Below are 54,420 nucleotides of genomic sequence, written 5' to 3'. Positions count from 1 at the left end.
AGCAAAAGGCAAACCAAACTCTAACTGGTCCGACATGACGACTTCCATTGCTTTCATCGGCCTGGGTGCCATGGGTGCGCCCATGCTGGGCCATTTGCTGCAACTGGGCTGCAGCGCCAAAGCCTATGCCCGCAGCGACAGCAGCCGCGCTGCCGCGGCCGAGCTGGGCGTTCAGCTCTGCGCCAGCCCGGCAGAGGCCGCGCGCGGCGCCGAGTTCATTTTCACCAACGTCACCTCGACCGAAGACGTGCGCAATGTGCTCTGCGGCCCGGAGGGTGCTTTGCACGGCGCACAGCCCGGCGCGGTGTGCGTCGACCACAGCACCATCTCACCGGAAGGGGCGCGTGAAATCGGGCAGGCCCTGCAGGCCGCCGGGCTGCATTTTCTCGACGCCCCCGTGTCGGGCGGCGTGAACGGCGCGAAGCAAGCCAGCCTGAGCATCATGGTCGGCGGCGATGCCGCAGTGTTCGCCCGCGCCCTGCCCTTGCTGCGCGCCCTCGGCCAAAACGTGCGCCACGTCGGGCCCAGCGGCAGCGGCCAGGTAGCCAAGGCCTGCAATCAACTCATTCAGGTCGTCACCATCGAAGCCATCGCCGAGGCTTTGCTTTATGCCACGCGACAAGGCGTGGACGCCCACGCGGTGCTTGGCGCCATTTCCACAGGTTTTGCCGGCAGCCGCATGCTCGATCTGATGGGCCCGAAGATGGCCGAACGCGATTTCGCCGCGGGCATCGAAGCCCGGTTGCACGCCAAGGACTTCGGCCTGATCGCCGCATCGGCCCAGGCTGCTGGGCTGCATCTGCCCGCACTGGAACAGGTGCAGCGTCAGCTCGAAGCGCTGATGCAATCCGGCTGGGGACGGGACGACACCTCCAGCCTGTTGCGGGTGCTGGAGTCGCAACAGGACGGACTCAATCGGCCGGAGTGAGGTCTTGCGCGGTATCAGCGGTGTTGGCAGCGTCGGCGGTTTCGTTCAAGCGCTCGCGCCCTCGCGTCCCGATCAGATCCCACAGACGGCTGTGCAACGCAGACCCCGGCTGCGCCAGCGCGTCCAGCGCCGAAAAGTGATGCGCGCCCGGAACGACCAGCGTCTTGCCCGATCCGGGCCAGTGGCGGTGCATCAACCGGGCCTGCGCGTGAAAAGCCTCAGACTCGTCAGCGCCCACCGCCAAGGCCAGCGCAGCCGGCCCGGCGGGAGGCAACCACGCCGGCGACATCGCCCGCGCCGAATGTTGCGTGAGCTTCAGATCGCGCTGCAAAAACGCCGTCTTGCGCACCGCCTCCAGGTCGTACACCCCCGACAACGCGAGAGCACCCGCCGGAATCTGGGCCGGCAGATCGTCGCCGTACCAATCGAAGCGACAGGCCAGCATCATGGCCGCCAAATGCGCACCCGCAGAATGCCCCGCCAACACGATGCGAGAACGATCCACGCCAAAGTCTTCCGCCCGTCGCCAGACCCACGCCAGCGCCTGCACCACATCGCCCACGATCTGCTGCAACGGCGCCCCGGGGGCAAGTGCGTAATTCACCACCACCACATGCACCCCGCGCGCCACGAACGGCGGCGCGATGAAACTGTGATCAGCCTTGTCCAGCGAACGCCACCAGCCCCCGTGGATGAACACCAGACAGGGCGCCAACCCCGTCGCGGCCGGGGCGAACCAGTCCAGCGTCTGCGCAATCGAATCGCCATACGGCAGATCGAGCAGGCAGGGCCAGTTCAACCGCGCCTCCTGCGAGTCGCGCTTCCAGCGCGCGAGATAGTCGGCCCAGTCGGGCACCAGCTCACGATTGTTGAATTGGCGGTCGAGCACCGCAGCGTCGTAACGCATCATCCCACCCCACCGGGTTCGAATACGGATTTATGACGACTCGATGGTAGGCCGGGAAGTCGCACCTCACCACCTGAGATACCGTTCGTTACCAATCACCCCACCCCCGGCAATCGATCCCGCTTCCCGGCGTCGGTTATGATTTTGTTTTTCGGGCCGATAGCTCAGCTGGGAGAGCGCTGCGTTCGCAATGCAGAGGTCGGGAGTTCGATCCTCCTTCGGTCCACCAAACACCCAAGCCCAGGCCAGCGCCTGGGCTTTTGTTTTGCGCGTCGGGCGCTCGGCAATCGTGAAAGAATTGTGACCTTCTGAAATGAGCCTGGCGCATGGCGCGGGCTTTACTGTCATGCAAACCGCCGCAATGCAAACCGAACAGGTCCGCTCTTACCTTCTCGATCTCCAGGCCCGCATCCTCGAAGCGCTTCAAGCTGCGGACGGTCAGCCCTTTCGCCGCGATACGTGGACGCGCCCCGCCGACTCGCCGCTGCAGGGCGAGGGCATCAGCAGTCTGATCGAGTTTGGCGGTCTGCTCGAGCGCGGGGGCTGCAACTTTTCGCATGTGCGCGGCCCCAAGCTGCCGCCTTCGGCCACGCAGCACCGGCCCGAACTGGCGGGAGCGCCGTTTGAGGCGCTGGGCATTTCGCTGGTGTTCCACCCGACCAACCCCTATGTGCCGACGGTGCATATGAATGTGCGCATGCTCATGGCCGAGCCCGAAGGCCAGGCGCCGGTGGCGTGGTTCGGCGGCGGCATGGATCTCACGCCTTATTACGGCTTCGAAGACGACGCCCGCCACTTTCACCGCACCTGCCAGGCGGCGCTTGCGCCGTTTGGCGATGACCACTATCCGCGCTTCAAGGCGTGGTGTGACGAATACTTCTTTCTCAAGCATCGCAACGAGCCGCGCGGCATCGGTGGTGTGTTTTTTGACGATTACAACGAGGGCGGCTTCGAGCAGGGTTTCGCCCTGATGCGCGCCGTGGGTGATGCCTTCCTGCCGGCCTATGTGCCCATCGTCGAGCGGCGTCGCGCCCTGCCCTACGGCGAACGCGAGCGCGACTTCCAGGCCTACCGCCGCGGGCGCTATGTCGAGTTCAATCTGGTGTGGGACCGCGGCACGCACTTCGGTCTGCAGTCGGGCGGGCGCACCGAATCCATCCTCATGTCCATGCCGCCTATCGTGAAGTGGCGCTATGACTGGCACCCCGAGGCGGGCTCGCCCGAGGCGCAGCTGTACGACACCTTTCTCAAGCCGCGGGACTGGGCCGCTGCATGAGTGGCGTCGCCTCGGCAACGCCCCGGCGCATCGGTTTGCTCGGCGGCAGTTTCGACCCGATTCACAACGCGCACCTGCAACTCGCGCAGAGCGCGTGCAGCGAGTTGGCGCTCGACGCTGTCTGGTTCATCCCCGCTGGGCAGCCTTGGCAGCGCGATCCGCTGGCGGCGAGCCCGCAACAGCGTTGGGACATGGTGAACCTCGCCATCGCCGGGCGCACCGGTCTGCGCGCCTGCGACATCGAGCTCAAGCGCCAGGGGCCGAGCTACACCATCGACACCGTGCGCGAGTTGCGCGCCGCGCATCCAGACGCGGCGTTCACCTTCATTCTGGGCGCCGATCAGTTGCGCAACCTCCCGACCTGGAATGGCTGGGAAGATATCGTGTCCGAGGTCGATCTGGCCGCCGCGCGGCGACCGGGCTACGACGATAAGGCGCCGCCTCAACTCGTTGAAGCCCTAGCCGCCAGCGGGCATCTCCTGCACCGCCTGTCCATGCCCGAGATTGATCTCTCGGCCACGCGCATCCGCCGCCATCTCGCCCAAGGCGAATCGCTCGCCGGGCTGGCGCCTGCCGCTGTGGCACACTACATTGATCAACATCGCCTTTACACGCACTCATAACGCACTCATCAGCATGGATATCCGCAAACTGCAACGCACCATCGTCGACGCTCTGGAAGACGTCAAGGCCCAGGACATCGAGGTGTTCAACACCGAAGAACTCACCAGCCTGTTCGACCGGGTCATCGTCGCCAGCGGCACGTCCAACCGCCAGACGCGCGCGCTGGCCAGCAGTGTGCGCGACAGCGTGAAAGCCGCCGGATTCGATGTGCGCAACCCCGAAGGCGAAGAAACCGGCGAGTGGGTGCTGGTGGACTGCGGCGCCGCGGTGGTGCACATCATGCAGCCCGCGATCCGTGCGTATTACAAGCTCGAAGAACTGTGGGGCGCCAAGCCGGTTCACCTCAAGCTCGGCGGCGCCAAACGGGTCGGCGCGAAAGTGGCCGCCAAGGGTCCGGACAGCCGCCCCGACAAGCCTGAAGACGACACCAAGGCGCCAGCTCGGAAAACCGCGGCCCGCAAGAGCGCGGCCAGCAAAACCGTCGCCCGCAAGCGTCCGGCCGCCAAGAAGGCCGCGGCGAAAACCGCCCCCGTGCGCACCTCGCCGTATGGCGAAACCGGCACCGAGAAAAAGCGCGTGACCCGCGTGGTCGGCACGGCTGCGGGCGCTCGCTCCGCCCCGGTGACACCAGCCCGCAAGCGGGCACAGCCCGCCGAGACGCCGGTTGCCGCCAAACGACCCGCCGCGCGCAAAACCACCGCTGCTGCGGCCAAGCGTCCCGCGGCCAAGAAAGCTGCGCCCCCAACGCCGACCAAGCGCGTTGCGGCCAAAAAACGGGCGTCCTGACCGCCTCACGGCTGGCTGACCCGCCGTTAGTCCCAGCATGAAACTCTGGCTGCTCGCCGTGGGCCAGCGCATGCCGCACTGGGTGGACGAAGCGTATGCCGACTACGCCAAGCGCCTGCCGCCCGAAACGCCCCTGCTGCTCAAGGAGATCAAGGCAGAGGCGCGCAGCTCCAGCATCAGCGCCGAAGCGGTGATGGAACGCGAGGCGCAGCGCATCGAGGCCGCAATGCCTGCGGGCGCGCGCCTCGTTACCCTCGATGAACGCGGTCAGCGTCTCACCACCGCCGCGCTGGCTGAAGCCTTGCAGCACTGGCGCCAGGAGGGCCGCGACGTCGCGCTGGTCATCGGTGGCGCGGATGGCCTGGCCCCGCGCCTCAAACAGAAGGCCGACACCTTGCTGCGGCTCTCCGACCTCACCCTGCCCCACGGCCTCGTGCGGGTGCTGCTGGCCGAACAGCTTTACCGCGCCCACAGCCTGCTCAGCGGCCATCCCTATCACCGCGCCTGACGGCCTGCGGCCGCGCCGCGCGCGGCGATAATCGGGGCTCGACTTCGCTGCTCAAAATCATGCCATCCCCTAATGCCGACTCTCTCTGGGCCGATGTGCTCGCCGTGCGCCAGCAACAACCGCTGGTGCACAACATCACCAATTTCGTGGTGATGAATTACAACGCCAATGCCCTGCTGGCGCTGGGCGCCGCGCCGGTGATGGCGCACGCCCGCGAAGAGGTTCGCGACATGGCCGGCATCGCTCAGGCGCTGGTGCTCAATATCGGCACTTTGTCGCCGGAGTGGATCGAGGCCATGGTCATGGCGTTGCAGACGGCGCGCGGGCGCGGCATTCCGGTCGTGCTCGACCCGGTGGGTGCCGGAGCTACGCCCTACCGCAACCGCGCCGTTGCCGAGTTGCTCGCCGCAGGCAGCCCCACGGTGCTGCGCGGCAACGCCTCGGAGATTCTCAGTGTCGCCGGGGTGGAGGCGGCCACCCGCGGCGTGGACAGCGCCGCCGCGTCGGACGACGCGGTGCAGACCGCCCGCACGCTCGCCGCCCGCCTGGGCGCTGTGGTCTGCGTGAGCGGCGCGACCGACCATATCCTCGCGCCCGATGGCCGTCATGTGCGCCTGTCCAACGGGCATGTGTGGATGACCCGAGTCACGGGCGTGGGCTGCTCAGCCACGGCGCTGATCGGTGCTTTCTGCGCCGTGCAGCCCGACGCGTTTCACGCCACCGTCGCCGCGATGGCCTATCTCGGCGTGGTCGGCGAAGTCGCCGCCGCGCAAGTGCAAGCGCAGGGCCGTGGCGTCGGCCAGCTGCAGATCGCCCTGCTCGACGGCCTGCAACTTCTGGACGCCGAAACCTTCCACGCCCGGCTGCGCCTGCAAGCCGATGACTGAAGCTTCCCGTCGCTGGCCCCTGGCCGCGCTGCGGCTGCACCTGGTCACCGACGCCGCCCTGTGCGGCCCGCGTGGCGTTGAGGCCGTGGTCGCCGCAGCGGTGAGGGGCGGGGCCACCTGCGTGCAGTTGCGCGAAAAGCAGCTCGACACCCGGCCTTTCGTCGAACGTGCCCGCGCGCTCAAGGCCCTGCTCGCACCGCTGGGGGTGCCGCTGATCATCAACGACCGGCTCGATGTGGCGCTGGCCGTGGGCGCAGACGGCGTGCATGTCGGCCAGAGCGATCTGCCGCCCGAAGACGTGCGACGGTTGATGCCGCACGCCCTCATCGGCCTGTCGGTCGAAAACCCCGAGCAGGTGCGCGCGGCGGCCGACATGCCGGTGGATTACCTCGGCGTCAGCCCGGTGTTTTCCACCCCGAGCAAACAAGACACCGCCCCCGCACTCGGCCTCGAAGGGCTGCGGGCGATGCGTGCCCTCACCGATCTGCCTTTGATCGCCATAGGCGGCATTGATCTGAACAATGCGGCGCAAGTGCTGGTCGCAGGCGCCGATGGCTTGGCCGTGGTGCGGGCGCTGTGCGCCGCGCCCGACCCCGCTGCCGCCGCGCAAGCCTTGCGCCAGCTCACCGACTCGTCCACCTTCGTCCATTCATGAACGCGACCGAACCCCTGCAAGACACCCCTGCCGTCGCGCGTTACGCCCGCGTGCTGAGCATCGCTGGCTCCGACAGCGGCGGCGGCGCCGGCATCCAGGCCGACCTCAAAACCATAGCGGCGCTGGGTTGCTATGGCATGACGGCCATCACCGCCATCACGGCGCAGAACACGCAAGGCGTGCGCGCCATCCAGGCGCTGCCGCCCGAATTGCTCGCGCAGCAGATCGACGCGGTAGTCGAAGACATCGGCGTGGATACGGTGAAAATCGGCATGCTGCACGATGTGGGCGTGGTGCGGGTGGTGGCCGAGGCCATTCGCCGCCATCGTTTCGCCCATGTGGTGCTCGACCCGGTGATGGTCGCCACCAGCGGCGACAAGCTGATCACCGAATCCACCGTGGATCGGCTCGTTGATGAGCTCTTTCCCCTCGCCACGCTGATCACCCCCAACCTCGACGAAGCCGCCTGGCTACTGCGGCTGGACACCATCAACGCCGACGCGCTGGAAGACACGGCCAATCGGCTGCATGTGCTGGGCGCTCACGCGGTGCTGCTCAAGGGCGGCCACTTGCCCGGCCCGCAGCTCACCGACTTGCTGCGTCTGCCCGATGGAGAAGTGCGGCGCTGGGAAGCGCCGCGCATCCCCACGCGCAACACCCACGGCACGGGCTGCAGCCTGTCATCGGCCATCGCGTGCTATCTCGCCCTGGGCGAAACGCTGGCCGATGCCGTGGCGTACGGTCGGGACTATGTGCGACAAGCGCTGCTCGCCGGGGCCGACATGCAACTCGGCCACGGCCACGGCCCGCTCAACCACGGTCACGCACCTTTGGCGACGAAGCGCCTGCCGCTCTAAGCCGCCGCGGGCGCCCGCGCCTCGCGCCAGCGCAGCACCCCCGCCGCCAGCAGCGTGAAGGCCAGGCTCGGCAGGGCCGAGCCCCAATTCGGCCACCAGACCGTGCCCAACTGAAACACGCCGATGCCCAGTAACCACACGCTCATCGGCCCCCAGCGCCAGTTGCTCTGCGGCGGCAAACCCGGTGCCAGCTGCGCGATCACCACGCCGAACAGCGGCACGAAAATTGAACTCAGGGTGAGCAGAAAGGGCTCAAGTGCGTGCATCGGCAGCGCCAACGCCGCCGCGGTGGCCAGCAGCACCAAGGTCATGCCAATACGACGAATGCTCCAGCGGCCGTTGAGAAAGTTGGTCGATACCGCGCCCGAATGCACGTCGCCATAGGCGTTGTCCACCTCATCCACCAAAATGAAACCCAGCGCAATCAGCCCGCCCTGAGCCAGCAGCAGGGTGCTGAGCATGTCGATATTGGCAGGCGACACGCTGATGACCAGCACGCCCAGCGCGTAACACCAGATGTTCGCCGCGGCATAGCCGAGCCACGTGCCGCGCGCCGTGGCGCCGGCGTGGCGTCCGTAGCGGGCATAGTCGGCCACCAGCGGCAGCCACGACACTGGCATGGCGATCACCAGATCCACTGCCGCCAGCAAGCTCATCGAACCGTCGCCCGGCTGCGCCCACAGCGCGGCAAAGCCGTGCTGCCAGGCCTTGAGTCCGAACTGATAGCTCAGCCAGAGCAGCGAGGCGACGATCAGCGGCATTGCCGCGCGGCTGACGAAACGCCGCACCAGCCCGATCATCCGCCCGCTGGCCAGCACCAGCAGTAGCGAGCCCCAGGCCAGCGTCGCCACCACGGGCACCCAAGCCCCGCGTGCACCGAACACCTGCTCGACGATGGTGCGGGTGCCGTCGCGCATGATCACCAGCTCGAACGCCGTCCAGCCCAGCAGTTGCACCACATTGAGCGCCACCGGCAGCATGGCGAAGCGCTGCCCCAGCGTGCGCCCGATCAGCGCCGAACTCGACAGACCGTGTCGGCTGCCGATCCCCGCCACCCAGGCCAGCAAACCCGCGCCCAGAAAGGACCCCAGCGCAATCGCCCCGGCCGCCTGCGGCAGGCTCAAGCCCGGCCGCAGATACGCGCCCACCTGCATGACCAGCAGCCCCACCCCCAGACTGAACCACAGCGCGGCGGCATCGGTGAAGGTGAAAATGCGTTCCGCCACGGGAACCGAGGCATTGGACGCGTGCGCCGCGTCACTTGAGGTTGTGTGTGTTGCCATGACCCATTTCTGCGTGCTCGCGCAGAAACCCGGCCGGGCCATGCGCGCCATAGCGCGCGCTGCCCACCCTGCTTCCCTGCGCGAGGATGACCTCAATCAGGTTCAAAGGGACTCTCTCAGCGAAGCTGCCTGCTGCCGCAGCCCCGCACCCCCAGCGTTGCGCCGCAGGATTGCGACACGGCGTCGATTGTAGGCAGGATGACGCCTGCGAGCCGCACCGCGACAGCGCCGGAGCACGGCTAAGCTATGCCGCCTGACCTGTTGTCTACCCATGCGCCCGATCCGCTCTCGCCACCGCCTGACCTTGGCCGCACGCCTGCTCTGGGCCGCGCCCTATTCGGTGCTCGGCCTGCTCGCCGCCCTACCCGCCTGTGCGCTGGGCGCCCGGCTGCGCCGCAGCGGCCGCACCCTGGAATGCACGGGAGGGCAACTGGGCCGCTGGATGCAGCGCCTGCCCAACCGCCATCGCCTCGTCGCCCTCACTCTGGGGCATGTCATCCTCGCGGTCGACGCCCCGGCCATGCAGCGGCTGCGCGCTCACGAACGCGTGCATGTGCGGCAATACGAGCTTTGGGGCCCATTCTTCGGGCCCGCCTATTTGCTGGAGAGCCTGTGGCAAACCCTGCGCGGGCGCGATGCCTACCTCGCCAACCGATTCGAGTGGGAAGCCTATGCGAAGGGCGGACCATTTCTCACGAAACCTCATGATCAATAAGCCTGCCGCGCTGGGTGCCGAAAACGAACGCAGCGGCGGCGCTCCGTGCTCGTGCAATCGCTTGATCGGCCCTGAAGTTGCGCGCCCCAAATTATTGACACGCATCAATCCCCGTGTTCCGCAAACGCCTAGCCTGACTGCGGGTCAACCTTGACTCAAAACTTTTTCAGGAGAGTGCCATGATTGCCACCAAGCCATTTTTGACTGCCTTGTCTCTCAGCATCCTGCTCGCAGGTGGAGGGCTGACCGCAACTTCTGCCTACGCTCAAACCCAAAAGCAGGAAACCATTTACGGTAGCCAGTTGATGACGCAGAAGGAGCGTCGTGAATACCGACTCAAAATGCGCGAGGCGAAAACCACAGAGCAGCGGGAACAGATCCGGGCAGAACATCACAAGCTGATGCAGGAGCGTGCGAAGGAGCGCGGCGTCAAGCTGCCTGATGCGCCCCCGGCGCAAGGCATGCATCAAGGGATGGGCTCAGGTGGCGCCATGGGTCCCGGTGGCGGAGGCATGGGCCCTGGCGGCGGCATGGGGCCGGGCGGCGCAGCGAAACCCTGATTCAGCTCAGTCGGCCTTCTCAAGGAAACGCCGGGCCGCCCCAAGTTTCCTTGACCCCCACGGGGGGCGGGCTGGGCACAGCCCAGCCTTGGGGGCGCTCAAGGAGGCGCGACTTTCCGGTAAACCTGCGCAAACCGTCCCTGCTCCACCACGCCGTAATCGCCCGGCGCGTATTGCAGCAGCCAGTCGCCGGGGTTGCCGCGCAGCAGATCGCCGCCAGCGCTGCGGGCCATGCGAAACGGTGCGGGCATCTGCCGCGCCAGAACGGGAATGTGCTGGTTGATGTAAGCGCCATTCTGTCCCATGGACGTCGGCGCGAGGGCTTGGTAGCGCGCCTCGAAACGGGCGCGCGACACGCTCCAGCGGTCGCCGGTGGCGCCGGTGATGATGGCATCGCCCGCTGCGTAACGATTGGGGCCTTCGCGGCTGGTCAATTCACCGGAATCGACGGCGAATTGCACCTGCACGATTTCTCGCTTGATGTAAGTGGCTGCCAGCGGGTCGGTGCGCAAATCGACGTTTTGCAACAGCGGCGCGCTGGGATCGTTTTCGGTCATGGCGGATTTGTTCACAATCTCTCACTTGCCATCGAGCACTTCCCAGCGTTCCAGGGCGTGGAGCAGTTCTTCGTCGATCTGCGCGTAACGTTCCTGCATCTCGCTGATCCGCGTCGTGGAAGAGGTATAACTCGCCGGATCGGCCAGTTGATCGGAAAGCGATTTCTGCTCCGCCTCCAGGGCGGCTATGCGGCCGGGCAGTTCCTGCAGCTCGCGCTGTTCCTTGTAGCTCAGCTTGCGCTTGGCCGGTACGGGGGGAATGGGCGGCTGTGCCTGAGCCGATTTGGTGGGCGCCGCGCCGCGCTTGTCCGCCCCGCCTGCGGCCGATTTATTCAGCTGCGCCTGCAAGGCGCGGGCACGCTGCGATTGGGTGAGCCAGTCGGAGACGCCGCCCTCGTATTCGCGCCAACGGCCAGGGTCTTCCGGCGTGGCCTCGCTCACTATCGTGCTGGTGACCACATTGTCGAGAAAGCGACGGTCGTGGCTGACCAGAAACACGGTACCGGGAAAGTCTTGCAGCAACTGCTCCAGCAGTTCGAGGGTGTCGATGTCGAGGTCGTTGGTCGGCTCGTCGAGCACCAGCACATTGGCCGGGCGGGCGAACAACCTAGCCAGCAGTAGGCGATTGCGTTCCCCTCCTGAAAGCGACTTGACCGGCGAGTTGGCCCGTGCGGGCGAGAACAGAAAATCGCCCAAATAGCTCATCACATGCTTGCGCTGCCCGGCCACCTCAACCCATTCGCTGCCGGGGCTGATGGTGTCGGCCAGGGTGGCGTCAAGGTTGAGCACGGCGCGCATCTGGTCGAAATAGGCGATCTGCAAGCGCGTTCCCTGCCGCACGGTGCCACTATCGGGTTCGATCTCGCCCAGAATGAGCTTGAGCAGCGTGGTTTTGCCCGCGCCGTTGGGCCCAATGAGGCCGACCTTGTCGCCACGCAGAATCGTGGCAGAAAACTCGCGCACCAGTACCCGGTCGCCATAGGCCTTGTTGACGCCTTGCAGCTCGGCCACGATCTTGCCGCTGGACTGACCGCCATCCACCTCAAGTTTGACGCGCCCGAGCGAATCGCGCCGCGCCGCGCGTTGGCTGCGCAGCGCCTCCAGGCGGTTGATGCGGCTCACGCTGCGGGTCCGTCGCGCTTCTACGCCCTTGCGTATCCACACCTCTTCCTGCGCCAGAAGCTTGTCGGCGCGGGCGTTCATCACCGACTCGTCGGCCAGTTCCTGCTCCTTACGCGCCTCATAAGCGGCGAAATTCCCGGGATAACTGCGCAACGTGCCGCGATCGAGTTCGACAATGCGGGTCGCCACATCGTCGAGAAACGCCCGGTCGTGGGTGATGAGAATCAGGCTGCCGCGAAAGCCGGTGAGCAGTTCTTCCAGCCAGGCGATGGCATCGAGATCGAGGTGATTGGTCGGCTCGTCGAGCAGCAGCACGTCGGGCGCCGCCACCAGCGCCTGCGCCAGCGCCACGCGCTTTTGCATCCCGCCGGACAGACTGCCCACGAGCGTCGTGCCGTCGAGTTGCAGACGCTGCAGGGTTTGGTCGACGCGCGTCTCCCAGTTCCAGCCGTCGAGCAGTTCAATGCGGGTCTGCAGGGCGTCGAGGTCGTCTTCGGGCGCGTGCCGCTCGAAACGGTCGCGCAGGGCGCGGGCTTCGGCCACGCCTTCGCTCACCACATCGAACACGCTGGCCTGGGCAGAAAAATCCGCTTCCTGCGGCACATACACCCGGCGCAGACCCTGCTGCACCTGCACCAGGCCATCGTCGGGCGGCTCCAGCCCGGCCAGAATGCGCAGCAGAGATGACTTTCCGGTGCCATTGCGACCGATCAGGCCCACCCGCTCGCCCACCTCCAGCGACATGGCGGCATGATCGAGCAAGGCCACATGGCCGAAAGCGAGCGACAAATCTGAAACGGAGAGGACGGCCATGCGTAGCGTTTGTTGAGGAAAGACGCTCATTGTGCCAGTCGGTCGCCGCTACCATACTTCGATGGACTCCCTGCGCGCTGAACTCGCCGTGCTGGCCGCGCGGCTGATCGTCGAAGACGGTCTGGACTACGGCACGGCCAAGCGCAAGGCCGCCAAGCGCCTGCTGGGCGAACGCGTGGCGCACGATTTGCTGCCCAGCAACGATGAAATCGAGCAGCAGGTACGCGAAGAACTCGCCCTGTTTCATGCTGACACCCAACCCGCGCAATTGCTGCAGTTGCGCCGCGCCGCGCTGACGCTGATGGAAGCGTTTGCGGCGTTCAATCCGCATCTGGCCGGGGCTGTCTGGCACGGCACCGCCAACGAACACACCGATCTGCATGTGCTGCTGTTCACCGACGACAGCAAGGGCGTGGAAATTCACTGCATCGACCACGGCATCGCTTTTCAGGTCGGCGAAGCCCCGCACTACGCCGGGCGCGGCCGTGTCGAACAACTCACCCTGCACTGGCCCCCGCATGACCGTCAAGCCGTGCTCGCCCATCTGAGCCTGTACCCGGAAAAAGACGTGCGCGGCGCCCTGCTGCCTGATGCGCAAGGGCGCACGCCCAGAGGCACGCTGCGTGCGCTCAGGCAACTCCTGAGCGCCCCCGCCAGCGATGGGGAAAACCCGAGACTCTGAAGCTTTTCCCCGGCCATGCACAATGCGAGCAGTCTGATTGCTACACCACAACCCCATGAACAAAGTCAATATCTGGATTTCTGCCGCCATCATCCTTCTCATCGCCGCAGTGCTCGGCAATGCCTGGTTTCAGCGTGAACGCAGCGTACCCATTGCGGTTGAAAACAATGCGGTCAAGTCTTTTTTCGCTGACAAACTCGACGATCTGCAGGGAAAATCCATCGATCTGTCGCAATACCGCGGAAAACCACTGGTGATCAATTTCTGGGCGAGCTGGTGCCCGCCTTGCATCGCTGAAATGCCAGATTTTTCGAAGTTTTATCAGCAGAACAAAGACAAAGGCATCGAGATGGTGGGCATTGCGCTCGACAACCCCACTGCGGTACGCAATTTCCTGAAAGAGCATCCGGTGAGCTATCCCATTCTGCTGGGCGGCATGAATGGCATCGCCCTGAGCACCAGCCTGGGCAATAAGCAGGGGGGCCTGCCATTCACCGTGGTGCTCGATGGCAAGGGCGACGTGGTGTTTCAAAAGCTGGGGAAAACCTCTCTCGACGAACTGAAAGAAGCGGTACCCTCCGGTCATTGAGCCCGCGCATCAGAGTTGCGTTCAACCATCGTTCATCCCACCCTGTTCAATCGCCCTTCCATGACCCGCATCCTTGTTCTCCACGGCCCCAATCTCAACCTGCTGGGGCAGCGTGAGCCACATATCTATGGCGCGACCACGCTGGACGATATCAACCAGTCGCTGCAAACCCTTGCTGCCGAACTGGGGGTGGAGGTGCAGACTTTCCAGAGCAATCACGAAGGCGACCTGATTGATCGGTTACATGCAGCGCGCCTGGACGGCACGCGCTACATCATCATCAACCCTGCGGCCTACACCCACACCAGCGTTGCCCTGCGTGACGCCATCGCGGCAACCGACCTGCCCTTCATCGAAGTGCATCTGAGCAATGTGTACCGCCGCGAACCGTTCCGCCATCACTCCTACTTTTCCGATCTGGCCACCGCCGTCATCAGCGGTTGTGGCGCTCACGGCTACTCCCTGGCCTTGCGCCATGCTGTAGTCGATCTTGGGAATCGTAAAAATTGATGGTCTAATGCGACACTTATCAGCGACTTAACGACAGATCATGGATTTACGCAAACTCAAGACTTTGATCGACCTGGTCTCCGATTCCAACGTCTCCGAGCTGGAGATCACGGAAGCCGAAGGCACGGTCAGAATCGTCAAGGCGCAGCCGCAGCCCATCATTCAATACGCGCAGATGCCCGCTCCGTTGGGATCGCAGTTTGCGTCTCAGGCCCCGATGCAATACGCCGCGCCCCAGGCCATGCCCGCTCAAGCTCAGGCACCCGCCGCTGAAGCAGCTCCCGCCCCGGAGGCGCAAGGGCATGTGCTGAAGTCGCCGATGGTCGGCACGTTCTACCGCTCTTCTTCTCCGGGGGCGGCGCCGTTCGTTGAGGTGGGCGACACGGTCAAGGTCGGCCAGACGCTGTGCATCATCGAGGCGATGAAAATTCTCAACGAAATCGAATGCGACAAAGACGGCGTGATCAAGGCCGTGCTGGGCGAAAACGGTCAGGCCGTCGAATTCGGCCAGCCGTTGTTCGTGATCGAGTAATGGCTTTTTCAGGAGAGCGCAGGGCCGCTTCCGGTTTCTTGACTCCCCCAGGGGAGCAAACCCAGGCAGTACCGAGGCACACATGAGCGCCCGCTCCTGACCACGGCTCCTGCGCTCAACGGGCGCTTCCGCCCTTCCCTGTCATTGAACGGACAACGCGCATGTTCAAAAAAATCCTTATCGCCAACCGTGGCGAAATCGCCCTCCGGGTGCAGCGTGCCTGCCGCGAACTCGGCATCCAGACCGTGGTGGTCTATTCAGAAGCGGATCGTGAAGCGAAGTATGTACGGCTGGCCGACGAGGCCGTGTGCATCGGCCCGGCGCCCTCGGCGCAGAGCTATCTGCACATGCCGGCCATTATTTCTGCTGCCGAAGTGACCGATGCCGAGGCGATTCACCCCGGTTACGGCTTTCTGTCGGAAAACGCGGATTTCGCCGAGCGGGTGGAGAAATCCGGCTTCGCCTTCATCGGCCCGCGTCCCGATTCCATTCGTTTGATGGGCGACAAGGTCAGCGCCAAGCAGGCCATGATCCGCTCGGGCGTGCCCTGCGTGCCAGGCTCGGAGGGGGCGCTGCCTGACGATCCGCGCGAAATCACCCGCATCGCCCGCTCGATCGGCTATCCCGTCATCATCAAGGCCGCAGGCGGCGGCGGCGGCCGCGGCATGCGCGTGGTGCACACCGAAGCCGCGCTGCTCAACGCCGTGACCATGACCCGCAGCGAAGCAGGCGCGGCTTTCGGCAACCCGGCGGTCTATATGGAGAAGTTTCTGCTCCAGCCGCGGCATATTGAAATTCAAGTGCTGGCCGACACCCACGGCAACGCGCTGTGGCTAGGCGAGCGCGATTGTTCGATGCAGCGGCGCCACCAGAAGATTCTCGAAGAAGCCCCCGCGCCCGGCATTCCACGGCGGCTGATCGAGCGTATCGGCGCCCGCTGCGCGGATGCCTGCAAAAAAATCGGCTATCGCGGTGCGGGCACCTTCGAGTTCCTGTATGAAAACGGCGAGTTCTACTTCATCGAGATGAATACCCGCGTGCAGGTCGAGCACCCTGTTACCGAACTCATCACCGGCATCGACATCGTGGTCGAGCAGATCCGCATTGCCGCGGGCGAGAAGCTGACCGTGCGCCAGCGCGGCGTGCACCTCAACGGCCATGCCATCGAGTGCCGCATCAACGCCGAAGACCCCTACAAGTTCACCCCATCGCCCGGCCGAATCACCATGTGGCACACCCCAGGCGGCCCGGGTGTGCGGGTCGATTCTCACGCCTACGCCAACTACTTCGTGCCGCCCAACTATGACTCGATGATCGGCAAAATCATCGTGCATGGCGCCACGCGCGAGCAGGCGATCGCGCGCATGCGCATTGCCCTTTCGGAAATGGTGGTGGACGGCATCCAGACCAATATCCCGCTGCACCGCGAACTCATGGTGGATGCGCGCTTCATCGAAGGCGGCACCAGCATTCACTACCTCGAGGAATACCTCGCCGCGCGGCATACCGCCTGATAGGGTTTGAACAAATCCGCCATGACCTACCGTGAAGTCACCCTCCCTGTCAGCGAAGAGCAGGCCGACCTCCTCTCCGATGCGCTGATGGAGCTCGGCGCTTTGAGCGTGAGCGTCGAAGACCGTTTCGGTGACACGGCGCAGGAGCAAGCCTTGTACGGCGAGCCAGGCATGCCGCCGCCCAAGGGCGCCTGGGCGCAATCGCTGCTTCGCGTGCTGTTCGCCGACGAGGCCCAGGCCGACGCTGCGCTGGCCGCCCTGCTGGCCGAAGACATCCTGCCCGACCTGCAAGAGGTGCAACAGTCCACGGTGGAAGAACAGGACTGGGTGCGGCTGACGCAGTCTCAGTTCCAGCCGGTATCGATTGCCGACGCGCTGTGGATCGTGCCGAGCTGGCATGAGCCGCCCGAGGTTGCGGCGCCCATCATCCGCCTCGACCCCGGGCTGGCCTTCGGCACCGGCACCCACCCCACCACGCGGCTTTGTCTGGAGTGGCTGGCGCGCCAAACGCCAAGCCAACTCAGCGTGCTCGATTACGGTTGTGGTTCAGGCATTCTGGCCATCGCCGCGGCCAAGTTCGGCGCCGGCCCCGTGGTCGGTGTGGACATCGATCCCGACGCGGTGCTGGCCACCGAAGCCAACGCCGCGGCCAACGACGTCACCGTGCAGGCCGGCCTGCCCGACAAGGTGGCTGATGCGCAATTCGACATCGTCGTCGCCAACATTCTGTCTGCGCCGCTCAAACTGCTGGCGCCCGCGATTGCCGCACATGTAAAACCCGGTGGCTGGCTCGTGCTCAGCGGCATACTCGACCGGCAGGCCGAAGAACTCATCGACACCTACGCGCCCTATTGCGCGCTGCAGATCGACAAGACGCTCGATGGCTGGGTCTGCCTCGCGGGCCGCGCCCACCCCTGAACAGCGCATGGCACAGGCCACCCGCTGCCCCCACTGCCAGACCGCCTTCAAGGTGGTGCGCGACCAGCTCTTGCTGCGCGAAGGCTGGGTGCGCTGCGGTCATTGCGGCGAACCGTTCAACGCCCTCGATCACCTGATCGATCTCACCCCGGCGCCGCCCGCCGCCGCCGAGCCCCAGGCCCCAGCAGAACCGACCCCGCTGCCCGAAGCGCCGCCCGAACCGCGGGCAAGCACCGTGCCCGTGACGGCGGGCCTGCGCTGGAACAACATTCCACTCGATCAGCCGACCTATCAAGGTTTTCTGCCGCTGACGGTTCAGGCCTACAGCCAGGCGCCCCGGGCTCCCGCGAAACAAGCGCCTGGGCGCGGTGAAGAGGCCGAGACTGACCAGGCGTTGGCACCCGCTGAATCGCCCGCCGACCTGTTACCCGAAGGCGATCTTGCGGCGAACGAGATATCGGCCTCCCAAGCCGGTCTCGATCCCGACGCCGCACCGCTGTCCGAGTTCAACCTGAACGACGCGCTCAACTATCAATTCGAGAGCGAAGACCGCCCGCAAAACCCGCCCGCGCTCGCCGCAAAACCGGAGGAAGCAGAGCCCGAATTTATCCGCAAAGCTCGTCGCCAGGCCCTTTGGAGCAGCACGCCTGCCCGCGCGGCGCTGGCCGTCATCAGCCTGCTGTTGCTTCTGGTGCTCGCCGCTCAGGCCGCGCTGACTTGGCGCGACACCCTGGCGCAGCAATACCCGATCAGCCGCCCTTGGCTGCAACAGCTCTGCCAGATGACCAGCGGCTGCGAATTGGCCGCTCCGCGCAACCTCGATGCCTTGGTCATCGACTCCTCCACACTCAGCCCGGCCGACAGCGGCTTGCAACTCAGCGTGTTGCTGCGTAACCGATCCGACCGCGCCGTGGCCTGGCCTGCGCTGGAGCTGACCCTGACCAATGCGCAGGACATGACTCTGCAACGCAAAGTGGTGCAAGCCGCGCAATACCTCCCCGAAGCGCAGGCCACCCATCGCACCCTGACAGAGGGCCTGGCAGCCGGCCAGCAGGTGCAATTGCTGCTGCACCTCGAGGTCAACGGTGCCGCCCCGGCCGGTTACAAGCTGGTGTTGTTCTACCCCTGACGGTTATTTCCGGCCCGCCGGGCTTGGCAGGTTGAAAACGTCGTCGAGCGCGGCCCGGTAGCTGTCGCTCACCATGAGCTCGTCCCATTCCAAAGGCGGCTGGGTGGGCAGCAGATCGAGGCGGCGCTGGGCGCTGCGGGCATCGGGCGTCCACTGCCCGCGCTCCAGCGCCTGATCAAGCTCGCGCAGCAGCACGTCGAGCGGTCGCCCGTTATCGACCACGCTCTGGTTGCACACCAGCATGGCGTCGCATCCGGCCTGCAAACCCTGCAGCGCAGCCTGGCTGAGACTTTGGCCCCCGGCCCGCGCCGCGGCCATGCCGAGGTCGTCGCTGAGTATCGCGCCGGTAAAACCGATGCGCTCGCGCAGCACGTCCCGCAGCCAGACGGGGCTGAAACCTGCGGGCAGCGCATCCACCTCGGGATAGATCACATGCGCCGGCATGACCGCGCGCAGCCCGGGCGCCAGCCATTGATAAGGCGCGGCATCGGCGCTCAGAATGGCGTCGAGGGTGCGCGCGTCGTGCGCCACGGCCAGATGCGTGTCGGCACGCACATAGCCGTGGCCGGGGAAGTGCTTGGCGCAATGCGCCATCCCAGCACGCGCCAAACCCAGCATCAGGCTTTGCGCCAGCACCGTCACCACCCGCGCATCGGCGTGAAACGCGCGATCACCGATCACGCTGGAGCCGCCCCAATCGAGATCGAGCACGGGCGTGAAGCTGAAATCCACCCCGCAAGCCCGCAGCTCCGAAGCCAGCACGAAACCGCACGCCGCCGCGCGCCGCATGGCGCCTGGGGCATCAGCCATCCAATGCGCCCCAAGCTCGCGCATGGCCGGAAGTGCCGTGAAGCCATCGGTGCGAAAGCGTTGTACCCGCCCGCCCTCGTGATCGACCGCGATCAGCAGATCAGGGCGTACCGCCTTGATCTGCGCGCACAGCGACGAGAGCTGCCTGCGACTCTCCCAGTTGCGCGCAAACAGCACCACCCCGCCCACCAGCGGATTGCGCAGGCGCTTGCGATCGGCGGCGCCGAGTTGCAGCCCGGCCACATCGAGGATCAACGGGGAGTGCATCAGCAGTTGCATGCCTTTCGCCTCAGTCAGGACGAGTCACTTCGGCTACAACCATGGCCAGCGCGGTATCGGCCTCATCGGACACCGAGACCAGAAACCGCAGCGAACGGACCTCGCACCAATCTTTGAGTGCGTCATGCAGCACGATGACCGGCTGTCCGCTGGGGAGTTTGAGAACCTCGCAATCGCGCCAGCGCATGGGGCTATGAATGCCCAGGCCGATGGATTTGGAGAACGCTTCCTTGGCGGCAAACCGCGTGGCCAGGTAGTTGATGCCGCGCTGGCGCACCTTGGCCATGCGGCGCTCATACTCGGCCAGCTCGCCGTCGCCGAGCACCCGTTGCGCGAAACGGTCGCCGTTGCGCTGCACCGCGGCGTCCATGCGCGCAATGGAGCAGACATCGGTGCCGATGCCGTAGATCATGAATGCGTTGCCACCGCGCGCGCGATCACCGCCTGAAAGTCACGCACCGATTGCTTCAGCCCGACGAACACCGCATGACCGATGAGCGCATGGCCGATGTGCAGCTCGCTCACTTCAGGCAGTGCGGCAATGGCCGGCGTGCTCTGCAGACTCAGGCCGTGGCCCGCGTTGGTCTGCAGGCCCAGGCTGCGCCCCAGCTTCAGGCCCGCGACGATGCGATCGAATTCGCGTTGCCGCGTGGCTTCGTCTGCGGCATCGAAAGCGTTGGCGTAAGCGCCGGTGTGCAGCTCGATGCAGGGCGCACCAGCCTGGGCGCTGGCCTCGATTTGCCGGATGCTGGGCTCGATGAACAGGGAAACGCGGCAGCCGAAATCGGCCAGACGGGCGCAGGCCTCGCGCACGCGGTCGAACTGCCCCGCTACATCCAGCCCGCCCTCGGTAGTCACTTCCTGCCGACGCTCGGGCACCAGGCAGACCATCTGCGGGCGTACTCGGCAGATGATGTCGAGCATCTCCGGGGCGAGGGCAGACTCGAAATTCAGCGGCGCCGAAAGGGTGGTCTTGAGCCGCTCAACATCGGCATCGCGGATGTGGCGACGGTCTTCGCGCAGGTGGAAGGTGATGATGTCCGCCCCGGCTTCGACCGCCTGCTGCGCCGCCAGCACGGGATCGGGAAAACTGCCTCCGCGCGCGTTGCGCAGCGTGGCGACATGGTCGATATTCACCCCGAGCAGCGGCGCAGCATCGGAGGGGCAAGCCATTGGGTTCATAACTTGTGGAGATCAATAAGCAGCTGGCGGGTGCGCAGCATCTGTCCTGAAAGATGATAGTGAAGCAGGCTGCGCATCAGCGTCTTCGCGGCCCGCGCCAGTGCAACATCGCCTTCTGCCGGCGGGCCTTCGCGCAGCGCCAGCAACACCTCGCCGCGCACCGCCAGGGCATCGGAAGCGGAGCAGGCCGACACGCCATGATCCGGGTCGACCCGGTAAAACGCATCGGGCAGCACGGGCTCGGAGGTCGCCCCTTCGAGGTGCAGGTCGGGCAAAAAACCCAGCTCGCGCAACAGCGAAAACTCAAAGCTGCGCAGCACCGGCTCCAGCTCGCCCGCCGTCGCATGGGGGCGTTGCGCCAGCGCGGCAATGCCGGCGTGATAGGCGTCGAACAGACCTTCGTGAGCGTCTTCGCGAGCCAGCAGACGCACGAGCAGTTCGTTGAAATAAAAACCGCAAAGCAGGGGCAGTCCCGACAGCGGCGCCAGCCCGCCCGCCCACTCGGCCCGGGTCAGGGTGCGCACCTCGCCGCGGCCGCTCCAACTGGCGTGGCAGGGCTGAAAACCCAGCAGCACGGCACGCAGCGCGGAAGTCGGCCGCTTGGCGCCCTTGGCCACCAGCGCCAAGCGGCCATGGCGTCGGCTGAACACGTCGAGCAGCAGGCTGGTTTCCTTCCACGGGTAACTGTGCAGGACGTAGATGGGCTCTTCCTGCACACGCTCCACCGAGACGCCGCGCCTGGGAGCGCGCGGCACGGGGCGCACGGTAACCGGTTCGACGCTCAGCTCAGTCCTCATAGCCGAAGGCCCGCACGGCGGCCTGGTCGTCGGCCCAGCCCGAACGGGTCTTGACCCAGACCTCCAGAAAAACCGGTCCGTCGAACAAGACCTGCATGTCCTGCCGCGCTTCGGTGGAGATGCGCTTGAGGCGCTCGCCGCCCGCGCCGATCACCATGGCCTTGTGTCCGTCCCGATCGACGATGATGGCCGCGGAAATGCGGCGCAGATCGCCTTCCTGAGCGAACTGCTCGATGACCACGGTGCTGGTGTAGGGCAATTCGTCGCCGGTCAGGCGGAACAACTTCTCCCGCAGAATCTCCGCTGCCAGGAAGCGCTCGCTGCGGTCGGTGAGGGCGTCTTCTTCATAGCCCCACTCACCTTCATGCAGGTAGGGCTCCATGATGGACAGCAGCCGGGGCGCATCGGCTTTTTTTTGCGCCGACATCGGCACGATCTCGGCAAACTTGCGCAGCTGCCCCAGTTCAGCCAGCCAGGGCAGCAGCTTTTCGCGCGGAGTGATGCGGTCAAGTTTGTTGACCACGGCGATCACCGGCCGGTCATCGGGCAAGACCTCAAGAACGGTGCGATCTTGCGGCAGAATCTTGCCCGCCTCAAGTACCCAGAGCACCAGATCGACCTCGCTCAAAGCGCCGGTGACAGTGCGGTTCATCGCCCGGTTGAGGGCGTGCATGTGCTGAGTCTGGAAGCCCGGCGTATCGACAAACGCGAATTGCGAAGCTCCGTGCGTGGTCACCCCGAGGATGCGGTGCCGCGTGGTCTGCGCCTTGTGCGAGGTGATGCTCACCTTGGCGCCCACCAGCGCATTGAGCAGGGTGGATTTGCCCACATTGGGACGGCCGACAATGGCCACAGTGCCGAAGCGACGCGGCGAATCCGGGGGCGATGAGGTCATGGCGATTTGAGAGTTTTAGGCGGTCGTCGCACCGGCGAGCGACGCTGCTGATTGTGCGCCAGCGCAGGCTGCGCCGCATCGGGCGCGTGGCTTGGCTGAACGACTTGCCCGCGCTCATCCACCAACACAGGCCGGTTGCCACGGCGCACGGGTTTTGTGCCGCCTCGGCCAATGCGCTCGATCATGCGCGTGGCGGCGTCTTGTTCGGCGCGGCGGCGGCTGTCGCCCTCGCCCTCCACTTTCAGTCCGAGTGCCTCGACGGCGCACTCCACCTTGAATTGCTGCTGGTGCGCGGCGCCACGCACGTCGAGCACGGCATAGCTGGGTAAAGGCAGACGCTGGCCTTGCAGAAACTCCTGCAATTGCGTTTTCGCATCCTTGCGGACGACGTCGGCGTCCAGCGTATCCATGAGCGGGGCAAACAAGCGGCGCATCACCTCTTGCGCCGTGTCGAAACCGGCTTCGAGGTAGATCGCGCCAAGAAGCGCCTCTACCGTATCCGCCAAAATAGATTCACGCTGGGCGCCCCCGCTCTGCAGTTCGCCTTCACCCAGCCTGAGAAACCGCCCTAGGTCGATCGCGCGGGCCACTTCCGCCAGCGCTTCGGCCCGCACCAGCGCCGCGCGCAGACGGGAGAGTTGCCCCTCGTCTTGCCGCGCTGCCTGGTGGTACAGCCAGGCGGCGGCCGAGAGGTTGAGCACCGAATCACCCAGGAATTCCAGGCGCTCGTTGTGATCCGCACCAAAGCTGCGATGCGTGAGCGCCCGCTCGAACAGTTTGCGATCGCGGAAGACGTAGCCCAGCCGCGTTTCTAGTGCCGTGCTCACCCGGGAATCAGTGGGAATGGCCGGCGTACTTGATCAGCAAGTACACCGGCCCGGCAATGTGAATTTCCTTGTTGTAGGCAAAGGAGATCACCACTTTGTCATTCACCTTGGTGATGTCGAGATCCTGCGCTGTGACGGAGGAGATGTAATCGACATCGGCCATTTTGGAATAGGCCGAACGAATATCGGCCACGGTCGGGCCGGCCTTGGCCGCCTGATCGACCGCCTTCTGAATGGCGAAATATTCCGTGGCGGTGGGTACCGCCTGCGCGCCAATGACCACGATGAACGCGAGGATGGCGCCCCAGAAAATCAACCCGATCAGGGTGATGCCACGCTGCTTGTCATGCTGCTTCATATTGGCCCCGATTTCTCCATCCGGCAATGACGATCAATGAATCAGCCCAATGTTTTTCGGTGCGCTGAAATTCATCCACACCACAAAGGCTTTGCCGATGATATTGCGCTCGGGCACAAAACCCCAATAACGTGAATCCAGCGAGTTGTCGCGGTTGTCGCCCATGACGAAATAGTTGCCGGCCGGCACCTTGCAGACAAAACCTTCGGCGTTGTAGTGACACATATCGCGGTGCGGAAAACTTTCAGGCCCGCCGATGACATAGGGCGGCGCCATCGGATTGATCATGATGCGGTGCTCGTGCGTGCCCAGCTTTTCCATGTACTGCTTGTAGTACGTCATGGTGTTGGGATCGAAATAATCGGGCAAGGGCGTTTCCTGTACCGGCTTACCGTTGATCACCAAGTGCTTGTTTTCGTACGACACCGTATCGCCCGGCAGCCCGACGATGCGCTTGATGTAATCGATTTTCGGATCTTTGGGCAAACGGAACACGATCACATCGCCGCGCTGGGGCAGCGCGCCCGGAGTGAGGCGGGTATCGAGCAGCGGCAGGCGCAGACCGTACTCGAATTTGTTCACCAGAATCAGGTCGCCTGGCACCAGCGTCGGCTCCATAGAGCCCGAAGGAATCTTGAAGGGTTCGGCCACAAAGGAGCGCAGCAAAAACACCACCAGAATGACCGGGAACAGCCCGGCGGTCCACTCCAGCCACCAGGGCTGACGCTGCACCCGTTCGCGCGCCGCTTCGATGTCGGCATCGCTGGCCACGGCGCCGTCTGCGGCCAGACCCTGTTTTTGCAGAGCACTGCGACGCTCTTCCAACTGCGCCACGGCCGACTTCGCCGCGCGCCTGCGTTGCGGCGCGAAATACCAGCGCTCGGCAAACCAGAACACGCCGGTGATGACCAGAAGGATGAAAAGCAATAGGGTGAAGTTAACGCTGGGCGCAGTTTCCATACGGGATATTCTTGGGGAGTGGATCAGTCTTCGACTTGCAGAATCGCGAGAAAGGCTTCTTGTGGCACTTCGACCGAGCCGATCTGCTTCATGCGTTTTTTACCCGCCTTCTGCTTTTCCAGCAGTTTGCGTTTGCGGGAAATGTCCCCCCCGTAGCACTTGGCCAGCACGTTCTTGCGCAGGGCCTTGATTGTCTCACGCGCGATGATGTTGGCCCCGATGGCCGCCTGGATGGCGACGTCGTACATCTGGCGCGGAATGATCTCGCGCATCTTGGCCGCCACCTGACGGCCGCGGTACTGGCTCTGAGCGCGGTGCACGATGATGGACAGCGCGTCCACCCGGTCGCCGTTGATCAGCATATCGACCTTCACCACATCGGCGGCGCGGTACTCCTTGAACTCATAGTCCATCGAGGCATAGCCCCGCGACACGCTTTTGAGCTTGTCGAAAAAGTCGAGCACGATCTCGGCCAGTGGCATGTCGTAGGTCAGCATCACCTGGCGACCGTGATAGGCCATATTGAGCTGCATGCCCCGCTTCTGGTTGGCCAGGGTCATCACCGGGCCCACATAATCTTGCGGCATGTAGAGATGCACCGTGACGATGGGCTCGCGGATTTCGGCAATTCGCCCCTGATCAGGCATTTTCGACGGATTTTCGACCTCGATCACCTCGCCATTGGCCAGCATGACCTGATAGACCACTGAGGGTGCGGTGGTGATGAGGTCTTGGTCGAACTCGCGCTCCAGTCGCTCCTGCACGATCTCCATGTGCAGCAGACCCAGAAAGCCACAGCGAAAGCCGAAACCCAGCGCCTGGCTCACTTCGGGCTCGTAACGCAGGGCGGCATCGTTGAGCTTGAGCTTTTCCAGCGCGTCGCGCAACTGGTCGTACTCGCTCGCTTCGGTGGGGTAGAGACCGGCGAACACCTGCGGCTGGATTTCCTTGAAGCCGGGCAGCGCCGCGGCTGCCGGACCGAGATTGTTGGGCAGCTTTTTTTCGAGGGTGATGGTGTCACCGACCTTGGCGGCCTGCAACTCCTTGATGCCCGCGATGATGAAGCCCACCTCGCCCGTGTTCAAGGCCTCGCGCGACACCGATTTCGGCGTGAACACCCCGAGTTGTTCGGCGTTGTAGACCGCGTGCGTGGCCATCATCTTGAAACGCTCGCCCTTTTTCAGGCTGCCATCGACCACCCGCACCAGCATGACCACGCCTACGTAGGTATCGAACCACGAGTCGATGATCATGGCGCGCAGCGGCGCGTCCACCACACCCTTGGGCGGCGGCATGCGCGTAATCACGGCCTCGAGAACGTCGTCGATGCCCATGCCGGTCTTGGCGCTGCAGGCAATGGCATCGGCCGCATCGATGCCGATGACTTCCTCGATTTCTGCCTTGGCCTGCTCGGGGTCGGCCTGCGGCAGATCCATTTTGTTGAGCACCGGCACCACTTCCACACCCAGGTCGAGCGCGGTATAGCAATTCGCCACGGTCTGCGCTTCGACCCCCTGACTGGCATCGACCACCAAGAGCGCGCCTTCGCAGGCCGAGAGCGAACGGCTGACTTCATAACTGAAGTCGACATGCCCCGGCGTATCGATCAAATTGAGGTTGTAGGTTTTCCCGTCCCGCGCGACGTATTGCAGCGCCGCGGTCTGCGCCTTGATGGTGATGCCGCGCTCGCGCTCGATGTCCATCGAATCGAGCACCTGCGCTTCCATTTCCCGGTCGGACAAGCCCCCACACCGCTGAATAATGCGATCAGCAAGCGTAGATTTGCCGTGATCAATATGGGCAATAATTGAAAAATTACGAATATGATTCATGCAATAGTCCACTGGGGCGACCGCTTCGCGCCCTGCGGATCAGACGGAAACACGGGGATGAACAAGAAAAAAGGCGCGACAAGCGTGACGCGCCTTCCAACAAATCGATTTGGCAACTGCTGATGCTTGTTGGGCGGTCATTCTAACCCGGGGGCGAAACCCGGCCTGATGCCGCGTTCCGCCCTGTTGATCGCCTCAGTTCTGCGGCCTGATCAGGACATAAAGACCCGATTCGCCGCGCCGCACCAGCACCGCCACCTGCTTGCCAACGGGCAGTTGCGCGCTGATGGCATTGAACTGGGCGGCACTGCTGACTGCGGTGTTGCCCACCGCCAGCACCACATCCCCCACACGCAGACCGTCGCGTGCCGCGCCCTCACGCACAGCCTCGACCAGCACGCCGCTGCTCACGCCGAGCTGACGTTTTTGGGCATCATTGAGGTCGATGACTTTCACCCCCAACGCATTGGCCTTGCTCACGGCTTCGGGCTTTTGCTCTTCCGCAGGCTTGGCGCCGGGCTTCTTGTCCATCACCCATTCGCCCACCTTGACGTTGAGCGTCAGGGTCTTGCCCATACGCAGCACCTGCATGGGCACGGTGGCGTCAGGCTTGGTTTCGCCCACCAGACGCGGCAGATCGTTGGCCCGCTCCACCGGTTTGCCGTTGAAGCTGGTGACAATGTCGCCCACCTGCACACCAGCCTTGTCCGCCGCGCCGTCCTTCTCGACCACGCGCACCAAAGCACCCCGCGCCTGCCCGAGTCCGAGCGACTCGGCCAGATCGCGGCTCACGCTGTCGATCTGCACCCCGATCTTGCCGCGCACCACATAGCCCTGCTTCTTGAGCTGCTCGACCACGCGCATGGCTTCATCGATGGGGATGGCAAAGGAGATGCCCATGAAGCCGCCGGTGCGGCTGTAGATCTGCGAATTGATGCCGATGACGTTGCCGCGCATATCGATCAGCGGGCCGCCGGAGTTGCCCGGATTGACCGCTACGTCAGTCTGAATGAACGGGGTGTAGTCGCCGGTATCGCGCCCCTTGGCGCTGACGATGCCTGCCGTCACCGTGTTTTCGAGCCCGAACGGCGAGCCGATGGCCACCACCCACTCGCCCACCTTGACTTTGGAGGAATCGCCGATGTGCACGGCGGGCAGCGCTTGCTTGGCATCGATCTTCACCAGCGCCACGTCGGTGCGTTTGTCGGCGCCGATGAGCTTGGCCTTGAACTCGCGTTTGTCGGTCAGCGTGACCATGATCTCGTCCGCCCCGTCCACGACATGGGCATTGGTCATGATGTAGCCGTCCGGGCTGACGATGAAGCCCGAGCCCACACCCGTGGGACGCTCTTCCTCTTCATTCTGCGGGCCGTTCTTGCCCCCCTTCGGACTATCGGGCGCGGGAATGGGCACCCCAAAAAACCGCCGAAGCAGCTCGCGGGTCTGTTCGTCCATCTGATCGCCGCTGCCCACGGGCACCTTTTTGTAGGTGCGGATATTCACCACGGACGGACCGGCCTTCTCCACCAGCCCGGTGAAATCCGGCAGGCCGCAGGCCACGCAAGACTGCTGCGGCGCCGAACCGGCCGCCTGCGCAGGAACCGCGATACCCGACAAGGCCAGCAGGCCCGCACTCAAACAGCTCAACAAAACTTTTTTCACCGATTTCTCCCTGATACATTGCGCCTGAGATCAGGCATGGCACTGCAATTGATTCCATCATTTCACCCGCTCGCGGGCAGCATACGGAAAACGTCGCAACCGCGCTGCGGCCAGGCGCAGAACCCTCAAGCCGCTTATTGCACGCGAACGATGGCGTCGCTGATGCGACGCAGTGTGCGCTCGGGCACGGCGCCCATCACCGTCAGCCAAGAGTCGCCGATGCGCCGAGACAGCGCCAGCGTGCCGCCGACGCGCTGTTCAGGCGCGACCGGCTCGCTCAGATCGGCAGCGGACTGCACAAAAATGGATACCGAAGCCAGGCCATCACTGAGCAGCCACTGCAATACCTCAGAGGGTTTGCTGCCCACCGACATACTGCGGCGAAATACCCCGACCGTCTTGAAGCCCGGCACCTGGGAAGACAGCGCCCATCCCTGCGACTGCAGACTCACCGGCACGACCTTCATCTGCTCCACCGCATACCCTGGGGGTTGATGCAGACTGTCGCGCACCAAAGACTGGCGCGGCGCCACATTGATCTTGAGTTCGGTAAACGCCACCTGATTGATCACATGGCCCGCCGCGTCCAGCGTTTGCGCCTTGACCAACAGCTGCGAATCGCGCAGCGACCACAGGCGGTATCCCCAGCGCAAATCGTCGCGCGGCAACAAGGTGGAGACGCGGCATTCGAAACCCGCGCAACGCTGCAGCCCGCCCCGCTCCAGGCGGTAATTGCGGTCGACCTCGCCATCGGTGGTTTTGAGCAAACGGGGAAAGCTGGCCTGCCCGGCCTGATTGTCGATCAGCGTGAGGCGGTAGTCGGGCCAACTCGTGCGAACCTCATCATTGAGCGAAACCATGATGCGGCGCTGCCCATCGAGCGTCTCGATGCGCTCGAAATGCCCCTGCGGCAAAACATAGTGCACGAGGCTGGAGGTGCTGATCTCATCGCCACGCTGGGTGATGAACACGCCGCTGTAATTCAGCGACCGGGCGGCCGCGCTGACGGTCTGCAACCATTGCTCCAGACCCTTGCGCTGCGCAGGCGCATCCGCTGATTGCGCCGCGGCCGAGGGGCCCGCCGCGGCTGGCGCTTGGCCCTCCTGCGCGGCGAGGGCGGTCGCGGCCCAGGCGAGGGCGGGCGCGGCCCAAAGTGCACCCGACAGTCCGACAAGGCTCCCCAGCCAGATTGCCCGACGCCAGCGACGCGCGCTGAATACCTGCAAGCCCGCCATCAGTGCGATTGCGCTGCAGGCGCGGCCTGATGAAGACCCCGCTCAGGAAGACCGGGCTCAGGGACGCTGGGCTCGACAGGCCGATTTCGAACCCATTGCAGCGTGGCTGGCACAGCAGGCATCATGCCCCCAGCCATCTGCTGATGCGCCAGGAGGTATTCGACCATGGGCATTTGCTCCGACACGGGAACGAGCTGGGTTGCCCCTTGACCGCCCTCGCCCCGCTGTGGACTCTGCGCCGACAGATCGGCCTGGATCAAACCCGCCCGGGCCACTGGGTTGAGAGGCGCAGCAATCTGGGTATCGGCTACAGGTATCTGCCCCTTCGAACCCAGAACTCCGACTGACGCCACCGTCGGCGCCGCACCTGACGAATCGGCGTTCTGCAATCCTGGCAGCGCCACCCAGGCCATCACCGCCACCCCGGCCACAGCCGCCATGCCAGCGGCCATGCGCGTGCTCCAGTGCGGGCGGCGATGCGCGGCAGAGCGATGTGCCGATGCCGAAGATCGATCAACCGCCGCAGCCGTTTGCGCCACGGCCTGCGGTAGCAGCACAATGGGTTCGCGCGCAATGGCCGCGCTGACGCGCTGCAAAAAGTCAGCCTCGCCGGGCATGGGCGTGAGATCGGCAGAACGCAGCACATCGCCGATCTGCGCGTAAATCAGCCAGTCTCGTCGCGCGGCTTCGTCCGAAGCCACATGGCGGATAAAAGCTGCCGTAGCCTCCGTCCGCGCGGATTGCCCACGGTACTCCCCTTCCGCATCCATCAGGGCGGAGAGTTGCTCGCGCGACATGTCTTGACTCATTTCCTGTCTCCAACAAAGCTCAACCGTAGGCTCACCAACGCTTGCCACCCTTGTGCTCGATCACCGGCCGCAGACGCTCTGCGATCGCCTCGCGGGCACGAAAAATTCGCGAACGCACCGTGCCGATCGGGCATTGCATGGCTTCGGCAATATCTTCGTAACTCAAACCTTCAATCTCACGCAGAGTGATCGCCATGCGCAAATCTTCTGGCAAAGACTCCATCGCGGCATTCACCGTTTGCACGATTTCTTTCGAAACCAGAATGGACTCTGGCGTTTCGTGGTTGGTTAGTAGCTCGGTCGGGCTAAAAGTTTCTTCATCATGGCCCAACGCATCACCTTCGGACACCGTCGGATCGCGAATATCGTCAGAAATGGCTTTTTTGGCCGTATTGACCGCGATGCGATAGAGCCAGGTATAGAACTGACTTTCGCCGCGAAACTGCCCGATGGCCCGGTAAGCGCGCAAAAAAGTCTCTTGCGCCACGTCTTCCGCCAGGGCCGGATCGCGAATGAAGCGCAGCACCAAGCGATAAATGCGGCGCTGGTATTTGGCCACGAGCAGATCGAAGGCCTTCTGCTGCCCCGCCTGGACCTGCTGGACCAGCACGGCATCACTCTGGGTGTCTTGCTCCACCAGAACTCAGTGCGGCAGTGCACCCAAGCGCAGTCGCAGTTCGCGAAAAATGCCGGGTTGGATATCGCTGGGCACGGGCAGAACCACGCGCCCTTTAGCCGTCAGGCCCAGTACCAGCAGCAGCCCCGGCAGCACCATGCCTCGCACCTGAAGCACATCTTCCAGACCGTCGCCGCGCTGCAGCTTCCACCCGCGCTCGCCGTGAAACAGCGTGAACGGGCGGATGGTCCAGTACGGGTACTGCGCCGACAGAATGGCCAGGAATATGGCGGCCGCAAAAGCCGCCATCAGGCTGAGCGAATCAGTATCGCGCCAGACCCAGACCGTCCACCCGGCGGCGAGCAGGGAGGCCGCACTGAACAGCCCGAGCAGCAGATGCCAGCGGCCGAAATGTTCGACCCGGATCTGCAGGGGTGCAAGGGTCTTCATGCTGCTCTATTGAGGATGGGGAATGCAAAGGGGGAATGCAAAGGGAGGATGCAAAAGACAGCTAAATTGTCCCTCAGACGCGCTTGAACAGCAGCGACCCGTTGGTGCCACCAAAACCGAAATTGTTTTTCAGCGCGTGGTCGATGCGCATGTCGCGCGCGGTGTTGGCGCAGTAGTCCAGATCGCATTCCGGATCGGGTGTCTGCAGATTGATGGTCGGCGGGCACACCTGATGATGCAATGACAGCACGGTATAGACCGACTCGACCCCTCCGGCGCCACCGAGCAGGTGGCCGGTCATCGACTTGGTGGAATTGACCACCAGCTTGTAGGCATGGTCGCCAAAAGCGAGCTTGATGGCGTCGGACTCGTTCTTATCGCCCAGCGGGGTGGAGGTGCCGTGGGCGTTGATCATTTGAACCTGGTCGGCGGTCACGCCGGCGTTTTTCAGCGCCAGCAACATGCTGCGGCGGGGGCCGTCGGTGTTGGGCGCTGTGATATGCCCGGCGTCACCGCTCATGCCGAAGCCGACGAGCTCGGCGTAAATCTTCGCCCCGCGTTTGACTGCGAGGTCGTAGTCTTCCAGCACCATGACGCCAGCGCCTTCACCCAGAACAAAACCATCGCGGTCCTTGTCCCACGGGCGACTCGCGGTGGCCGGGTCGTCATTGCGGGTGGACAGGGCGCGCGCCGATGCAAAACCACCGATGCCCAAAGGCGATACCGTGGCCTCGGCGCCACCTGCAACCATGACGTCAGCATCTCCGGCTTCGATGAGGCGCGCAGCCAAGCCGATGGCGTGCAGCCCGGTGGTGCAGGCCGTGACGACAGAGAGGTTGGGGCCCTGAAAACCGTATTCGATAGACACATGCCCGGACACCATATTGATGATCGATGCCGGTACAAAAAACGGTGTGACGCGGCGCGGGCCGCGCTCGAGCAGTTCCTTGTAGGTGTTTTCGATCAGCGGCAGACCGCCGATGCCTGACCCCACTAACACGCCGACCCGCTCAGGGTCGAGCCCGGCCTGGTCGATGCCGCTGTCACGCACAGCCTGCATCGACGCGGCAATACCGTAGTGAATGAAGGTATCCATGTGCCGCGCTTCCTTGGCGGCGATGTACTGCGTCACATCGAAATCACGGACTTCGCCTGCGATTTGCACGGAATAGGCCGAGGCATCGAACTTGGTGATGCGTCCGATGCCGGATTTGCCAGCGAGCAGGTTTGCCCAGTTGTCATCCAGCGTGTTGCCCAGCGGGGAAACCGCGCCCAGGCCAGTAATCGCAATTCGTCGACGAAGAGTCATGTGAAATCAGGTAAGCCGCGCCCGCGCAGAAGCATGGACGCGAGCAAAAGTGAGCCAGAACAAAAAGGATTCAAAACAAGGTCGCTCAAGGTGCATGGCCGATCAAACAAATCGGCGCTGCAATTGAACCCGTCATCAGGCCTTGTAGTGCGCCTTGGCGTAGTCAACCGCCAATTGCACGGTGGTGATCTTCTCGGCGTCTTCGTCGGGAATCTCGATGTGGAATTCGTCTTCCAGCGCCATGACCAGTTCGACCGTGTCCAGAGAATCGGCGCCCAGATCATCCACGAAGGATTTTTCGTTGGTCACCTGGTCTTCGGCAACGCCCAGTTGCTCGGCGATGATTTTCTTGACGCGCTGTTCGATGTCACTCATTGAAACCTCCAGTGGAAATATGAAAAATTTTAGCAAGCGCCGAAGCTGACTTGGCGACAGGCCGAGAGCATAACCCCGCCCGGCGACAACGTCGCGCGTTTCGGCAGGTGTTATTGCATGTACATGCCGCCGTTCACATGCAGAACGGCGCCGGTGATGTAGGCCGCCAAGGGCGAGGCCAGAAAAGACACCGCATGCGCGATCTCTTCAGGCTTGCCCAGACGGCCCAGGGGAATGCGCGCCAGCATCGGCTGGGTCTGCGCCTCGGTCAGCGCCCGGGTCATGTCGGTATCGATGAACCCCGGCGCCACGCAATTGACTGTGATGTTGCGGCTGCCCAGCTCTTGCGCCAGCGCTCGGGTCATGCCCGCCACGCCGGCCTTGGCCGCGGCGTAATTGGCCTGCCCCGGATTGCCCGACGCGCCGACGACCGAGGTGATGTTGACGATGCGGCCGTAACGCTGCTTCATCATGGGGCGCATCACAGCGCGCGACATGCGGAACACACTGCTCAGATTGGTCGAAATCACGGCGTCCCAGTCGGCGTCGCTCATGCGCATGGCCAGCATGTCGCGAGTGATGCCGGCATTGTTCACCAGAATCTGCAGCCCGCCTTCGGCTTTGACGATCTCGTCGACCAGACGAGCGCCTGTCTCGGCGTCGTTCACATCGAGCACAGCCCCTCGCCCGCCGAAGGCCCGCAGGACCTCGGTAATGGCGTTTGCGCCGGACTCCGAGGTCGCCGTGCCGATGACGCGAGCGCCCGCAGCAGCCAGATCTGCCGCTATGGCCGCGCCGATGCCGCGCGATGCGCCCGTGACCAGGGCGATCTGACCGGCAAGTGCTTGGGCGGTGGAAGTGTCAGGGGAGGTATTGCTCATGCCAGGGCGGTTTGAAGGGAAGGAATCGCGGACAGATCGTCCAGGGCAAATGACTGCAGGGCGGGATCGATCCGTCGGGTCAGGCCATGCAGCACTTTACCCGGGCCACATTCGACCAGCGTCGTGCAGCCCGCCTTCGCGATGGCCTGCACGCACTCGACCCAGCGCACGGCATGACACGCCTGACGCGCCAGTGCGTCGCGGATTTGATCGGGATCGGTTGGATGCGCCACGTCCACATTATTGATCAGTGTGATCTGCGGCGCCTTGATCGCCACCCCTTGCAGATAGACGCGCAACTGGTCGGCCGCGCCCCGCAGCAGACTGCTGTGAAACGGCGCTGAAACCGACAGCGGCAAAGCGCGCTTGGCCCCCACCGCTTTCAACACCTCGCAGGCGCGCGCCACGGCGGCTTGCGTCCCGGCGATCACCACCTGGCCCGGCGCATTGAAATTGACCGCTTCCACCGCCTCGCCGGTCTCCTGCACAGCCTGCGCACATCCGGCACGCACTGCGGCGTCGTCCAGACCCAGCACGGCCGCCATGCCACCGGCCCCGACGGGAACCGCGTCCTGCATGGCCTGGGCGCGAAATCGCACCAAGGGCAAGGCATCGGTCAGCGTGAGGCTTTCGGCCGCGACCAGCGCGGTGTATTCGCCCAGACTGTGTCCGGCGACAAAGTCGGGTTTGCGCCCGCCCTCGGCCAGCCAAAGGCGATAAAGCGCCACGCCCGCAGTGAGCATGACGGGCTGGGTGTTGGTTGTCAGATTGAGTTGCTCGGCCGGGCCCTGCGCGATCAGAGCGCCCACATCCTGCGACAGGGCCGCGCTGGCCTCCTGCAGGGTGTCGCGCACGGCAGGGTGATCGGCCACTTTGTCGAGCATGCCGACGGACTGTGAACCTTGTCCGGGGAAAACGAACGCAAATGTCATGTTGGTACAGGAGTTGAACGTCTGCAAGACTCAGTAATCGACGACCGCAGCGCCCCAGGTCAAGCCGCCGCCGACGGCCTCGAACAACAAGGTGTCGCCGCGCTGAATCTGCCCGCTGCGCACGGCGACATCGAGCGCCAGCGGAATCGAGGCGGCCGAAGTGTTGCCGTGCTGATCGACCGTCACGACGATTTTGTCGAGCGGAATACCGAGTTTCTTGGCGGTATGCGTCATGATGCGGATATTGGCCTGATGCGGCACCATCCAATCCACATCGGCGGGCAAGCGGTCGGCCTTGGCCAGCGCCTCGCGGGCCACGTCTTCGAGCACGTGGACGGCTTGCTTGAATACCGCCTGTCCGTCCATTTTCAGGAAAGGACTGCCCGCAACCTGGCCGCTCGACACGCGCCCCGGAGTGCACAGGATGGACGATTGCCGGCCGTCCGCATGCAGCGCGCTGGCCAGCACACCCGGGGTTTCACTGGCACTGAGCACCACAGCGCCAGCGCCATCGCCAAACAGCACGCAGGTGGTGCGGTCATTGAAGTCGAGAATCTGCGAAAACACCTCGGCGCCGATGACTAGGGCATGCCGCGTCATACCGCTGCGCACAAACTGATCGGCCACGGTCAGGGCGTAGACGAATCCGGCGCATACCGCCTGCACGTCGAAGGCCGCGCCTCCGGCGGCACCAAGACGGCCCTGGATGAGGGCCGCGTTGGAAGGAAAAATCATGTCCGGCGTGGACGTGGCCACAATGATCAGGCCAATGTCATGGGCCTGCAGTCCGGCCGATTCGAGGGCGCGACGGGCAGCTTGTTCGCCCAGATCGACACTGGTCGTCCCTTCTTCGGCGAAGTGACGAAAGCGGATGCCGGTACGTGCCACGATCCATTCATCACTGGTTTCGACGCCGCGCTGGGCCAGATCGGCCGCCAGTTCATCGTTGCTGACTTTGCGGGGGGGCAGTGCGCTGCCGGTGCCGGAAATACGGGAATAGGAGGGCATGGAACAGATCGTTCAGAGAGGTGCAGCGGGGTGACTCAACTCGCCGGAGCGAGCGCGGCCCCGGTGGGTGATGACTCGTGCATCACTTCGAGAATTCGTTCGGTATGGCGCACCACGTCACCCTGCACCGCTTCATGCGCGCGCAGCAGCGCCTGCTCGAAGCCAAAGGCATCCGCCGAGCCGTGGCTTTTGACGACTAGGCCGCGCAGACCCAGCAGGGCCGCGCCGTTGTAACGGCGGTGATCGACGCGCTTGCGGAATCGTTTGAGCACTGGCATGGCGAACAGCGCCATCAACTTGCTCAGTGGCGTGCGGGTGAACTCTTCGCGGATCATGCCAGAGAGCATTTGCGCCAGACCTTCGGAGGTCTTGAGCGCGACATTGCCGACAAAACCGTCGCACACGACGATATCAGTCGTGCCCTTGAAGATATCGTTGCCCTCGACGTTACCGTAAAACCGCAGACGCCCGAGCGTGTCGGCTTCGCGCAGCAATTCGGCCGCCCGCTTGATGGTGTCGTTGCCTTTGATCACCTCTTCGCCGATATTGAGCAGCCCAACCGTCGGCTGCGCATGCCCACCGGCCGCCGCATACGCCGTACCCATGACGGCGAACTGCAGCAGGTGCAAAGGCTCGCAATCGACGTTGGCGCCCAGATCGAGCATCAGCGTTCCCTCGCCCTTCTGGTTGGGCAGATAGGTCGCGATGGCGGGTCGTTCAATGTCGAGCAGGGTCTTGAGCAAATAGCGCGCAAGCGCCATCAAGGCGCCGGTATTGCCTGCTGATACGCAGGCCTGCGCACGACCGTCCCGAACCTGCTCGATGGCACGGCGCATGGATGAATCGCGTTTGCGGCGCAGCGCAACCTCGACCGGGTCGTCGGAAGTCACCACCTCACTCGCCGCAACGAATTCGATCCGCGAATCGTTTTTCAGGCGCAACGACTCCATCAGCGGCATGACGGCCTCAGCCTGGCCGACCAGAATCAGCCGACTGTCCGGATGCGCCTGCAAAAATTGCACGCAGGCTGGCAGGGTCACTCTCGGACCATGGTCTCCACCCATCAAATCGACGGCCAGAGTGGAACTCATGACACAGCGGGCGCCAACATCGAAGGCCCCTTCGCAGGCACGCATGACAAACTATCGCCCCGCATTTGCAGGCGACGCAGGGTGCGCAAAGGCAAGCGCTTACTCGTCAGATTTGGTCTTGACCACTTTGCGCCCACGGTAAAAACCGTTCGGGCTGATGTGGTGGCGCAGATGCGTTTCGCCCGTGGTCGGCTCAACCGCCAGCGGCGGCGCGCTCAAAAACTGGTGGGCACGGTGCATGCCACGCTTCGAAGGTGATTTCTTGTTTTGCTGGACGGCCATGGCAATCCCCTGTGAAAAAGCTGATCATTATATGCGATGGCGTTGCCCCGCGACATAGCGCACTAGCGTTTCTTTTTTGCGTCGCCCAGCAGATCGCGCAGATTGGCGAAGGGGTGCTGGCGGTCCTCGGCAGGCGCCTCATCGGTGCGTGAAGGCGTCGGCTCGGGAGCATCACGCTGCGGGCAGACGTCGTGCATGGGCACGATGGGCAGGGCGAGGATGAGTTGGTCCTCGATGAGGGTCAGAACGTCCACGGGATGGACCGCAGGCAGCGCCTCGTCTTCGGCCTCGACTTCGGCCTGAGTCAGTTCCGGCTCTTCGGCCACCAATCGAAAATCGACGGTTTCGTCAACCGCATATTGCATGGCCTGCAGACAGCGCTGGCAGATCAGAGGAAGCGCCCCACGCACTTGCAAAATCACCATGGCCTGCGGACGCATGCCGATCCGTTCGCGCTGAAAACCCTGTAGCGCCCATTGCACGGGAGGCCCTTGCGTGCTCGACAACAATTCGCTCAGGCGGGGCAGTTCAGGCAACGACACCCGGCCGTGCAGTTCTCCGCCGGAACGGGCGAATTCGAACAAGGTCAGCGCACGGGGCGGCATCGCCCCGGAGTCAGGAGGGGTTGTGGAGTGGTGTTGGGACATCACCTGAGTTTACCGGCTGCAACATCTCGCCGAGACAGGGCGCAGTCCCTCTCCTACACTACCGAGTATGCAAAAAAAGTGATCCATATCACTTCGACCCCCAAAATAGGATGAGATTGATGAACAGTATTGCGCAGTGGTTCCCCCTGGGTTGGGAGCCTTTTTTTTATGGCGGCATTTTCATCGGACTGGGCGTCAGCGTGCTGTTCTTGCTGACTGGCCTGATCGGCGGCGTCAGTACCGCTTACACCGCAGTTTGGTCGCTGGTGTCGCGTCATCCCTTTTTTCAACACGAAAAATTCATTTCGACCCGTAACTGGCGCTTGATGTACGGCCTGGGTCTGATCGTCGGTGCAGTGGTGTTCACCTACACCCTCGGGCATGGCGAAGGCTTCGTGACCCAAGTGCCGCTTTGGCAGTTGTTCCTCGGCGGCATCGTCGGCGGGTTTGGCGCCCGCATGGGGGGGGGCTGCACCTCGGGGCACGGCATCTGCGGCGTCGGGTCTGGGCAGTTGCCATCCATTCTCGCGGTGATCATTTTCCTGTGTACCGCCGTCATCACGGCGCATGTGGTTCGCGCCTTGGGAGGGTTCTGAAATGCAACGTGTTCCTCCTTTCGCAGTGATGCTTTCGGCCTTGTTCGCCGGGGCCTTGTTCGGCTTCGGTCTGGCGCTGTCCACCATGGTCAAGCCCGAGGCCATTCTGCAGTTTCTACTGCTCAAGAATCTCGGTCTGCTGCTGGTGATGGGAGGTGCTGCCGGCGTGACCTTCATCGCCTACCACCTGCTGCCCCGACTGATGAAGCGGCCGGTCTTTGGCGTGGTGTTCGGCAAACACCCCTCACATCTGGACGCGCGCACCCTGATCGGCGCCGCGATATTTGGCGTGGGCTGGGGGCTGAGCGGCGTGTGTCCGGGCCCGGCCATTGCTGGTCTGGGGGTGGGTAACTGGCCGCTGCTGCTGAGCATCGCGGGCATACTCATCGGCGCATGGCTGCATGGCCGGTTTTTCGGCAAGCATTGATGACGGGGCCGGCTGATCCCGTTCTGGTTCTCGCGTCGACCTCGCGCTATCGCGCTGAGCTGCTCCAACGCCTGCGCGTGCCTTTTTCTAGCCGCGCACCCGAGGTGGACGAAACCCGCAGAGTTGATGAGTCTGCTCTCGATCTGGCGCTGCGCCTGGCGGCTGAAAAGGCCGCCGCGGTGGCGCGTACTGCGCCAGGCTGCTGGGTGATCGGCTCCGATCAGGTGTGCATGTTGGGGGAAGAGGCGCTCGGCAAACCCGGCTCCCATGCGGCTGCGGTCACTCAGTTGCAGCGACTCAGCGGGCGTGACGCCGTGTTCCACACCGCGGTTTGCGTCATCGACCCAGACGGCGGCGTACAAGTGCGCAACTGCCCCACCGAAGTGCGATTCCGCACGCTGAGTCCGACGGAAATCGAAACCTATCTGACGCTGGACGCACCCTACGACTGCGCGGGCAGCGCCCGCTCGGAATCGCTCGGCCCTGCGCTACTCAAGCACATGCGCAGCGACGATCCGACCGCCTTGATCGGCCTGCCTCTGATCGACCTGTGCGACATGCTGCGCCTGAGCGGTTTCGACGTGCTGGCGCGAGCGCTGAATTCCAGATCAGCGCAGCGACCAGCCCAGGTTTGAGAGTTCGCGCACCGCGCCCATGCCCAGCGAGGCGCCAAAACGCTTGGCCAGACGCTCGGCCACGTTTTCCTGCACGGTGTAATCGACGATATTCGGCGCTTTGATCTTGTCGCGCGCGATCTGGTCGACATCGCCGTAGCCGTCGGCCAGTCCTTGTTTCACGGCCGACTCGCCCGTCCACACCAGGCCGGAGAAGGTCTCGTCATTCACTTTCAGTCGGGCGCCGCGACCTTTTTCCACCGCCGCGATGAACTGTTTGTGAATCTGTTCCAGCATGCCCAGGGCGTAGGTTTTCTGGTCCTCGGGCATGGGGGTGAAGGGATCCATGAACCCCTTGTTGGCGCCCGCGGTGAGCAAGCGACGGGTTACGCCGAGCTTGTCCATCAGGCCGGAAAAGCCGAAGCCGTCCATCAACACGCCGATGGAGCCCACCAGACTGGCCGGATTCACATAGATGTCATTCGCCGCCGCCGCCACGTAGTACGCCCCGGAGGCGCACACCTCTTCGCAGACGGCGTACACCGGCTTGTTGTATTTGGCGCGAAGCCGCTCGATCTCGGCAAAAATCTGGCTCGCCTGCACCGGGCTGCCGCCCGGGCTGTTGATGCGCAGGATGACGCCGCGCGTGTCCGGGCTGGAAAACGCATCCTGCAAGGCCGCATTGATATTGTCGGCACTGGCCTGCGAGCCGATGGAGATCTCGCCGTTGAGCTCGATCAGCGCCGTATGCGGCCCGGTGGCGGTGCTACTACCGAACTCGGCGATCATGCCGCCGAAAAAGATCAGCGCCACGATGCCGAGCAGGACGAAGCGGAAAAAAATCGACCAGCGCCGCGCCCGTCGTTTTTCGTTCACGACCTCGAGCACCAGTTTTTCCAGCACCTGCCGCTCCCACGCACCGAGTTGAGCGGACGACTCAGAACGTTGCGGGGGAAGATCTGGGGGGGATGCGCTCATGTTTCGGGCTCGGAGAATGAAAAACGGGACGGGTCGCCAGAATACCAGCGCTTCATTGACGCGCAGGCACGTCTCGCGCCGACGTGCCGGACGGGTCTCGGCACGCCGGTTTGCGATTCGACAAGGATCAAGTTTGAGTTTTGTGTGACACTTTCCCACGTCTCAACCTATCGGCCTTTCCTGGTCGTTCTATTTCCTTCAGTCCTCCTCGCGCGAGATCCCATATGGCCCTTCGTCCCACCCTCATCGCCACCCTGCTTGCTCTGGGGGGTGTTTGCACCGCACAAGCCGAACCCGCACTCACGGTCGGCAACACGCTGTCCTTTTTCCAGGGCAAATTCGGCACCAACAACAACATCAACATCCGCTACGACGCCACCGACATTCAATACGGCGACAGCAACTGGCGCGTCAAACTCACGGTGCCCTACGTTTCTGAAAGCGGCCTGCCCGTCGGCTCCACCATCGTCGGCAACACGGTTGTAGGCGGCTCCGGTTCCACGCAAACCCGTTCCGCAAGCGGTCTGGGCGACGTGTGGCTGGCTGGGCATTACAAAATTTTCCAGGGCGGCGGTCTCACGCCCTCCATCACGCCCTACGCCAAAGTCAAATTCGGCACCGCCTCGTCCGACAACGGTCTGGGCACGGGCAAGAACGACTACGAGTTGGGGGTGGGCCTGCAGCAGATCGTGGGCAAAAGCTGGTTTCCGTTTGCCAATCTGGGCTACCGTTTCGTGGGCAACCCGGCCGGACAGAATCTGCGCAACATCGCCATCTATCAGTTTGGCGCCAGCTATGCGGCCAGCCAGCAGCATATTTTCACCTTGATGTATGCCGGTCAGCAGTCGATGGTGGCCGGGGCGTCCGCCCCCTCAGATCTGATTGCGGCGTGGAATTACAACCTCACCCCAAATGGCAGCGGGTTCCAGGTCTATGTGGACAAGGGCCTGAGCAACGGCAGCGCCAATTTTGGCGTCGGCATAGGCGGCCAGATCGTGTTCTGAGCTCCGTTCTCACCTCGCCCTCTGATAAAAAAGGCCAGCGCAAGCTGGCCTTTTTCATGGACGCGGCACACTGGGAATCTGCAGTCCGCTGGGCAAGGCGGGCGTGGTCACGCTGGGGGTGTTCACAACCGGCGGGGCCACTGTCGGCGGCACGACGACGGGCACTTGCGGCGGTGCGACCACGGGGGGCGCCACGGAGGGCATGTTGACGGCGGGCATTTGCGGCACCTGCGGCACGGCGGGCGCCGCGGGAATCGAGGGTGCGGTGAACCCCGGCTGGATCACCGTAGGCACTGTCGGCGCGACGAAGGCCGGGCTCGACAGGTTCAGCCCCGCACCGTTCGATATGAACTGGGGTGTCGCGCCGGTCACCGAGCCCTTATCACCCGCTTTTGCAGGAGGCGTCTGTCCACCCGCCAGGGGCGGCAGCGCAAATTGCAGGGCGTTCACGTTCGGGATCACGCGCTCGACCGCCACCGTCTGCGCTGCTGTCAAGGTGCCGGCGATGAACACCGGCGCGGCCTGCGACCGAGCGGCGGACTGCAATTGCGCCTGCATCAGCGCGTCGGCGCCCCTGATCTGAAAGCCTTGCAATTCCCAACCTGGCCTGCCCTGCGACCCGGCCTGCAAAAAACCCACCATCGCCACACGCGTGCCGATGGGCGCGGCCAAAGGCGCAATCGGCTGTAGGGAATCAATCACATTTCCCTGGCTCTGCTGACTGCCGCGCGCCACGACCTCGGCGCCGACCGCCAGCCCGGTTTGCGCCGCCCCGCTGCGCACAGACAGCCAGACGCCATTGATCTTGACCCGCTGCGGTTGAGCGCTGGTCGCCTCGATTTTGCCGCGCAGCAAGAACGGCGAACCGTGTCCCGCAGGCGGAGACGAGAGCAGAGTCAGCCGCATCGCCTGCCAATGCCCCGCGCCTTGATCGAGCGCGCTGATGCGCACCTCGTCGCCCACCTTCAGGCGCGATAGCGGCAAAGGCTGATCTTCAGCGGTGCGCAACAAAGTGCTGGGCAGGATTTGCACGGTCTGGCCCAGCACCACCAGTCGCCCCTGAGATTGATCGATCTGCGACACGCGACCGATCACCGCATGACTGATGTCCACCGCCAGCGCATCCAGCCTCCCGCCCTGCTCTACAGCATGGACGCGCACCAGATCGCCCAAATGCAGGCTGTTCTCGGATGCGGGCTGACCGTCCACGCGATAGCGTGTCTGCGCGGGCAGTTCATATTCGCCGCCGTTGACGAAAATGCTGCCGAAGCGCTGAACCGGGCCGATGGCCACGATTCCCGTCCCGCCGATTCCACCAGGGCTGATGCCGGTGCCGCCGATGCCGCCGGGGTCGATACCCGTACCGCCGATCCCGCCTGGCGTGGCCGCAATCGAGCCCGCCAGACTCAGCATCAACCCTAAGCAGGCCACGCCCACGAAGCGCAGCCCCGTGAGCCAGGCACGGACGACGGCTTTCAATGCGGCTTTCACGGCTGCCCCCCGGCTGAGTTCGAAGCGGGCATATCGTCTTCGTAGTAATAGACACCGAGGCGCAGGCGCTTCTTGCTGGTTTGCGGCGCACCGAGATCGTCAGCTTGCGCGGATTGAGCCGTCTTTTCCGCACGCACGATGCGCTGGTAGGCCTCCTGCAAAACCTGTTCACCGAGCTGACGCAGATCGTCGCGCACCTCGCCCGGCACGATGGGCGGCAGATCGTCGAAATAGACCGATTGCTCCAGATAAGTCGGCGTGCGACCTTCCAGGTTGTGCACCGTGGCCCGCAGATGGTCGCCGATATGCGCCCCCATGAAAGCCAGCCTGTCCTCGGGCAGATCGGAGACGTAGCCGCCGCGTGCCAGCCTCACCACGTCATCCTGCTGCTCCACCACGCCAGCGCGCAGCAGTTCATCCAGCACGGTACGCGGCCGCATGTCGGCCTTCACCAGCCGCACCAGATTTTCAAAACTGGCCGCGGCGCCCGCAGCGCGCAGCGGCAGGGCAAGCGGTTCACCTTGCGGGTCGCGATACGCCTCGCAAGCCACCCAGGCCGCCACCACCTGCGCCGACATATTGGCGCCATGCCGCAGGGCAATCTCACCCGATCCGCTCTGCAATTCTTCTCGCAGACGCCGGACTTCCTTGCGGTGGATGCCGCTGAGCAGACTCACACGGCTATCGGTCGGTACGGGTTTGCCGTCGCGCTGATCGAGCGCGATGACTTCGCCCACATAGACAAATTTGAGCAACTCGGCCAGAGCGCCATAGGTCCAGCCCTGCGTAATGAGATAGCGCACGAAGGGCCGCAAGATGGACAGGGCGGCAGATTTGAGAGCGGCGGACATGGTGAAAGGATAAACGGAGCGATTCGGCTTGACGTGGGAAATTTTGCCACTATTATAAACACAAGCGCTTCAGTGGGAATATTTACCACACGGCGTGAATCATCCTTCCTTCTTTCAGGAGAACATCATGTCCAAGACCCGTACCCTCGCCGTTCTGTCCGCCGCTGTTGCAGCCACTTCGCTCTCCATCGGTCTCGCTTATGCCCAAACCGCCGTGAATGCCGTTCAGGACGGTCAACTCTCGGCGACGACCTCGACGCGCACGGCCGATCAACAGGCCAAGCCCGCCACTCGCACCGAGACCGCCACTTCGGCAAACACCCGTGCTGAAACCCGCACCACGACCCAGAGCCACACCCGCACATCAAGCGGCGAATCGGTGCGTCATACATCCGGCCAAACCGGGGCGCAAACTCGCACCGAAGCGCAGCATCGCACTACGGTGCAAACACGTTCCGCCACGCAAGGTCAGCCGGGCGCCGCCGGAGCAGCCGCCCCCACGCTGCGCACAGGGGACGCGGGCGTTGGCCAAGGGCTAGGCGCGCGCGCAGGGGCGCAAGTCACCACGCAGGTACCCTCGGTGCAAACTCCTTCAGTGCAAACCCCCAATACGCCTGCCGTTGCCTCGCCTGCGGTCACCATTCCCGTGATCAATAGCCCAGCGGTCAATGTGCCTTCGGTCAACACGCCGTCGATCAACGTGCCCGCGGTGACAACGCCGCAAATCAACATCCCCGCGGTGGCAACGCCCTCGGTCAACGTGCCGGTAGTGACAACTCCGAGTGTGAATGTTCCGGTGGTGCAGACTCCCACGGTCAATGTGCCGGTAGTGAATTCCCCGGCCATCAACATCCCGAACTTGATGCGTCCGCAGATGTAAGACGCGGCGGCAGTCAGCGAGTGGCTGACTGCCGCGCTTACCCGTGCTGGGCGAGAAATTCCTGCAGTTCCGCGACGGAATGCACCAGCCCAGCGGGGGACAGCGACTCCAGACGCGCCACATCGTGCGCGCCGTAGCTCACGCCGATGGCATCGCATTCGGCGTTGAGCGCCATTTGCAGATCGTGCGTGGTGTCGCCCACCATCACGGTGCGCTGCGGCGGGCTGGCAAGTTCGGCCATGATTTCGTGCAGCATCGCCGGGTGCGGCTTGGAAAAGGTTTCATCAGCGGTGCGGGTGGCGTCGAACAAGCCGCGCAGTTCGGGCCGGTCCATCGCCCGCGTCAGACCGATGCGAGACTTTCCGGTCGCCACCGCAAGGTTGTAGCCGGCCGATTTGAGTTCATGCAGCAAATCCAGCACCCCGTCGAACAGCACCAGTTCGCCATCGAGCGCGAAGTAATGTTTGCGGTAGGCCGCAGCCAGTTTGGGATAGTCGGCATGCGGCAACTCGGGTGCGGCGTGCCGCAGGGCATCCTCCAGCCCGAGGCCGATGACATACGACGCCGCCTCGCGACTGGGAACCGTCAGCCCCAGATCCTTGCAAGCCTGCTGGATCGCCCCGGTGATGGCCGCGGTGGAATCCATCAGTGTGCCGTCCCAGTCGAACACAATCAGGTCATAGTTCTGTCGGTGCATGGTGCGGGCAAGGGTTCAGGAAGTCAGGACTGCGCGAATTGTGCCCGCAAATGATGAAGCCACTGCGCGCAGTTTTCGGGCAAGGGCGCGCGCAGTTCCAGCCGCTCGCCGCTCGCCGGGTGCGCAATCGCCAGCGACTCGGCGTGCAAAAACATGCGCCGGAAGGGCGGCACGCCCGCCTGCCCCCGCGCCAGCAGGGCGTTGAGGCTGTCATCCCCATATTTATCGTCGCCGACGATGGGATGGCCGCAGTGCGCCAGATGCACCCGGATCTGATGGGTGCGTCCCGTCAGCAACCGCGCCTGCATCAGGCTCAAGCCGCCCCAAGGCCCCAGGCCCGGCAGCGCAAATTGCTCTTGGGAACGAAACTGAGTACGCGACTCTTGCCCCTGCTGCGCGTCCACCCGCACGCGCCGTTCACCGTTGGCGAGCAGGTATTTATGCAGCGGTGCCTCGATCATCACCGCCCCACGCGTCCAGAGTCCGGCAACCAGCGCGAGATAGCGTTTGTCGGCGTGACGTTCGCGCAGTGCCGCGTGCAGCGTGGTCAACGCGCTGCGCTTCTTGGCGATAAGCAGCAGACCCGAGGTGTCGCGGTCGAGCCGGTGCACCAGTTCGAGAAACTTCGCCGTGGGCCGCGCCGCGCGCAAAGCCTCGATCACGCCGAAACTCACCCCCGATCCGCCATGCACCGCCACGCCTTCGGGTTTGTTGATCGCCAGCAGAAAATCATCTTCAAACACCACGGGAAATTGCAGCGCAGGCGCCGCGCGCGGCGCGTCGGGCTGCGCCACCCGCACCGGCGGAATCCGCACCTGATCGCTCGACTGCAGTTTCTGATCTGCGCTGGCCCGACCGCCATTGACCCGCACTTCGCCCGATCGCACGATGCGATGAATATGGCTGCGCGGCACGCCCTTGAGGTGGCGCGCCAGAAAGTTATCCAGCCGCTGCCCCTCGCCCGCATCGCCGACCTGAAGGAGCCGAACCTGGGGAGATGGCGCGGTGTGCATATAATCGAGCGTGAAGTTGTGAAGTTGGAAGACCGAATTTTGGCAATATTTCCGCGAAGTTGCGTGCAGTTTCACATGATGCCGCTGCGCGACGTGCCAAAAGCGGAAAGACTGCCTCCTGACAGGTTTTCGTGCGGGTACTGCATGCGACCGGGTTGCTGATATCACCCGATACGAGTGCATGCGAAACCGGCGAATCTGCCGTGACAGGAAAGGCATTCTAGGTTCAGCTTCACACTGCTCGTTTTGCCACACCACCGATTCCGGTCGGGGCAGATCGGACAGACTTCACCGAAATGAGCGTTGGCCCAAAGCCCGAGTGATGCCGTCGCGCAAATGCGTTTGACGCCTGCGACGACCGCCCGGCTTTGCCATCCTGGATCTGAAACCTTGAATCGACTCTTCGCCCTCGACCGCCCCTCAGCGCTGATTCTGCGCTGCGTGCTTTTGTTGTTGGCGAAATCTGCTTGTGCTCACCTGCCGCGAACCCTCTGCTCCCCCGCTGTTGCGCCTGATCGCTGCAACAGCCTGCGCATCGCCACGCCTGGGCCAAACGCCCGGCATCGCGAAGACCACGCGCTCCGAGGCAGACCGATTGGTGGAGGTTTTTGCATGAGTCCTGTCTGATTCTGCCCGCCGGGCGTGCCGCACATCAGCGGCGAACCCGGCCTGGTTTTAGCTCCGGAGATCAACGCATGGGGGCGCCCTGGCGCCCGCTTTGTATCGGCCGCATGAAGCGGCCAGGAGCTTGAAATGAAACGCATGTTGTTCAATGCCACGCAGTCGGAAGAATTGCGCGTGGCCATCGTCGATGGACAGAAACTTCTCGACATCGATATCGAACAGGCCGGGCGCGAGCAGCGCAAGGGCAATATCTACAAGGCCGTCGTCACCCGCGTCGAGCCCTCGCTCGAAGCCTGTTTCGTCGATTACGGCGAAGAGCGCCACGGTTTTTTGCCGTTCAAGGAAATTTCGCGCCAGTACTTCAAGGAAGGCGTGTCTGCGTCGCAGGCGCGCATTCAGGACGTGATCACCGAAGGCCAGCAACTGCTGGTGCAGGTGGAAAAAGAAGAGCGCGGCAACAAGGGCGCGGCGCTGACCACCATCATCTCGCTGGCCGGGCGCTATCTGGTACTCATGCCCAACAATCCGCGCGGCGGTGGCGTGAGCCGTCGCATCGAGGGTGAAGACCGCCAGGAACTGCGCGAGACGATGGACCAGCTCCAGCATCCCGAAGGCATGAGCCTGATCGCCCGCACCGCGGGCATCGGCCGCAGCGCGGAAGAGTTGCAATGGGACTTGAATTACCTGCTCAAACTCTGGAGCGCCGTGCGCGACGCTTCGGAGACGCAAAAGGGCGCCTTCCTGATCTATCAGGAATCTTCGCTGGTCATCCGCGCCATCCGCGACTACTTCACCAGTGACATCGGCGAAATTCTGATCGACACCGAAGACGTGTTCGAGCAGGCACGGCAGTTCATGCTGCACGTCATGCCCGACACGGTCGAGCGCGTCAAACGCTACCGCGACGACCTGCCGCTGTTCTCGCGCTTTCAGATCGAGCAGCAGATCGAAACCGCCTATTCGCGCACGGTCAACCTGCCGGCCGGCGGCGCCATCGTCATCGACCACACCGAAGCGCTGGTCGCGGTGGACGTCAACTCCGCACGCTCTACGCGCGGCAATGCCATCGAAGACACCGCTCTGCGCACGAACCTTGAAGCCGCCGACGAAGTCGCCCGCCAGATGCGGCTGCGCGACCTTGGCGGCCTGATCGTGGTCGACTTCATCGACATGGAAGAGCCGCGCAACCAGCGCGCCGTCGAAGACCGCCTGCGCGACGCCATGCGCCAAGACCGCGCCCGCGTGCAGGTGAGCAAGATTTCCAAGTTCGGCCTGCTCGAACTCTCGCGCCAACGCCTGCGCCCGGCCCTGTCGGAAGGCGCTTACGTGACCTGCCCGCGCTGCAATGGCACGGGGCATATCCGCGACACCGAATCGAGCGCCCTGCAAATCCTGCGCATCATCCAGGAAGAGGCCATGAAGGAAGGCACGGCCGCCGTGCACGTGCAAGTGCCGGTGGAAGTCGCCTCCTTCCTGCTCAACGAAAAGCGCGCCGAGATCACCAAAATTGAGTTGCGCCAGCGTCTGTCGGTGCTGCTGATCCCCAACAAGCACCTCGACACGCCCAACTACAAGCTCGAACGCCTCAAGCACGACGATCCGCGCCTGGACAACCTGCCCACCAGCTACAAAATGGCTGACGAGGCCGAAGAAGACACCGCCATCACCCGCCGCGAAAAAGAACAGCGCCCGCGTCAGGAAGCGCTGGTGCGCGGCATCACCCCGGAAGGCCCGGCCCCGGTCATGCCCGCCCCGGCTGCCGACAAGGCTCCCGCCCCCGCACCGGCCCCGGCGGTTGCAACCCCCGCCGCCGCGCCTGCTGCTGCCGCAACGGCTGGCGGCGGTTTGTTTGGCTGGGTCAAGCGTCTGTTCTCCGCCGAACCACAACCCTCCGCTGCCGTGCAAGAGCCGCCGGTTGCCGCGCAGCCTGCCACCCCGGCCTTGACCAAGGCGGATGGGCAAGGCGGCCGCGGCGCACGCACGGCTTCCGGCCAAAACGGCAACCGCCGTCGCGGCGGCCGTGACCGCCAGCGCGAAGGCCAGGGCGAAAACCGGCAGCGCGGCAATCCGGCCGCTGGCGCCCAACCCGCCGATGCCGCCGAAGCCGCAGCAGGAGAAACCACCAACCCCCGCAACCGGCCGCCCCGTGGTCAACAGGGCCAGGCCGAACGCAGCGAGCGCCCCAAGCGCGAGCGCAACCCAGAAGAGGCCGCGGCCCGCAAGGAGCGCGCGCAAGCCGCACCTGAGCAAACCCGCGCACCCGGCGAAGAATCGGCCACGGACACGGCCGAACGTTCATCCGGAAGCGGGCGTGGCGGCAATCGCCGCCCGCGTCGTGAGCCCGTTGAAGCAGCGCCCGAAGCCGAACTGATCGATGCTCAGGCGCTTGAAACCCAAGCCGAGGACGATACCGAGGCCACCCCAGCTCTGACCGTCGGAGCGGGCGACGAAGCGCAGACCGAGCGCAAATCGCGCAATCGCCGCGGTCGTGGCCGCCGTGGTGGACGCCGCGAAGGCGCCGCCGCTGACGAAAACGGCAATCTGAGCGCCGAAGCGAACGAAGCCGTTGCCGTTGCCGATGCCGATGCGGACGAAACAGCGGGTCGCAGCTTCGGCTCCCTGGCCGCGCCGCTGGCTTTGGGCGCCGTCGAAGCCCCCGCCGCGCCCGCGCTGGAAGATCAGACGCCGCTGATCCTCAGGATCGACGCCCCGGCCGACCTTGCCGTGGAGGCTGCTCGGCCTGCCCCTCAGCCCGTTGCCCGGCCTTCCGAAGAAGCGCCGCTCGCCACGACCGAAGCTGCGCCCGCCGCAGCAGAGTCGTCCTCCCTGATCGTCAAAGCGGTTGAAAAAGCCACTGTGGCAACGACGCCCGCAGCCGAGCCCGCACCCGCTCAGGCCGCCGCCTATGCCCTGCCGGTCGATGCTCTGCAGGCAACGGCGCAAGCCGCCGGACTGCAATGGGTGCAGTCCAATGCCGACGCCATCCGCCGCGTGCAGGAAGAACTGGCCGCGCAACCCGCGCCCATTCATGTGCCGCGCGAACGCAAGCCCGCGCCCAAGCAGCTCGACGATGGCCCGCTGATTCTGGTGGAAACCGCTCGCCCGCTGCCTACGCTGCAATTGCCGGAAAACAATCCGCCGGCGCATTGATCGGCGGGATCGGTCGGCGAAATTGGTCGGCTTATCGAACCTTGCCTGAACGCAACCCCAGCAACACCTCGGGGTAGCGCAGGCGGGCGCGGAGTTCGGCTTTCATGCGCGTGTTGTCCAGTCTTCTCGACTCGCGCATGAAACTGAGCATCATCGGGCTCAGGCCCGATGCCTGTGCTTGGTCACGGGCCACGCGCTGCGGCCGAGGCAGACCATAGAGATCGGCGGCGAGATCGAAGTAGTCTCCCATGCGCAGCGCGCTGTCGTCGCAGACGTTATAGACCCGCCCCGGCGCGGCGCGCTCGAGCGCCAGCAAACACAGCCGCGCCAGATCGTCGGCGTGAATGTGGTTGGTGTAAACATCATCAGCGGGCGTCAGCACCGGCAATCCGCGCTCCAGTCGGCCCTTGGGCGAACGTGACCCACCGTCGTAAATGCCGGGAATGCGCAGCAAGCCCACGCGCCAGCGATGCTGCACACCGGCACGGCGCCAGAGGCGCTCGGCATCGCAGCGGCGTTGCGCGCGTTCGGTTTGCGGTAGGCACGGGCGCGTCTCGGGCGCGAGTTCGCCCTGGCAATCGCCGTACACCCCCGAGGTGCTGGCATAGACCACGCGCAAGGTATTTTTCCCGGGGCCAGATAACATGCCCGACTGTTTCAGTCTGGAAATCAGGTGGCGACTGCGCTGATCGCGCGGGCCGGACGTATCGCCCGGCGGGGCCAGCATCAGCACCCGTTGGGGCGCAAGCTGGGCCAGCCGCCACAGGGTTTGCGGCTGATCGAGATTGCCGACGAGGGGCACGATGCCTGCGGAGCGCAAGCTCTCCAGCCGCTGGGGCGAGGAAGTCAGCGCCAGCAGCCGGTAGCGCCCGCGCGCCAAGGCCGCCACCCGCATGCCGATGTCGCCACAGCCCACGATGAGCAGCCGGGGTCGGCCGCGTCCAGATTGATCGTTCACAGTTCACACCTAATCATTGTTCACATGAGTCATCAAGTCACCGTTCAGCCCAGCGGCCACCAATACGCCGCCGAGGCCGAAGAAACCCTGCTCGCAGCCGCCATCCGTCAATCGGTCGGCCTGCCCTACGGCTGCCAGGACGGCGCCTGCGGCTCTTGCAAATGCAAGCTGCTCCAGGGCGAGATCGAGCTGGGCGTTCACCAGCTCAAGGCGCTGAGCGAGGCCGAACGGGCGCAGGGCTTCATTCTCGCCTGCCGCGCCAAGGCGCTCACCGATGTGGTGATCGAAAGCCACGAAGTGGTTGGCGTGGGCGAATTTCCGGTGAAAAAAATGCCCGCGCGAGTCAGCAGCATCGAGCATCTCGCCCCCGATGTAGTTCGGGTCATGTTGCAACTGCCTGCGGCGGATCCGCTCCGCTATCGCGCCGGACAGTACATCCAGTTTCTGCTGCGTGATGGCGCACGGCGCAGCTATTCCATGGCCAGCGCGCCCAGCGAATCCCCGCAGGTCGAACTGCATCTGCGGCACATGCCGGGCGGCAAGTTCACCGATCATGTGTTCACCGCGATGAAGGAGAAAGAGATCCAGCGCATCGAAGGCCCGTTCGGCAGTTTTTTCCTGCGCGACGATCCCGAAAACAAACCCTTGATCTTCTTGGCTTCCGGCACAGGTTTCGCACCGATCAAGGCCATACTGGAACAGATGCGCACCAACGCTGACCCGCGCGAAGTCACGCTGTATTGGGGCGGGCGCAAGCAGCAAGACCTCTACCTGCACGACTGGGCGGTACAGCAATGCGCCGCCATGCCGCATCTGCGCTTCATTCCTGTGCTCTCCGAGCCTGACGCCGACTGGAGCGGGCGAACGGGTTTCGTCCATCAAGCCGTGATGGCCGATGTACCCGACCTTTCCCGCCATGCGGTTTACGCCTGCGGCGCTCCCGTCATGGTCGAAGCCGCGCAGCGCGATTTCACCCAGCAGTGCAAGCTCCCCGAAGACGCCTTCTTCGCCGACGCCTTCACCACCGAAGCCGACAAGGCTGGGGCGAAAGCCTGAAGCGCCAGACACCGTGAAAACAAAAAGGCCCGCATATTGCAGGCCTTTTTGATCATCGGATCGCTCACTCCCCCAGATAAGCCGCCCGCACGCGCGGGTCGTGCAGCAAATCTTCGGCCGGACCGGTCATGGTGACCTGCCCCGAGTCCATGACGTAGCCGCGATCGGCCAGACCCAGCGCGCGCTTGGCGTTTTGCTCGACCAGCAGAATGGTCACGCCCTGCTTGGAAATGTCTTCGACTACCTCGAAGATTTTGTCCACCATGATGGGCGACAGTCCCATCGACGGCTCGTCGAGCAGCAGCACTTGCGGACGGCTCATCAGCGCCCGACCCATGGCCAGCATCTGCTGCTCGCCGCCCGACATGGTGCCGGCGAGCTGGTCGCGGCGTTCCTTCAGGCGCGGGAAAATGCCATAGACCTTGTCGATGTCGCTGTCGATCTCTTTGTCCTTGCGGGTGTAGGCGCCCATCTGCAGGTTTTCTGCGATGGTCATGCGGGTGAACACCCCACGCCCTTCGGGCACCATGCACAACCCCTGCCGCACCAGGTCGTAGGCGCCCTGGCCATTGATGGTGCGCCCGGCGTAGTGCACTTCGCCATCAGTGATGGGCTGCAGCCCGGTGATGGCCTTGAGCGTGGTGGTCTTGCCCGCGCCATTGGCGCCGATCAGGCTGACCAGCTCGCCCTTGCGTACCTCCAGATCGACGCCCTTGACCGCCTGAATGCCACCGTAAGAGACGCGCAGGCCCGTGATTTTGAGAACAATTTCGGACATGCTCAGTGCTCCCCTGCGCCCAGATAGGCTTCGATGACTTTCGGATTTTTCTGCACTTCGGCGGGCACCCCTTCGGCAATGATCTTGCCGTAATCGAGTACGGTCACCCGGTCGCAGAGGCCCATGACCAGTTTCACATCGTGCTCGATGATGAGAATGGTGCGCCCGTCTTTCTGGATCGCGGTGAGCAGCTCGCGCAGCTGCAGTTTTTCCGTGGCGTTCATGCCGGCCGCGGGCTCGTCGAGCGCCAGCAGTTGCGGATCGGTAGCCAAAGCGCGGGCGATTTCCAGGCGGCGCTGATCGCCATACGACAGCGTGCGGGCGCGGAAGTCGGAATACCGCTCGATGCCCACATAGGCCAGCAGTTCACGCGCCCGTTCGCGGATGGCTTTTTCCTCGGTCTTGAAATGCCGGGTGCGGAACACCGCGCCAATCAGCGCGCTGTTGGTGCGCACATGCCGCCCGACCATCACGTTTTCCAGCGCCGTCATGTCCGGAAACAGGCGGATGTTCTGGAACGTGCGGGCAATGCCCTCACGCGCCACCTGATGCACCGCGGCCGGCTTGTAAGCCTTGCCGGCCAGGATGAAATCGCCCGAATCGGGCGGATACAGCCCGGTGATGACGTTGAAAAACGTGGTCTTGCCCGCCCCATTGGGGCCGATCAGGCCATAGATCTGGCCGCGGTCGATCTGGATGCCGACATCGTTCAGAGCCTGCAAGCCGCCAAATCGTTTGGATGCGCCACTCACGCGCAGAACCGTGTCGCTCATGCCTTGCCTCCTTCCTGCAGCGGAGTGGGCAGTTTGGCGAAGCTCTTGCCATGTTCGGGCGCAGGCCACAGTCCCTTGGGCCGCAGGATCATGATGATGATCATGGCCAGGGCATAGATGAGCTGACGCAGGATGCCGCTGTCCATATACACATGGCCGAAAGTGTGCTGCTGCCAGTCGGAGATGAAGCCCATATAGCGCAGCGCTTCGGGCAGCACCGACAGCAGCACCGCGCCAAGAATGACGCCGGGAATATGCCCCATGCCGCCGATCACCACCATGGCCAGCACGATGATCGACTCTAGCAGCGAGAACGACTCGGGCGAGACGAAGCCCTGAAAGGCCGAGAACATCACCCCGGCCACGCCACCGAAAGTCGCCCCCATCGAGAACGCCAGCAACTTCATGTTGCGGGTATTGATGCCCATGGCCTTGGCGGCGATTTCATCTTCGCGCATCGCCATCCAGGCGCGGCCGATGCGCGAATCCTGCAGGCGGTAGCTCAGTATCACCACAAACACCACCAGGACCAGGAACAGGTAGTAATACTGCGCCACCGAGGGTATGGTGAAACTGCCGATATTGATATTCTGGTTCAGATCCCAGCCGAACAGGCGAATGCCGTGAATGCCCGAAATGCCTTGCGGGCCGTTGGTGATGTTGATCGGCGCGTTCAGGTTGTTCATGAAAATGCGGATGATCTCGCCAAAGCCCAGCGTCACGATGGCCAGATAGTCGCCGCGCAGTTTGAGCACGGGCGTGCCCAGCGCAATGCCCGCACTGGCCGCCAGCGCCGCCGCCATGGGAACGACCAGCCAGATCGACACATCGAAGCCATTGGGGAACATCGCCCCCAGCGCATCGAAATTGCTCGTGAGCTGGTTCGACGACAACAGCGCATACAGATACGCCCCCACCGCATAAAAGGCGATATAGCCCAG

The 54,420-nt window shown here is 64.0% G+C and carries 60 protein-coding genes and 1 tRNA gene (1 of these 61 running past the window's edge); 25 read left to right on the top strand and 36 right to left on the bottom strand.

Annotated features, from left to right (window positions below):
- The first annotated feature begins 34 nt into the window (after window positions 1-34).
- Window positions 35-928 (top strand): NAD(P)-dependent oxidoreductase, encoded by an 894-nt coding sequence (locus B3H47_RS07675; protein ID WP_286986634.1) that lies wholly within the window; start codon window positions 35-37, stop codon window positions 926-928.
- Here the strand turns inward: B3H47_RS07675 and B3H47_RS07670 are convergent.
- Window positions 912-1,838: an alpha/beta hydrolase gene (locus B3H47_RS07670; RefSeq protein WP_286986633.1), complete on the bottom strand. Its 927-nt coding sequence runs from the start codon at window positions 1,836-1,838 to the stop codon at window positions 912-914. The two genes, B3H47_RS07675 and B3H47_RS07670, sit on opposite strands and share 17 nt — an antisense overlap.
- 150 nt (window positions 1,839-1,988) lie before the next feature.
- Between B3H47_RS07670 and B3H47_RS07665 the strand changes: the two genes are divergently transcribed.
- From B3H47_RS07665 to thiD, 8 genes are all read left to right on the top strand, one after another.
- A tRNA-Ala gene (locus tag B3H47_RS07665) sits at window positions 1,989-2,064 on the top strand.
- Window positions 2,065-2,181: 117 nt separating this feature from the next.
- On the top strand, window positions 2,182-3,111 hold the full coding sequence (gene hemF, locus B3H47_RS07660) for an oxygen-dependent coproporphyrinogen oxidase (RefSeq protein WP_276726909.1): 930 nt from the start codon (window positions 2,182-2,184) through the stop codon (window positions 3,109-3,111).
- Window positions 3,108-3,734 carry a nicotinate-nucleotide adenylyltransferase gene (gene nadD, locus B3H47_RS07655; RefSeq protein ID WP_286986632.1) on the top strand — a complete coding sequence of 209 codons (627 nt, stop codon included), beginning with the start codon at window positions 3,108-3,110 and terminating at the stop codon, window positions 3,732-3,734. The genes hemF and nadD overlap by 4 nt, the downstream gene beginning before the upstream one ends.
- A gap of 13 nt (window positions 3,735-3,747) precedes the next feature.
- Window positions 3,748-4,521, top strand: coding sequence for a ribosome silencing factor (gene rsfS, locus B3H47_RS07650; RefSeq protein WP_286986631.1), 774 nt, complete (start codon window positions 3,748-3,750; stop codon window positions 4,519-4,521).
- Between the two features lie 37 nt (window positions 4,522-4,558).
- Window positions 4,559-5,029 (top strand): 23S rRNA (pseudouridine(1915)-N(3))-methyltransferase RlmH, encoded by a 471-nt coding sequence (rlmH, locus tag B3H47_RS07645; protein ID WP_286986630.1) that lies wholly within the window; start codon window positions 4,559-4,561, stop codon window positions 5,027-5,029.
- A 59-nt stretch (window positions 5,030-5,088) separates the two neighbouring features.
- Complete coding sequence (gene thiM / locus B3H47_RS07640) at window positions 5,089-5,916, top strand: hydroxyethylthiazole kinase (protein WP_286986629.1); 828 nt, start codon at window positions 5,089-5,091, stop codon at window positions 5,914-5,916.
- Window positions 5,909-6,571, top strand: a complete 663-nt coding sequence (gene thiE / locus B3H47_RS07635) for a thiamine phosphate synthase (RefSeq protein ID WP_286986628.1) — start codon at window positions 5,909-5,911, stop codon at window positions 6,569-6,571. The genes thiM and thiE overlap by 8 nt, the downstream gene beginning before the upstream one ends.
- Complete coding sequence (gene thiD, locus B3H47_RS07630) at window positions 6,568-7,428, top strand: bifunctional hydroxymethylpyrimidine kinase/phosphomethylpyrimidine kinase (protein WP_286986627.1); 861 nt, start codon at window positions 6,568-6,570, stop codon at window positions 7,426-7,428. Before thiE ends, thiD begins: the two co-directional genes overlap by 4 nt.
- Here the strand turns inward: thiD and B3H47_RS07625 are convergent.
- Together B3H47_RS07625 and B3H47_RS15375 are read right to left on the bottom strand one after the other, a co-directional pair.
- Window positions 7,425-8,711, bottom strand: a complete 1,287-nt coding sequence (locus B3H47_RS07625; RefSeq protein ID WP_286986626.1) for a purine-cytosine permease family protein — start codon at window positions 8,709-8,711, stop codon at window positions 7,425-7,427. The genes thiD and B3H47_RS07625 overlap by 4 nt on opposite strands.
- Window positions 8,686-8,817 carry a hypothetical protein gene (locus B3H47_RS15375; RefSeq protein WP_422664345.1) on the bottom strand — a complete coding sequence of 44 codons (132 nt, stop codon included), beginning with the start codon at window positions 8,815-8,817 and terminating at the stop codon, window positions 8,686-8,688. Before B3H47_RS15375 ends, B3H47_RS07625 begins: the two co-directional genes overlap by 26 nt.
- Before the next feature lie 165 nt (window positions 8,818-8,982).
- Between B3H47_RS15375 and B3H47_RS07620 the strand changes: the two genes are divergently transcribed.
- Both B3H47_RS07620 and B3H47_RS07615 read left to right on the top strand, forming a co-directional pair.
- Window positions 8,983-9,426, top strand: coding sequence for a signal peptide prediction (locus B3H47_RS07620; protein WP_286986625.1), 444 nt, complete (start codon window positions 8,983-8,985; stop codon window positions 9,424-9,426).
- A 179-nt stretch (window positions 9,427-9,605) separates the two neighbouring features.
- Window positions 9,606-9,986, top strand: coding sequence for a hypothetical protein (locus B3H47_RS07615; protein ID WP_276726884.1), 381 nt, complete (start codon window positions 9,606-9,608; stop codon window positions 9,984-9,986).
- A 98-nt stretch (window positions 9,987-10,084) separates the two neighbouring features.
- Here B3H47_RS07615 and B3H47_RS07610 read toward each other — a convergent pair whose 3' ends face one another.
- Both B3H47_RS07610 and B3H47_RS07605 read right to left on the bottom strand, forming a co-directional pair.
- On the bottom strand, window positions 10,085-10,543 hold the full coding sequence (locus tag B3H47_RS07610; RefSeq protein ID WP_286986624.1) for a PGDYG domain-containing protein: 459 nt from the start codon (window positions 10,541-10,543) through the stop codon (window positions 10,085-10,087).
- Window positions 10,544-10,564: 21 nt separating this feature from the next.
- The gene (locus tag B3H47_RS07605) at window positions 10,565-12,409 is read right to left on the bottom strand and encodes an ATP-binding cassette domain-containing protein (RefSeq protein WP_414718232.1); all 1,845 of its coding nucleotides are present in this window, start codon (window positions 12,407-12,409) and stop codon (window positions 10,565-10,567) included.
- Window positions 12,410-12,539: 130 nt separating this feature from the next.
- Between B3H47_RS07605 and B3H47_RS07600 the strand changes: the two genes are divergently transcribed.
- From B3H47_RS07600 to B3H47_RS07570, 7 genes are all read left to right on the top strand, one after another.
- On the top strand, window positions 12,540-13,160 hold the full coding sequence (locus tag B3H47_RS07600) for a hypothetical protein (protein WP_013123900.1): 621 nt from the start codon (window positions 12,540-12,542) through the stop codon (window positions 13,158-13,160).
- Between the two features lie 55 nt (window positions 13,161-13,215).
- On the top strand, window positions 13,216-13,749 hold the full coding sequence (locus B3H47_RS07595; protein ID WP_013123901.1) for a TlpA disulfide reductase family protein: 534 nt from the start codon (window positions 13,216-13,218) through the stop codon (window positions 13,747-13,749).
- A 60-nt stretch (window positions 13,750-13,809) separates the two neighbouring features.
- Window positions 13,810-14,259 carry a type II 3-dehydroquinate dehydratase gene (gene aroQ / locus B3H47_RS07590; protein ID WP_013123902.1) on the top strand — a complete coding sequence of 150 codons (450 nt, stop codon included), beginning with the start codon at window positions 13,810-13,812 and terminating at the stop codon, window positions 14,257-14,259.
- Between the two features lie 40 nt (window positions 14,260-14,299).
- Window positions 14,300-14,791, top strand: coding sequence for an acetyl-CoA carboxylase biotin carboxyl carrier protein (gene accB, locus B3H47_RS07585; protein WP_013123903.1), 492 nt, complete (start codon window positions 14,300-14,302; stop codon window positions 14,789-14,791).
- A gap of 161 nt (window positions 14,792-14,952) precedes the next feature.
- Entirely contained in the window at window positions 14,953-16,305 is a 1,353-nt protein-coding gene (gene accC / locus B3H47_RS07580) for an acetyl-CoA carboxylase biotin carboxylase subunit (protein ID WP_013106657.1), read from the top strand.
- Between the two features lie 21 nt (window positions 16,306-16,326).
- A complete protein-coding gene (gene prmA / locus B3H47_RS07575; protein ID WP_286986622.1) occupies window positions 16,327-17,223 on the top strand; it encodes a 50S ribosomal protein L11 methyltransferase in 897 nt (298 codons plus the stop codon).
- Between the two features lie 7 nt (window positions 17,224-17,230).
- Window positions 17,231-18,352, top strand: a complete 1,122-nt coding sequence (locus B3H47_RS07570) for a zinc-ribbon and DUF3426 domain-containing protein (protein ID WP_286986621.1) — start codon at window positions 17,231-17,233, stop codon at window positions 18,350-18,352.
- A gap of 3 nt (window positions 18,353-18,355) precedes the next feature.
- Here B3H47_RS07570 and nagZ read toward each other — a convergent pair whose 3' ends face one another.
- From nagZ to B3H47_RS07460, 22 genes are all read right to left on the bottom strand, one after another.
- Window positions 18,356-19,441: a beta-N-acetylhexosaminidase gene (gene nagZ, locus B3H47_RS07565; RefSeq protein WP_286986620.1), complete on the bottom strand. Its 1,086-nt coding sequence runs from the start codon at window positions 19,439-19,441 to the stop codon at window positions 18,356-18,358.
- A 10-nt stretch (window positions 19,442-19,451) separates the two neighbouring features.
- Window positions 19,452-19,853: a holo-ACP synthase gene (acpS, locus tag B3H47_RS07560; protein ID WP_286986619.1), complete on the bottom strand. Its 402-nt coding sequence runs from the start codon at window positions 19,851-19,853 to the stop codon at window positions 19,452-19,454.
- Window positions 19,850-20,614, bottom strand: a complete 765-nt coding sequence (locus B3H47_RS07555) for a pyridoxine 5'-phosphate synthase (protein WP_286986618.1) — start codon at window positions 20,612-20,614, stop codon at window positions 19,850-19,852. Before B3H47_RS07555 ends, acpS begins: the two co-directional genes overlap by 4 nt.
- Before the next feature lie 5 nt (window positions 20,615-20,619).
- Window positions 20,620-21,378, bottom strand: a complete 759-nt coding sequence (gene recO, locus B3H47_RS07550; RefSeq protein WP_276707215.1) for a DNA repair protein RecO — start codon at window positions 21,376-21,378, stop codon at window positions 20,620-20,622.
- A 31-nt stretch (window positions 21,379-21,409) separates the two neighbouring features.
- Complete coding sequence (gene era / locus B3H47_RS07545) at window positions 21,410-22,315, bottom strand: GTPase Era (protein WP_013123909.1); 906 nt, start codon at window positions 22,313-22,315, stop codon at window positions 21,410-21,412.
- Window positions 22,312-23,142, bottom strand: a complete 831-nt coding sequence (gene rnc / locus B3H47_RS07540) for a ribonuclease III (RefSeq protein WP_286728965.1) — start codon at window positions 23,140-23,142, stop codon at window positions 22,312-22,314. The genes era and rnc overlap by 4 nt, the downstream gene beginning before the upstream one ends.
- Window positions 23,143-23,149: 7 nt before the next feature.
- Window positions 23,150-23,500 (bottom strand): DUF4845 domain-containing protein, encoded by a 351-nt coding sequence (locus B3H47_RS07535; RefSeq protein ID WP_013106666.1) that lies wholly within the window; start codon window positions 23,498-23,500, stop codon window positions 23,150-23,152.
- 33 nt (window positions 23,501-23,533) lie between these two features.
- Complete coding sequence (gene lepB / locus B3H47_RS07530) at window positions 23,534-24,460, bottom strand: signal peptidase I (RefSeq protein WP_013106667.1); 927 nt, start codon at window positions 24,458-24,460, stop codon at window positions 23,534-23,536.
- Between the two features lie 23 nt (window positions 24,461-24,483).
- On the bottom strand, window positions 24,484-26,292 hold the full coding sequence (gene lepA / locus B3H47_RS07525; RefSeq protein WP_286986617.1) for a translation elongation factor 4: 1,809 nt from the start codon (window positions 26,290-26,292) through the stop codon (window positions 24,484-24,486).
- 195 nt (window positions 26,293-26,487) lie between these two features.
- Window positions 26,488-27,954, bottom strand: coding sequence for a DegQ family serine endoprotease (locus B3H47_RS07520; protein ID WP_286986616.1), 1,467 nt, complete (start codon window positions 27,952-27,954; stop codon window positions 26,488-26,490).
- 134 nt (window positions 27,955-28,088) lie between these two features.
- Complete coding sequence (locus B3H47_RS07515; RefSeq protein WP_286986615.1) at window positions 28,089-29,189, bottom strand: MucB/RseB C-terminal domain-containing protein; 1,101 nt, start codon at window positions 29,187-29,189, stop codon at window positions 28,089-28,091.
- Window positions 29,189-29,998 carry a sigma-E factor negative regulatory protein gene (locus tag B3H47_RS07510; protein WP_286986614.1) on the bottom strand — a complete coding sequence of 270 codons (810 nt, stop codon included), beginning with the start codon at window positions 29,996-29,998 and terminating at the stop codon, window positions 29,189-29,191. Before B3H47_RS07510 ends, B3H47_RS07515 begins: the two co-directional genes overlap by 1 nt.
- A gap of 31 nt (window positions 29,999-30,029) precedes the next feature.
- On the bottom strand, window positions 30,030-30,635 hold the full coding sequence (gene rpoE, locus B3H47_RS07505; protein ID WP_013106672.1) for an RNA polymerase sigma factor RpoE: 606 nt from the start codon (window positions 30,633-30,635) through the stop codon (window positions 30,030-30,032).
- A 6-nt stretch (window positions 30,636-30,641) separates the two neighbouring features.
- Complete coding sequence (locus B3H47_RS07500) at window positions 30,642-31,064, bottom strand: hypothetical protein (RefSeq protein ID WP_013106673.1); 423 nt, start codon at window positions 31,062-31,064, stop codon at window positions 30,642-30,644.
- Between the two features lie 73 nt (window positions 31,065-31,137).
- Window positions 31,138-32,373, bottom strand: coding sequence for a beta-ketoacyl-ACP synthase II (gene fabF, locus B3H47_RS07495; protein ID WP_286986613.1), 1,236 nt, complete (start codon window positions 32,371-32,373; stop codon window positions 31,138-31,140).
- A 135-nt stretch (window positions 32,374-32,508) separates the two neighbouring features.
- Entirely contained in the window at window positions 32,509-32,748 is a 240-nt protein-coding gene (gene acpP / locus B3H47_RS07490) for an acyl carrier protein (protein WP_013106675.1), read from the bottom strand.
- A 110-nt stretch (window positions 32,749-32,858) separates the two neighbouring features.
- Window positions 32,859-33,629, bottom strand: coding sequence for a 3-oxoacyl-ACP reductase FabG (gene fabG, locus B3H47_RS07485; protein WP_286986612.1), 771 nt, complete (start codon window positions 33,627-33,629; stop codon window positions 32,859-32,861).
- A complete protein-coding gene (fabD, locus tag B3H47_RS07480) occupies window positions 33,626-34,561 on the bottom strand; it encodes an ACP S-malonyltransferase (RefSeq protein ID WP_286986611.1) in 936 nt (311 codons plus the stop codon). Before fabD ends, fabG begins: the two co-directional genes overlap by 4 nt.
- Before the next feature lie 30 nt (window positions 34,562-34,591).
- Window positions 34,592-35,569 carry a beta-ketoacyl-ACP synthase III gene (locus B3H47_RS07475; protein ID WP_286986610.1) on the bottom strand — a complete coding sequence of 326 codons (978 nt, stop codon included), beginning with the start codon at window positions 35,567-35,569 and terminating at the stop codon, window positions 34,592-34,594.
- Between the two features lie 35 nt (window positions 35,570-35,604).
- Window positions 35,605-36,660, bottom strand: a complete 1,056-nt coding sequence (gene plsX / locus B3H47_RS07470) for a phosphate acyltransferase PlsX (RefSeq protein WP_286986609.1) — start codon at window positions 36,658-36,660, stop codon at window positions 35,605-35,607.
- A gap of 99 nt (window positions 36,661-36,759) precedes the next feature.
- Window positions 36,760-36,942, bottom strand: a complete 183-nt coding sequence (gene rpmF, locus B3H47_RS07465; protein ID WP_013106680.1) for a 50S ribosomal protein L32 — start codon at window positions 36,940-36,942, stop codon at window positions 36,760-36,762.
- Window positions 36,943-37,004: 62 nt separating this feature from the next.
- A complete protein-coding gene (locus B3H47_RS07460; RefSeq protein ID WP_286986608.1) occupies window positions 37,005-37,547 on the bottom strand; it encodes a YceD family protein in 543 nt (180 codons plus the stop codon).
- Between the two features lie 161 nt (window positions 37,548-37,708).
- On the opposite strand from B3H47_RS07460, the gene B3H47_RS07455 reads away from it, so the two are divergent.
- From B3H47_RS07455 to B3H47_RS07445, 3 genes are read left to right on the top strand one after another with little or no spacing between them, the layout of a single operon-like run.
- A complete protein-coding gene (locus B3H47_RS07455; protein ID WP_286986607.1) occupies window positions 37,709-38,185 on the top strand; it encodes a YeeE/YedE family protein in 477 nt (158 codons plus the stop codon).
- A gap of 1 nt (window position 38,186) precedes the next feature.
- Window positions 38,187-38,612: a DUF6691 family protein gene (locus B3H47_RS07450; RefSeq protein ID WP_041609016.1), complete on the top strand. Its 426-nt coding sequence runs from the start codon at window positions 38,187-38,189 to the stop codon at window positions 38,610-38,612.
- Window positions 38,612-39,247 carry a Maf family protein gene (locus B3H47_RS07445; protein ID WP_286986606.1) on the top strand — a complete coding sequence of 212 codons (636 nt, stop codon included), beginning with the start codon at window positions 38,612-38,614 and terminating at the stop codon, window positions 39,245-39,247. The genes B3H47_RS07450 and B3H47_RS07445 overlap by 1 nt, the downstream gene beginning before the upstream one ends.
- On the opposite strand, the gene B3H47_RS07440 is transcribed toward B3H47_RS07445, so the two are convergent.
- Window positions 39,221-40,204 carry a S49 family peptidase gene (locus B3H47_RS07440; RefSeq protein ID WP_286986605.1) on the bottom strand — a complete coding sequence of 328 codons (984 nt, stop codon included), beginning with the start codon at window positions 40,202-40,204 and terminating at the stop codon, window positions 39,221-39,223. The genes B3H47_RS07445 and B3H47_RS07440 overlap by 27 nt on opposite strands.
- 224 nt (window positions 40,205-40,428) lie before the next feature.
- Here B3H47_RS07440 and B3H47_RS07435 point away from each other — a divergent pair, with 224 nt between their 5' ends.
- The gene (locus tag B3H47_RS07435) at window positions 40,429-41,208 is read left to right on the top strand and encodes a hypothetical protein (RefSeq protein ID WP_156054599.1); all 780 of its coding nucleotides are present in this window, start codon (window positions 40,429-40,431) and stop codon (window positions 41,206-41,208) included.
- A 54-nt stretch (window positions 41,209-41,262) separates the two neighbouring features.
- Here B3H47_RS07435 and B3H47_RS07430 read toward each other — a convergent pair whose 3' ends face one another.
- Entirely contained in the window at window positions 41,263-42,699 is a 1,437-nt protein-coding gene (locus B3H47_RS07430; RefSeq protein WP_286986604.1) for a DUF5666 domain-containing protein, read from the bottom strand.
- Window positions 42,696-43,550, bottom strand: a complete 855-nt coding sequence (locus B3H47_RS07425) for a DUF6502 family protein (RefSeq protein WP_286986603.1) — start codon at window positions 43,548-43,550, stop codon at window positions 42,696-42,698. The genes B3H47_RS07430 and B3H47_RS07425 overlap by 4 nt, the downstream gene beginning before the upstream one ends.
- 127 nt (window positions 43,551-43,677) lie before the next feature.
- On the opposite strand from B3H47_RS07425, the gene B3H47_RS07420 reads away from it, so the two are divergent.
- Complete coding sequence (locus B3H47_RS07420; protein WP_286728933.1) at window positions 43,678-44,430, top strand: hypothetical protein; 753 nt, start codon at window positions 43,678-43,680, stop codon at window positions 44,428-44,430.
- Between the two features lie 37 nt (window positions 44,431-44,467).
- Here the strand turns inward: B3H47_RS07420 and B3H47_RS07415 are convergent, their stop codons facing one another.
- Together B3H47_RS07415 and B3H47_RS07410 are read right to left on the bottom strand one after the other, a co-directional pair.
- A complete protein-coding gene (locus tag B3H47_RS07415) occupies window positions 44,468-45,127 on the bottom strand; it encodes an HAD-IA family hydrolase (RefSeq protein WP_013106690.1) in 660 nt (219 codons plus the stop codon).
- Window positions 45,128-45,150: 23 nt separating this feature from the next.
- Window positions 45,151-46,140, bottom strand: coding sequence for an RluA family pseudouridine synthase (locus B3H47_RS07410; RefSeq protein WP_286728932.1), 990 nt, complete (start codon window positions 46,138-46,140; stop codon window positions 45,151-45,153).
- 753 nt (window positions 46,141-46,893) lie between these two features.
- Between B3H47_RS07410 and B3H47_RS07405 the strand changes: the two genes are divergently transcribed.
- Window positions 46,894-49,914, top strand: coding sequence for an Rne/Rng family ribonuclease (locus B3H47_RS07405; RefSeq protein ID WP_286986602.1), 3,021 nt, complete (start codon window positions 46,894-46,896; stop codon window positions 49,912-49,914).
- 31 nt (window positions 49,915-49,945) lie between these two features.
- Here B3H47_RS07405 and B3H47_RS07400 read toward each other — a convergent pair whose 3' ends face one another.
- Window positions 49,946-50,872 (bottom strand): NAD-dependent epimerase/dehydratase family protein, encoded by a 927-nt coding sequence (locus B3H47_RS07400; protein WP_286986601.1) that lies wholly within the window; start codon window positions 50,870-50,872, stop codon window positions 49,946-49,948.
- 24 nt (window positions 50,873-50,896) lie between these two features.
- Between B3H47_RS07400 and B3H47_RS07395 the strand changes: the two genes are divergently transcribed.
- The gene (locus tag B3H47_RS07395) at window positions 50,897-51,928 is read left to right on the top strand and encodes a CDP-6-deoxy-delta-3,4-glucoseen reductase (protein ID WP_286986600.1); all 1,032 of its coding nucleotides are present in this window, start codon (window positions 50,897-50,899) and stop codon (window positions 51,926-51,928) included.
- A 64-nt stretch (window positions 51,929-51,992) separates the two neighbouring features.
- Here B3H47_RS07395 and B3H47_RS07390 read toward each other — a convergent pair whose 3' ends face one another.
- The 3 genes in view from B3H47_RS07390 to B3H47_RS07380 are tightly spaced (at most 2 nt apart) and all read right to left on the bottom strand, a layout consistent with a single transcriptional unit that may run on beyond the window.
- Window positions 51,993-52,706, bottom strand: a complete 714-nt coding sequence (locus B3H47_RS07390; protein WP_286986599.1) for an ABC transporter ATP-binding protein — start codon at window positions 52,704-52,706, stop codon at window positions 51,993-51,995.
- Between the two features lie 2 nt (window positions 52,707-52,708).
- Window positions 52,709-53,479, bottom strand: coding sequence for an ABC transporter ATP-binding protein (locus tag B3H47_RS07385; protein WP_286730350.1), 771 nt, complete (start codon window positions 53,477-53,479; stop codon window positions 52,709-52,711).
- Window positions 53,476-54,420, bottom strand: partial view of an ABC transporter permease subunit gene (locus B3H47_RS07380; protein ID WP_013123936.1) — the 3' portion only. Its footprint extends 177 nt past the window's final position; the window shows 945 of its 1,122 coding nt (coding positions 178-1,122); its start codon lies beyond the right edge, outside the window; it ends in the stop codon at window positions 53,476-53,478. The genes B3H47_RS07385 and B3H47_RS07380 overlap by 4 nt, the downstream gene beginning before the upstream one ends.

The sequence above is a fragment of the Thiomonas sp. UBA7699 genome, assembly GCF_002482605.1.
Lineage (GTDB): Bacteria > Pseudomonadota > Gammaproteobacteria > Burkholderiales > Burkholderiaceae_C > Thiomonas > Thiomonas arsenitoxydans.
Note: the sequence above shows the minus strand (reverse complement) of the source record. Positions and strands in the feature narration are given on the sequence as shown.

What these genes read in the sequence shown, in the direction of transcription:
- B3H47_RS07675 (WP_286986634.1), top strand. Translation starts at nt 35, where the DNA reads ATGACGACTTCCATTGCTTTCATCGGCCTGGGTGCCATGGGTGCGCCC.
- B3H47_RS07670 (WP_286986633.1), bottom strand. Translation starts at nt 1,838, where the DNA reads ATGATGCGTTACGACGCTGCGGTGCTCGACCGCCAATTCAACAATCGT.
- hemF (WP_276726909.1), top strand. Translation starts at nt 2,182, where the DNA reads ATGCAAACCGCCGCAATGCAAACCGAACAGGTCCGCTCTTACCTTCTC.
- nadD (WP_286986632.1), top strand. Translation starts at nt 3,108, where the DNA reads ATGAGTGGCGTCGCCTCGGCAACGCCCCGGCGCATCGGTTTGCTCGGC.
- rsfS (WP_286986631.1), top strand. Translation starts at nt 3,748, where the DNA reads ATGGATATCCGCAAACTGCAACGCACCATCGTCGACGCTCTGGAAGAC.
- rlmH (WP_286986630.1), top strand. Translation starts at nt 4,559, where the DNA reads ATGAAACTCTGGCTGCTCGCCGTGGGCCAGCGCATGCCGCACTGGGTG.
- thiM (WP_286986629.1), top strand. Translation starts at nt 5,089, where the DNA reads ATGCCATCCCCTAATGCCGACTCTCTCTGGGCCGATGTGCTCGCCGTG.
- thiE (WP_286986628.1), top strand. Translation starts at nt 5,909, where the DNA reads ATGACTGAAGCTTCCCGTCGCTGGCCCCTGGCCGCGCTGCGGCTGCAC.
- thiD (WP_286986627.1), top strand. Translation starts at nt 6,568, where the DNA reads ATGAACGCGACCGAACCCCTGCAAGACACCCCTGCCGTCGCGCGTTAC.
- B3H47_RS07625 (WP_286986626.1), bottom strand. Translation starts at nt 8,711, where the DNA reads ATGGCAACACACACAACCTCAAGTGACGCGGCGCACGCGTCCAATGCC.
- B3H47_RS07620 (WP_286986625.1), top strand. Translation starts at nt 8,983, where the DNA reads ATGCGCCCGATCCGCTCTCGCCACCGCCTGACCTTGGCCGCACGCCTG.
- B3H47_RS07615 (WP_276726884.1), top strand. Translation starts at nt 9,606, where the DNA reads ATGATTGCCACCAAGCCATTTTTGACTGCCTTGTCTCTCAGCATCCTG.
- B3H47_RS07610 (WP_286986624.1), bottom strand. Translation starts at nt 10,543, where the DNA reads ATGACCGAAAACGATCCCAGCGCGCCGCTGTTGCAAAACGTCGATTTG.
- B3H47_RS07605 (WP_414718232.1), bottom strand. Translation starts at nt 12,409, where the DNA reads ATGTCGCTGGAGGTGGGCGAGCGGGTGGGCCTGATCGGTCGCAATGGC.
- B3H47_RS07600 (WP_013123900.1), top strand. Translation starts at nt 12,540, where the DNA reads ATGGACTCCCTGCGCGCTGAACTCGCCGTGCTGGCCGCGCGGCTGATC.
- B3H47_RS07595 (WP_013123901.1), top strand. Translation starts at nt 13,216, where the DNA reads ATGAACAAAGTCAATATCTGGATTTCTGCCGCCATCATCCTTCTCATC.
- aroQ (WP_013123902.1), top strand. Translation starts at nt 13,810, where the DNA reads ATGACCCGCATCCTTGTTCTCCACGGCCCCAATCTCAACCTGCTGGGG.
- accB (WP_013123903.1), top strand. Translation starts at nt 14,300, where the DNA reads ATGGATTTACGCAAACTCAAGACTTTGATCGACCTGGTCTCCGATTCC.
- accC (WP_013106657.1), top strand. Translation starts at nt 14,953, where the DNA reads ATGTTCAAAAAAATCCTTATCGCCAACCGTGGCGAAATCGCCCTCCGG.
- prmA (WP_286986622.1), top strand. Translation starts at nt 16,327, where the DNA reads ATGACCTACCGTGAAGTCACCCTCCCTGTCAGCGAAGAGCAGGCCGAC.
- B3H47_RS07570 (WP_286986621.1), top strand. Translation starts at nt 17,231, where the DNA reads ATGGCACAGGCCACCCGCTGCCCCCACTGCCAGACCGCCTTCAAGGTG.
- nagZ (WP_286986620.1), bottom strand. Translation starts at nt 19,441, where the DNA reads ATGCAACTGCTGATGCACTCCCCGTTGATCCTCGATGTGGCCGGGCTG.
- acpS (WP_286986619.1), bottom strand. Translation starts at nt 19,853, where the DNA reads ATGATCTACGGCATCGGCACCGATGTCTGCTCCATTGCGCGCATGGAC.
- B3H47_RS07555 (WP_286986618.1), bottom strand. Translation starts at nt 20,614, where the DNA reads ATGGCTTGCCCCTCCGATGCTGCGCCGCTGCTCGGGGTGAATATCGAC.
- era (WP_013123909.1), bottom strand. Translation starts at nt 22,315, where the DNA reads ATGACCTCATCGCCCCCGGATTCGCCGCGTCGCTTCGGCACTGTGGCC.
- B3H47_RS07535 (WP_013106666.1), bottom strand. Translation starts at nt 23,500, where the DNA reads ATGAAGCAGCATGACAAGCAGCGTGGCATCACCCTGATCGGGTTGATT.
- lepB (WP_013106667.1), bottom strand. Translation starts at nt 24,460, where the DNA reads ATGGAAACTGCGCCCAGCGTTAACTTCACCCTATTGCTTTTCATCCTT.
- lepA (WP_286986617.1), bottom strand. Translation starts at nt 26,292, where the DNA reads ATGAATCATATTCGTAATTTTTCAATTATTGCCCATATTGATCACGGC.
- B3H47_RS07515 (WP_286986615.1), bottom strand. Translation starts at nt 29,189, where the DNA reads ATGGCGGGCTTGCAGGTATTCAGCGCGCGTCGCTGGCGTCGGGCAATC.
- B3H47_RS07510 (WP_286986614.1), bottom strand. Translation starts at nt 29,998, where the DNA reads ATGAGTCAAGACATGTCGCGCGAGCAACTCTCCGCCCTGATGGATGCG.
- B3H47_RS07500 (WP_013106673.1), bottom strand. Translation starts at nt 31,064, where the DNA reads ATGAAGACCCTTGCACCCCTGCAGATCCGGGTCGAACATTTCGGCCGC.
- fabF (WP_286986613.1), bottom strand. Translation starts at nt 32,373, where the DNA reads ATGACTCTTCGTCGACGAATTGCGATTACTGGCCTGGGCGCGGTTTCC.
- acpP (WP_013106675.1), bottom strand. Translation starts at nt 32,748, where the DNA reads ATGAGTGACATCGAACAGCGCGTCAAGAAAATCATCGCCGAGCAACTG.
- fabG (WP_286986612.1), bottom strand. Translation starts at nt 33,629, where the DNA reads ATGAGCAATACCTCCCCTGACACTTCCACCGCCCAAGCACTTGCCGGT.
- fabD (WP_286986611.1), bottom strand. Translation starts at nt 34,561, where the DNA reads ATGACATTTGCGTTCGTTTTCCCCGGACAAGGTTCACAGTCCGTCGGC.
- B3H47_RS07475 (WP_286986610.1), bottom strand. Translation starts at nt 35,569, where the DNA reads ATGCCCTCCTATTCCCGTATTTCCGGCACCGGCAGCGCACTGCCCCCC.
- plsX (WP_286986609.1), bottom strand. Translation starts at nt 36,660, where the DNA reads ATGAGTTCCACTCTGGCCGTCGATTTGATGGGTGGAGACCATGGTCCG.
- rpmF (WP_013106680.1), bottom strand. Translation starts at nt 36,942, where the DNA reads ATGGCCGTCCAGCAAAACAAGAAATCACCTTCGAAGCGTGGCATGCAC.
- B3H47_RS07460 (WP_286986608.1), bottom strand. Translation starts at nt 37,547, where the DNA reads ATGCCGCCCCGTGCGCTGACCTTGTTCGAATTCGCCCGTTCCGGCGGA.
- B3H47_RS07455 (WP_286986607.1), top strand. Translation starts at nt 37,709, where the DNA reads ATGAACAGTATTGCGCAGTGGTTCCCCCTGGGTTGGGAGCCTTTTTTT.
- B3H47_RS07450 (WP_041609016.1), top strand. Translation starts at nt 38,187, where the DNA reads ATGCAACGTGTTCCTCCTTTCGCAGTGATGCTTTCGGCCTTGTTCGCC.
- B3H47_RS07445 (WP_286986606.1), top strand. Translation starts at nt 38,612, where the DNA reads ATGACGGGGCCGGCTGATCCCGTTCTGGTTCTCGCGTCGACCTCGCGC.
- B3H47_RS07440 (WP_286986605.1), bottom strand. Translation starts at nt 40,204, where the DNA reads ATGAGCGCATCCCCCCCAGATCTTCCCCCGCAACGTTCTGAGTCGTCC.
- B3H47_RS07435 (WP_156054599.1), top strand. Translation starts at nt 40,429, where the DNA reads ATGGCCCTTCGTCCCACCCTCATCGCCACCCTGCTTGCTCTGGGGGGT.
- B3H47_RS07425 (WP_286986603.1), bottom strand. Translation starts at nt 43,550, where the DNA reads ATGTCCGCCGCTCTCAAATCTGCCGCCCTGTCCATCTTGCGGCCCTTC.
- B3H47_RS07420 (WP_286728933.1), top strand. Translation starts at nt 43,678, where the DNA reads ATGTCCAAGACCCGTACCCTCGCCGTTCTGTCCGCCGCTGTTGCAGCC.
- B3H47_RS07415 (WP_013106690.1), bottom strand. Translation starts at nt 45,127, where the DNA reads ATGCACCGACAGAACTATGACCTGATTGTGTTCGACTGGGACGGCACA.
- B3H47_RS07410 (WP_286728932.1), bottom strand. Translation starts at nt 46,140, where the DNA reads ATGCACACCGCGCCATCTCCCCAGGTTCGGCTCCTTCAGGTCGGCGAT.
- B3H47_RS07405 (WP_286986602.1), top strand. Translation starts at nt 46,894, where the DNA reads ATGAAACGCATGTTGTTCAATGCCACGCAGTCGGAAGAATTGCGCGTG.
- B3H47_RS07395 (WP_286986600.1), top strand. Translation starts at nt 50,897, where the DNA reads ATGAGTCATCAAGTCACCGTTCAGCCCAGCGGCCACCAATACGCCGCC.
- B3H47_RS07390 (WP_286986599.1), bottom strand. Translation starts at nt 52,706, where the DNA reads ATGTCCGAAATTGTTCTCAAAATCACGGGCCTGCGCGTCTCTTACGGT.
- B3H47_RS07385 (WP_286730350.1), bottom strand. Translation starts at nt 53,479, where the DNA reads ATGAGCGACACGGTTCTGCGCGTGAGTGGCGCATCCAAACGATTTGGC.